Here is a 52,999-nt window from a genome sequence, read left to right as displayed (position 1 = left end):
CGTTTGAATCTGAGCTTGTAAATCAAAGTACTTTTTGCGCTCCGATGTGATTGTGTTAACTGTCAAGCTCTGTTCTCGCAGTGCTTGAAGCTGACTTTTTAAGCTGATTTCTTGCTGTTGTGATGTGCGTAAAAGATTAGTTGCTGAGCTCGTTTTTTCTGCGTTGTTAGCTCTAATCTTTGCCGCAGCTTTTCTTCTCTTTTCATCAGTTACATAACCATCTTGCCCTTTCTTATATATTTTGTTAGCTTCATCAGCCTTTCTGTTCATCTCCTCAATTTCAGCTTTTGCACGCTCGCTACGCGTCATTATCATTTGTGAGTATTGGTAGAACGGGCTTTTTGTTGGGTCTGTTGCTTTATCTGCGTTTCCGCTGATGAACTGCAAAAATTGTAGTTGTGCTGATGCTTTATCCGCTGATTTTGCTATTTCAACCAACCCGTCTATCAAAGATTTGAATTTTTCATTACTACCGTTCGACTTCGCATATAATTCACTCAATCTATTAATAAGCTGAGTTATTTTTTCTTCCGCCTTTACTGAATCTGTTTCAGCTTTAATATCTGACAATTGTGAAAGAAATTCATGAGCTTCATCTTGTGTAATTTTTAAATGGTAAGCCAATGTATTAGCTTTATCTTCAATGCTTTGAAGTTCCCCTTGATCAAGAGAGCCTTGCGATTTGAGTTTTTGAAAACTATTTAACACTGAGTCTAGCGTTGTTTCTACTGACAATCCCATTGAGTTTGCTGAGTTCATGTAGTCAGCAAAACTATCTGTAATATCTTTGATCCCATCTTGTAATTTAGTTTTAATACTTGAAACTGATTTCTCAACATCTTCTTCACTTGATTTTAATAGCGCTCTAACAAGTGGTTTATTTTTCTTAAGCAATTGCATCATATCGTCAGACAAAAAAGTAAAACCCGTTTTTTTATCTGTGTTCAATACTCTATTTAAACGATCTTGAGCTGCTGCTAACTTATCAGTAGCGCTTTCAGTTTCAAAAAGCTTCGGTATCATGCTACCAAGCAATCCGACCATTGCTGAAATGCCGATGTTCACAGGATTTAGCGAGGTTAACAGTGTGCTAAAAGTATTGCCTATGCCATTTTTCATGATCATGGACATACCAAGCGAATTGATGCCAGCAAAGTTACCTCGCAGCAGTTGCATTTGCATTTTAGCTGCTTGATTTGTCGCCGTTTTTGTAACGTGTCCAAAAGAGCGTGTCTCTGTTGCTGCTTGTCTTAACTTCTTAATATAAACATCAGCAGATGAGCTAACCCCGAGTTGTGCAGCTTGATATCGCAATAATTGCTCTTTTGATAGATTCTGAGTAGCAACCTGCGCTTTTAATTTATTTAAAAAATCAGTTTTCGCCTTGCTTGCTATGTTTTCTGCGGTTATTACTTCTTTTTGCTTGATTGCGACATCTCGTAATAATTGCGTATAGTTACTGAGATCAAGCTCGTTGTTTCTGAACGCTTTGCTGACGTTACTACTTATTTTTTCTAGCTCTTTTGAGGCGGTATTAACATCTTTTAAGCTATCAAGCTGATTCCTGAATCCTGCGTATAATTTATCACTAGATTCAGCAAGATGCTTTCTAGCTGCCGCGAGTTTTCTTTCTTGCTCTGCTGCAAGTCGTGATGCTTTTGCACCTTTTACCGCATTTTGATAAACTCTTTCAAAGTCTTTCAACTCTTCGGCAGTTATATTTGACGCACGCTTTTTTGCGGCTGTTAACTCATCAGTAGCAGACGCAGCACCCTCCGCCTTTTTACTAAAATCATCTAGTTTTTTATTTGCTTCATCGACGCTTTGCACATCAATCTTAAGCTTTAGCGATGTGATTTCTTCTGCCATAGTTTTCTCCAGACATTAAAAAACCACCCGAAGGTGGTTATATTTAAATATTATTTGATTAGTGATATCGAATGACTGGCAATACTCTATTCCATTTCTCAGTAAAGTGATTTGTAATGATATGCATTGTCTCCCTTTCGATAATCAATCGTGCTAATTCAATATCTCTTTTAAATTCAATGCCCATAGAATAAAAAGCTCCTCTATAAGATGAATCAATTATTTTTAACGCAGGTTCAATTAACTGAATTTTTTCTCTCATATAATTAGCAACAAATAATAGTCGAGCTAATTTATACCAATCTTCATCAGATAATCCGTTTCTCATGCTTACACCACCAAGCCACTTAATCGCCTCATCAAACTTACTGGCAGGTAAATCTTGATAGCGTGGTATCTTGAATTGTTGATGAAATTTTGAATAAACAGCCTGATGTTTTTCACCTGTTCGATATACTCGCTCGTTGACTGCTTGTTGGATTTGCTGTTGTTGCTCGGGCGAAATCGTATTAGGGAATTGTTGCGCTACTTTTGGCATAAAGTGGTTATAAAGTACATCGAAACATTCTAATTGATATTGTTCAAGTGTTGCCCTGATTTCTGGTTTTACCCGACTAGTTTCAATACCAAAAAGCCAACCGTTGATCATCGAAATTGGTAGGCATAAATACTCTTGATTACCGCTTTTAGAGAGTAAGGTTATCATAACCTCACCTTTACTAAGCACATGATGTCTATGGATTCTTTGCCTTTGAGCGTGCCAATCTAACCCGATATTTTCACATACAGGCTTCATTGCAATATAAGGTTTATTTTGGTGATTAAGAACGATTAATTGTTGATTGTGAAACTGAATTGTTTCTAATTTTGTGTTTGACATGCTATATCCTTTGTTTATTTTTTTCGAAATTACTTCCCCAATCTAGTTAATTGGGTGCCAAGAGGTTCGAAAGCCTAACAAAGAAAGGCTGGAGTTATTTCCATTGCTGGTATTTTATTCCTCGCCCTCTCGGCATAGATTTTGAGCATAAAAAAATCACGCTAACGGGGCGATTAATCCGCTTTGTTTAGGTTTCGACACCTCGTCAAAGAATATACAATTAAATTGCTTTGGTAGTCAATAGGTAATTATTTTATTCTTTAATGCGTTCACAGTTTATATCACGCTTTATTTTTCTATTATCTCTTTTATTATCAAACATATATTCGTTGGTAAGGGTTATTTTAAATTCATCATTAGAAATGTATTTAATGCTTTTTTTAGCCTTTATCTTTTTACCATTATCAGATGATTCCACCCACAAATCATTATAGGAAACCAAGTGAAATGGATAAGACACTGATTCGGCACTCCAAAATAACTCATCGTTTTTTAAAAAGTATTTAACAACCCCATCTTTTTTATCTTTAGTTTCTCCATACTCAAGAAAAGTTCCGTTCTCCCAATTTGCTTCATGTGTAAAACCAGAACATCTCCAATCCCCAATAAGCATTTCCTCAGTTACTTTTTTTTCTTCACAGCCAAATAAAACTAAGCTAACCAAGCTAATTAGTAAAATTCTTTTCATACGATACTCATATTTAATATAATTTAAAGATCGATCAGGTGATCTATTTTATGGTCTGGATTTAAATAGTTGTAGTACAAGACTAATTCATCTAATTTCAAATTAAAATACTCAAATGAAATAGATACACTAAAAAGGTTTCGTTTAAACTCTCCCAATCCATTTAATTCATAAAACGATTTTTCTATCATTTCACCTAAAACATGTATGTTGATTTGTTTTATTTTGGACATAATAATGTGGCAATCACAATTAAATGCCCTTATTAACAGAATGCACAATCTATCAATATAATTATCTTCTACATTATTAAAAATTTCACAAGGCTCATTAAGATTTACATCGCAAGCAGACTTTTGACGAATCATTAATTTTTGCCTGTCTTGAATTTTTTTTATTTCAAGCTTAATCCCCTTAGGAATTTCTTCTGTTATTGCTATAGAACTAGGAAAATAACACTCATCAAGCAAATCTTCTTCATTACTAGACATATAATAATCCTATTTTATATTAACTGTTTTACGTTAATATTATGTGATCATTGAGTTAAGAGCAATAAAAAACCACCTTAAGGTGGTTTGACTGATGGGTGACTTTTCAAATGTTACCCTTTAAACTAACAATTATTTTGATTTGTGCATTAATTTCAGGGCTTCGCTTTCCATGATTTGAATATCGTTAAAAATAGTCTCGTTTTCAGCTATTTTGTTAACTTTCATAACCCACGGTAAGCAATTGTAATCAAGCCCTGTAACGCCACCCATGCTTGTACGCCACTGGGTGGACATTGCTTTAAATAGCTTAAAAACATCTAAATTGTCTTGCCATATTTCTACATACTCATCAGCGTAATCATCTTCGGTTAGACCGAATGCCGCCAGTTCATCCTTTGACGGCTCAGGGGTATATAGAGCAATGGCAAGTTCAATTAGTTTTTTTCGCGTTGACCTAACATTTCTTTATAATATGTATCGGTTATCGCGCGCCAAGCAGCAGGATAGTTATTTAATAAGATTTGCATGTTTTCTTGATTAAATTCTTCATCCAAACTCCAACCTTGAACTATTTTCATGACAATATCGATAATTTGTTTATCTTTAACTTCATCTTCTAGTGTGGCGAGTTTATTTGCTGAGTAATGTTTAAATGTTAGTTCGATTTGCCCGTCCTCTTGACCTGCACGAGGAATTAAGACATTACATTTAAACGTTGGTTCTGCGACTAATTTAAATTTTGCCATTTAGTTTATCCTTATTTATCTTTATAAAATGTGATCGCTGGTGATTCGACGGTTGTGTTGATTTTTACGGTTTCAATCTCGTTGATAGCCGTCTCAGGTGTTGGGTCAAATGACACACGTACAGCGTCGTAGCGAGTTTCTTTTGCTTTCGGTACATACATTTTCATTGCTACCACATCGTTCGTCTGATCTAATTCCTGCAATAGCGGATAGATCGGCAAAGAGCTGTCATGAGCAATAGTAAAGCTTTTGCTTTTTGCTGATTTAATGGTTGGTAATTGTCGTTCTGTATCATCATCCAAAAATTGAATTTGAACAAATTGTTGTTCACCGCCCTCAGTAGCAACCTCTTTTACCTGTGGTAATCTTTCCCACGCTGTAATTTTAGTTAATGTTCCGCTACCCTCATCAGCAGGAAATGCGATGACATTTGTCGTGTTAATATTGCCAAGAATAACCTCTAAATTATTAACTTTCGATACTTTAGCAACCGCATTATTTAATTTTGTCCAACCCGAAGCAATTAGAACCTCATCACCGACCACAAGCCCGTGATTCGCTTTCAATGTAACAACCGCTTCTTTGGCGTTTGTAATAGTTTCAAATGCTAAAGCCTCGCCTTTTGATTTTTGCACGTAAACACGTGCTCCGTTAGGTAATGCAAAACCCATAGTAAAACTCCTAATTTAATTAAATTAATGTATCAGCACGGTAATTCATGCTAATTGGGATGGTGTAAGTGGTTTTATCTGTGATAGCAGGATAAACGCCTGGTATTGAGTTGATATAAAGTGAAAAATTATCTTTGGTTAACTCTGTGTTGAGTTGAAAATGCTGAATAATCGCTTCTGATATTTGCTGAGAGCGTGATTTACCAGTGTTAATTGGAGCAACTACGCTAACTTGGTAAACACCTTTGTAAATCCTTGAATTACCGCTCAAATCAAAGCTGGTTGTGATTGCTGGCAATATATTAGATTTTAAGTAGATTTCGTTATTAGGTGTTGCTTCGATGTTTTCATAAATGATTGGTAAACCTAGCTGGTTGGCAATGATATCTAAATGCGATTCGAGCAATTCTGAAATTGTCGAAATCAATTATTAACCTCCTTTTGTGGCGTTTTCAAAATGAACTTGAGCATTTAGTGCGGCGACCCTGACAATGCCGTTAGGCGCTTGTTTAGAGTGTCCAAATTCTAATCTCACGCTATAAGGTAGGTTGTTAGTAAAGTAGATTGATTGAACGCCGTAAGTATACCGCCCAATTTGCTCGATACCATCTTTTAATGTTTCCACTCCAGACGGATCAATTCTATCCAATTCACCAGATGCGGGGACATTAAAGGTAACTTGCCAATTACCCCGAAACCGTCCACCAGAATAATTCGCTCTTTTCTTGATGTCCATGGAGTCATTAACTTTCAACCCTTTCTTTAGTCGCCCATTTTTCGTTAGATTGTCAGGATTATCTCGCAAAGATGAATTATAGTCAGAAACAGCAATGTTATATGCTACAGCGGTTTGATTAATCGCCCACAATTCAGGGTTACCCACTGGCGACATTCTGATAATATCTTGCAATATTTCGATACAGGCCTTTTTAACTACAAGCTCATTTTTTGCTTTCGCTTTATCTACAAACGCATTGATAGACGATAGAAAGTTTTGGCTATTCGACATTTACGCTTTCCTCAACTGTGCTTTGTAGCATATGAGAACATCAGCGGGTTTTACGGGATTCGGCTGTTTGATAAGATACTTTTCACCGTCAATAGTTACAATATCATTGATTTTCAGCTCAACATCAGCAGAAAAAACCATTTGAACGTCCCCCGACTGAATAACTGTTCCGTCAATCTCAATCGGGTTATAATTAGTTTTTATGCCTGTTGTAGTAAAGGTCTGATTTTCGGTAATAACTTCTTTACCGTTAACAATCGATACCTTACCCTTCCTTAATACGGAATATTTCATGCCATATTTTGAAAGGAGCTTCAAGGCCGTATTAAATGAGCGTTCATAAAAGTTTCCCATCACGACCTCTCAGCAATACAATTTATTGAAAACCCACGGCTAACAACCAAATCCCCCAATATTGACATAACAGCCGTATACTGTGGTTTAAAGCCAGATTCATCGACCGCATAAGCTACTGTTAAAGCACCAGCTATAGACTCCGACTTTACTGGAACCTCACGCACACTAGGCAATAAATCATCCGAAATAGCTTCAATAGCTAACATACATTGAGCTGCAATTAGTGGAGTTGGGATCTCATTGCTAGGTAATAAATAGCCATCCAAAACAATATCCTTTCTAGGAAATGGTAAAGGTTGGTTTTGTTTGGCTTTCTTACCTGCCCAATTTAATCCATTCAAATAGTCCATTGCTTTAATGAGCAATGATTCTTTATTGTTAGGTAAACTTATATCTCTTGCGTTAGCAAAATGCTCTAAATCATCAATGCTTGCATAACTGTTAAAGCTGCTAGAATTAAGATCGGCATTAATCATTCATCGCTCCATAAAAAGGGCTTTACGCCCTTTGTTTTAATTATTTACTTTGGCAGATCTGCTGTTAACGTTTGGCGCTCCTAGTTTAATTAAAACGCCAGCGGTAGATTTATTGCTGTCAAAGTGTTTTTTCCAGTTAACTTGATTGCTCAACTTAGCTAAATCTGGATTAGCACCTTTTGATGTATCCCAGCTGTAACCGAGTAAGTCAATGTTAACTGTACCCTCTGCACGATATCCGATTGCTAGGTTCTCCTGCGTATTGATGTCATAAGAACGGAAGCCCGGAGCTTGTGACTCAGTGATTTTGACAGCACTTGCAACTAAACCTAAAATCGCATCAACTGGCGCAGAATCGGTAACTAATACAGGTTTGCCTAATGTTCCTGGTTGTCCGCCATAAACCACAACACCAGCTTCTTCGTATAGCTTGTTATCCATTGCCTGATCTACAATGTCAAAGTAGGTTGTAGAATGCATAACAAATAAAGCAACACGATTGAATTTGTCGCCATATTTGCGTAATCCTTTGGTTAATGTTTTCTTCCCATCGGTCGCAATATCCGCAGTTACTGTCATGTCAGTGTTAGCGCCAATAGCAGCCATTAGAGAATTGATGGCATATTTAACGTAGCCCTCTAATGTTGCATCTGCCACATCAACGCCGATCACCTCAGAAAATTCAGAAATATCACGCCCACGGCGTTTAAATGCTTCTTCTGTTGTTTCATAAGGTCCATATTTCCATGGTACTTTGACGCCCACAGCTTCGCCTGCACCGATTTTTTTACCTGTAACAGGATCAACCGAATTAACATCACGAGGGTCAATAGAGCCGTTAACCTTGTAAAATGCTCGTTTACGAAAATCTCCTTCAATTAATTCATTATCGATAAGAATTGCACCATTAGATGCCGCATTAAATACATCCAAGTTATCTTGGCGTCGTTCTAAAAATGCGGTTTGTGCTAAATCGTTGTAAATGATTAAATCTGTATTTACTGTTGTTGCCATTATTTAACTTCCTCTTAATCTTTTGGTAATTTTAAATATGCTTGTTGACCATATTTTTGGATGTAGTTGTGTTTTTCCGTACTGGTCATTTTTGAACGAACTAAATTGGAACCACCTGCCTTGTGACCTCCGCCTCCAGTGCCTTCGGCTTTTGGAAATAGGTGTGGAGCATTATCTTTTAATGATTCCACCCACTCTTGAGGTGTTAACGGAGTTTTACCGTCTTTACCAAGTAAAGGTTCGCCATCTTGTCCTACTGCGACAGCCTCACCGTCATCACTTAAAATAAACATGCCTTTGGCACGTAAACTAATATCTTCTAATGCTTCTGGTAACGCTCCTGCTTTCAATGCCGCATTAGTCATTTTATTGCTAAGCACAATACTGCTATACTTTTCAGCTTTCTTTTGTGCGCTATCAGCTCGCTCTTGTTCTGCTTTGAGTTTTTTATCAAACTCGCTTCTAAACCGCTCTGTGCGTTTGTTTAATACCTCATCGATTTTCCCTGCTGAAATAAGTTTTGCTTCTTCATCATCTGAAAATCGCTGTAAAATTGTTTTGACGGCGTCAGGATCAATCCCTTCAAACTGCTTTAGTTTTTCAGATAATGCCTTTTGCTTACCGAGCAATTCGGTATTTTTATTTTTTAAGCCTTGCGTGTTTTCAGCAACTGCTTTATCAATTAAGGCTTGTACTTCTGGGGTGATTGTTGCGCCACCACCAGCATCGCCACCTTCTTGCGCTTCTGAATAAAACTTTCGGTTGATTTCTCTAAATAACATAATTTCCCCTCAGGATTTGAGCTTTGCTCTGAAAATAAAAAAGGTCGCATATAGCGACCTCCTTGTAATAAACAATTAATAGTTAGTATGTGCGACGTAGTTCGTCTAGAGTTAATAAGTGTCCATCGCGAGTGAAAAACTTTTCTGGCTCAATTTCCCCATTGCGTAATAACCTCGCTCTTTCTACTCCTAAGATTTGCTCTTGTCTTTCTTGTGATTGCGTTTTTAGCCACTCAAGATAAGATGTTTTAGCAGGAACTTGACCATCCATTGATGCTCGTGTTCCAGTTGGTGTTTCATCAATGTCGATCCCTAGTTCACGATAACTTTTTAGTATAAACGTTTCAACAGACCGACAACAAAAATGTAATTTACCCGGTCCGTCACCGTATGGAATGTCATGACCGATAGGCTGGTTATCTAATGTATACTGTTTTAAATCACGAATAATACACATCGGAGTAGTACTAGTATCAAGCGTAGATAACCATTGCTTGCCTTTTATTAAATCGCTATTAGCCTTTCCGAACTCATCACGAGAAACGGCGGCTGTGTGAGATACAGCTGAGCGAATTAATGATGATACGTTTCTCTTACTCGTTTCTAAAACGCCATCTTTATAATTGTTCTTTTTAGTACCTCTCACTCTTCTAATAATCTGTTCAGTGGTTTCGCCAGTTACATAACCAGTTCTAACGGCATTTGTAACACGTTTAAGTCTGTCATCTTCGATATTGCTTACCCATTCAGACAATAATCGCCCTTGAAATGGTTTTGCTTTTACCGCCGCAAATAACTGATTGGGCGATATCTGCATTAAAGGGTATTTAGCTTTAACAATATCGGATAATAACGATTCAAACAGTGAATATTGATAATTACTCTCATATTCACTAAATGCATTTAATTCACCAAAGAGATAATCAGAAAATGAATTTAATGACTTAACACTACTGAGCATTGATTCAAGTCGTGATATTTTAAATTCACTATAAGATAAATTATCTAACGCAATATACAATTGAGCTGTGAGCTGTTTATCAACAACATTTAGTAGTTTAAGTGATTCTCTTATTAAATTATGCTCATAACCAACCAGATTAACGCGGTGAGAGATAGCTTCATCTCGTAGTTTTTTGTTAATTGTCATAAATTACCTAGCAACTGAGGATCAGCGTCTTTTAGCTCCTGCTTAACAGTTTCAGGATCTGCGCTTGGGTCAATGATATCTATTTTTTGCATTGCACGTATCATATCCTCATCCCTGATTGCGCCTGATTGCCATGAGCTAACAATAGCGGTAATCATGCCAGCATCAGCAATCTTAGAAATAAACTCTTGATTGATAGAACAAACAATGTCATCAACCACTATCCCAAGATAATGAGCGCACCATTTCAGCGCTATCGTGTAAGCCTCCGACACGTTAGAGCAACATATACCGAGTACGGATGTTGATGCTGTTTGATCACCATTAGCTTGTGTTGCGGTTTTAGCTGATGAGTTTTGTTCTATTAACCTAGCGCCTAGTGCCACCATATAATTGCGCTTATCGTCCATACCCTCTTTAGCTAAAGTGTTAGGCTGTGCTTGGGCGTAAACAAAATTACCGCCCTGAGGAAGTAATAATGGGGTACGAGATCCAATCTTGACACCATTCTTTTCCAAGAAATCTCGCCATTCTGTGTCTAATCCGATGATTGCAGGCTGAACCTGCCCACAAAAGAATAAGCTATCTTCATAATCAGCACTATTACGATAGTGTCCTAAATTAATTTCAACTAATGAAGATAAAGGAGAATCATCAATTGTTGGGTCATTGTTTTGAGCGCCTACAAATGTAAATGGAATTTCATGCCAATGATCTTCATTTTTTGGTTTTGGCTCATAAATAGAATCAATTTCATAAGGTCCACTGTTATTTTCACCTGTGCGACGCCAAACCTTACAAATGAACTTGCCATCTTCAATAGCTAGCTCTCTGTATTGAGTGATATCTTTAAAACCATATCCATCAGAGACTTCAACGACTTCCCGAAGAACAACTAAAACTAGCTTATCTTTGCCGTTAATTCGTTGTGTTCGCCAGTTAATAATATCTTCTGCTTTATACGATAAAATCATAGACTCATTAGAATCTGATGAATAATCAACATACAGACCATGACGACCAACTTCTAATACTGATTCAAGCGTTGATTGTGACTGTTGGTAAATACTTGTTCCCGCACCATCTGCATTGGTTTTGAGATATTCCAACTTGTTAGGGATGCTAATTGTTGGATCTTTGCGGAAAGCCATGCCAATTAAACCAATTTTTGTGTGACCAGTAATGCTATAAAAAACCGCCCTTGCAATATAATCCTGGTTGCGTTTTTTATTACGTTCACTCTTATCGGTAGGATCTAAATAAGGTAAATACTGATTACCTTTTGATTTAATTATTTCAGCGCCAGCACAAACATCCCGCATTTTTTCCCAGTTAATAGATGCTTGTTTGTGCTCAGGTCGAATAAAAGTAATGTCATGATTCATTAGAATGTTGTTTCCATTTGAATTGTAAAAGCTTGTCTGCGTGCATTTCGATTAGCCACAGCAAAATATCTAAACGCATCCGCGCCGTGTGATGTATGGTCATGAAGCGGTTTATCTCGCCAACAGCCGTTTTTATCATCCCATGCTTTACGATACGCTTCTAAATAAGCAATACCTTGTTCACATTTGCTTGAATCAAATGCACAGAGCGGAAGAATTTCACGAACTGATTCGATGCCATCATCAACACTTAACCTTGGGGCTACATTAAACTTAATGCTGTATTTCTCACCGTCAATTTCATAGCCTTCTTTTGCTATCTGTTTACGGCTCTTACCATCACCCGATAATTCACGATTATCAATATCATGCGGCGCCCAGTGCTCAGCATATTCATAACCAAGATTTTGGGCTTTATCTTTCAAGACCTTCATGTAGTGCCTGAGACCCTCGCCACTATTTTCGTAGTAGTCGATGATGTGAAATTCTTCACCCACTTTGCGCACAAACCAAATAGCGGTTGAATCACCGACACCCAAGTCCCAATAAGTATAAACAGGTAAATGACTATTATCAGATAGTACGGTAATGCGTTTTTCTTTGTATAGCTCTCTGAATTGCCTTGCATAGTAAGCACCCTCGATTGATTGCTCAAAGGCTTCACTTGGAATAGATGGATATTCACGCTTCATATCATCGCCAAGCGTTTTCTCTTTAGCGTGATACCAAGCTTTTTGTTGTTCGGTTAAGTCGATACCATGCTTAGCTTTTATTTCGCTAAAATACTCTTCTAATCGAGTTGGTATCGGTTCAACTGGCGCTATCGCATAAAGCGGATTCTTCCACCAAGAGAAAAAGAAAAATTTCCAGTCTAGTGATGATAAAGGCTTACCTTGAATATGGGCTTTTTCAGCTGTATTGCAATAATCATAAAAATAACCACTTTTACCCTCCGCTGTGCTTTCGATAGTAATGAAACAGCCTGTAGCAACCGCCTCAAACGCACCTGTGACGATTTCCTTGGCTTTATCAGGAAACTTAGCACAAATCTTACCAAACTCAGAAACATGTAAGTAACGCAGTGTACCACCACGAAATGAAGTAGAAACATAAAGCGAACCGCCTTTTTTAAAGACTAACTCGCCAGCAGCATCATTACTAGCGGGATTTGCTTGTTTTATTTCTTCGGGTAGTCTGTCATAGGCATATTTGACTTTTTCTCTAAATAATCTTTTAGCATCATTTAAAGTGTGAGCAATCAACGCACATTTAGCTGATTCAAATAAAGCGGCATCTAACTGAATAATACATACTTCGGTAGTAAAACCCAATTGCCGAGCTTTTAATATGATATTCCTTGTATGCATACCTTCGAAATATTCAAGCTGTTCGGGGGTCATTGTGAAGCGAATTTGCTTGCCTGCTTTATCCGTGATGTAGTAGAGGTTATTTAAACGCCAAAGCTTATTACTGAGTTTTTTTAAATGACCAGGAGATAACATTAACCCTCCCGTGATAGTTTATCCATTAAATCCGAAAGTTGGCCAACTGAATTATCTTTAGGTGTGTCATCAATGTTGTAAGCTTGACGCTCTAAAGCAATCAAGTTCTTCAGCGTTTCACTTAATGCTTTCATTGATTTTACCCTTTCTGGCATAGATATGACGGCCATATAAACTTCATTGAGTTTATCCCTGCCGTTTTGGTCTGGATTTGCTAATAACTCACCAAGTTTTTTGAATAACTCTATATCAGCACATTCAGCGCCAAGCTCCTCAAATAAGGCGTTGGTAATATTACGAGCTTTACGAATATCACCTCGGTGTTCCATTCGAACATTTGCGATTACTTCGGCGTTAGCTTCAATGAGTATCCGCTCGTTTAACTTATTTTCACTGGATACCTGAGTGGATACCTCTTTTTTGGATACCAATGAGTCTGCTTTGTTTTTAATTTTTGCGCTTAAATCTCTTTCCCAACCATCACGCTTTGCTCTTTTATTTATTGCGCCGTGAGTTATTCCGTGTTGTGAAGCTATCTCTCTTATAGACAGTAATCCAGCCCTGTAGGCTGATTCGATAGCCTCCCAGTCTGGCTTTTTCATAATCTTTCCTTAAATTAATAATTGAATTTGTTTCATTTCTCTTTATCTCAACGAACGTGATTAACCTTAATGTTAATGATATGCAATACTTGATTTTGTTTCTTTCTCTTCTGATTTCATTAGAATGAAACTGCTCATTAGATTGTTTAATCTATCAATACCTGATTGATTTAAATAAAAAGTAGTACCAATTTTAAATGAACAACCTTCTTTTGTTTTATTTAGATCAATCATTGAGCCGTACATACATATACGCTCAAATTCGGAAAGATGTTGTTCATAGTATCCCTCCAGAAAGGAGGCGAGGCTGTCAGGCTCTAATTCTAGATCTCCTAAATGGTGCTTAAAAATATTATCGCCATTTATTCTAATGAGATGCTCTACATATGAGATACTAACAATGCGAGCATAAAAAATAGGATTTTTATTATTATCCATGATAGTTACCGTTATGCAGCTAATATAAATTTAATCTGACCTTTTGTATTAAATATTGTTGAGCATCGAGCCTCAAAATCCTTATAATCAATACAACCTTTTGCGATGGTTGTTATTGCTATTAACTGGTCTTCTACTGCTTTTAGTGCATCTGGTTTTAAGAATTGATGGATTTTTTCGCCTTTTTTGGTGCGCTCTTTGATACTTTGATAAACCTTTTTAGGTAGCACGACACCATAAACCCACTTCTGGGTTATCAGTCCAAATAATGATGGACAACCGCCAATATGATCGTTAAATGGCAAGTTAGTCATTTTTGATAATGCTTGATAAAATGGTTGCTTGAATCGTTTTTCCCATGTTTGCGGTTGACTATAAGTTAGTATTGCTAATACTTGCTCATCTGTATAAGTAACAGCCTGAGAACGAATAAGCTTATCAATTTGCTCATCACACCATATCTCAAAATCAACAGATAACCAACGCGCAAACCTAACCGCTAATTTAGGGTGAATCCAAGTACCACCACCACGATCCTTTCTAGCTCGGCTCGTTTTTACATACGGGATTTTCTGGTATGTAGATTCTAACGCATTGATATAATTAACTGTATCAGGAAGAATTAGCCAGTCATTTGGACGTTTACCAAATCTTGATGCCGCTTCTGTTGCGTTAATCCATCCATCATCATTGAAACCAACTTGATGACCCTTAAAATCGAATTTAATAATATTCATGGTATTCTCCATTAGAAATGAGTTTTAGTCACACAGGGAACCAGTCAAGAGAGGTAACCATGAAAACCATCTGATACCCTCTAAAACTCATTCCTAAGTGGCTCTTGTTGTTAATTGCCGTGTGATGGCAAATTTCAGGCACAAAAAAACCGCAATTAAGCGGTTTGATTAAATATGCAGTTATTTTTTATAACTGCCCAGGATTTTTTATACTTCATGCGGTAAAAGTGAATAGTTATTTACTTTTGCTTTTGATGTATTTTTCTAAATTACTAATGTCTGGTTTACTATCGTACAGATTTTTGTAATTAAATAAATCTAACACTAATAATGCGTCAGTCACCATATTGTATGCATCCTTAGCCATGGATTTGCAACCATACTTGTCTTTTGAGTATTCAATAAATCTCAATGCACAATCTAATTTATCACAAACCCAATTATCTACCCATTTTGGGAAATCGGAGTTTGCTCTAATTTTATTTAAATCGTATATTGCGGCGTCCAATTGGCTTAGCGTGAAATTCTGCCAATATGAAGATTCTTCATACGGTTTTAATCTCTGCATTTTTGGTAACCAGTTATCTTCGGCGCATTTTATTTCACCAGTCACTTTAAACATAAACATATTTTCTTTACCAAGCAGCGTTAGCATTGGTTGAATGATGTTATCAAGCAAGGTTAATCCCCATACTGGAAACCAATTTCTAACTTCTACAGTTGGTGATTCGTGATGTAGTTTACCTATATAAACCGGGTAAATCCCGTACGCTAAGGCGTAATGGGTATAATTCATTTGGATATATTCTTTCGAAACACGTTTAAATATCGCCATTTTTACCTCTTTAATTACTAATCTCTCTTATCGCCCTTTTGTCCGCATTGCACTTCTCAATAACATTTAGCAAATGCTCGTTATACCTTAGACTATCGCCGAATGTCATCGATTTAGGCGGTAAATTTGGCAGGCAGTCACTGAGTAAATTTGCTGGTATCGGTCGATTGACGTAAACCTTTCGCTCTGTTGTACAGGCTGTTAGAGATAACACTAGGAACACGCTCATTAGCGCAGTCATTATTTTTGAGTTGCTCATTGATTCGCTCCTGCCGTTCTAGTGATTGGTTTTCTAACTCACGTTTGCTTTGCTCGTTATCAGCTATGATTTGGTTGTTTTTAGCAATATCCTGGTTCAACTGTTCGATTTTTCCGAACAGCTCAGCTTTATCTTTTTGTAGCTGTTTCTTCTCTTGATAATTGTTGTAACCGAAATAGACAGCAAAGACAAAAACAGCAATGGTTAATGCGATGCTTAATATCTTTTCTTTACTCATACCAAACCACTTAAATAAACCGTTTTACCGCCTTGTTTAACGGCTGTTAATACTATTTGACGATTGTTGGTTGGACTAAATCCAATATGGACCCACTGATTATGCTCTTGAATTAATTTATCGAACTGTACACCAGAATCAATTAATCGTTGGCAAATCTCTTTAGGCGTTCCAAATGACGATTTAAAATCAACAGCCAAGCCTTTCGTATGAGCACTTGTTGCAACACCACCAACTCTTGAATTCAATGCCCGACAGCGGTATCCAGATGTAATAATAATTGGGCTACCTAAAGCTTTTCTTACTAGCTCAAGATGAGTAGCTGTTAATTGCACGTTGGGCATTAAATCAGTAGGTACTGAATTATCAATTTTTAATTTGTTAGCTGTTGGCGAGCGCGTAAATTCTTCTAGCATAAAATGTTCAGTTAGCTTAGTCATCGTTGTTATCAACCCTTTTTCTTAACATTGAATTTGATATTTGACGTAATTTATCAACCCCCAAAAAACCAATTGCGCCACCGATAAACGGATTCATGCTAACAGGCAAACCAAAATAATCTAGCCCACTGCTAGCAGCTAATGACAACGCACCGCACAACAATGCCTCCACCCATTTGCGACGGCCTCCAACCCCGTCGTATGTTAAACGACCGTAGGCTATGACAATGGACAAAACGACGCCATAAATTAACGGCGCATTCGATTGCAACCATTCCATGATTGATGATTTATACATGTTATTATTCTTCTTGTTAGTTAATGATGTGACAGCGTGCTAGCTATTGTGTAGTTATGCATGTGTCTAGCTTTGCTGTCGATTCTGTAGATGCCCCCAAACGTATCACAAACCAGATTTATCCAGATTGTGTAGAGGTTATGAGGGGGACTGTTATGGTGGGTCTAGCTGGACTCGAACCAAGCTACCTTTCAATAAGATCGATTAAATATTTATCTTGTAAATCCGCTAGTTCTTTTGTTGATGTATTTTGCATAAATTAGACAATAAAAAAGCCCAACTTATTAAAGTTAGGCTTCTTTTTAAAAACAGTTTGGATACAAAAATTCCAGTCTGAGTACTTTATACCACTGCGCTCTTAAGAAATCAAGATTTTTTTTATTTTTTTGAGTATTTTTTGGATTTTTTATCATAAATCAGCCCTTTTTCTGAGAAAACGTTTAAAATGGTGGTGTTTCCTAAATCAAACTGGCTTGCAATAGATTTAGTGCTAATGCCATTTAGAGCTTGCTTAACCATTTGCTCTTTCATTTCCTCAGTAATAATTTTCTTTCTAGAAAGTCCAGCGTCTCTGGCCCATTTTGAAATAATGCTAGTAGCTGCAGCGCCATTCAACACCTCCGCAACTTTAGCGCAAGACAAACCGGTTTTGTATAACTCTAACGCTTTTTCTTTAACATCTTCTGAGTGCTTATTATCTATTTTGATAAAAAAATCTACATTATATTTTTTTTCATAAGCTTGGATTTTTTGTACTAAATCCTTTCTAAGCAAATTTGCTTTGAGTTTGATTCTTAATTTGATGAATTTGTCCTTCAAATCATCATTCATTTGTTTCTTGTTAGCTAGATGATAAAATATGTCTTCAACAATTTTGTCTTGCTGAGATTGCATGTTTTTTTGCGGCTCAAAATCAAAATCAAGTTCTTGCAGTGCTTTTATATGCTCTGTTTTTAACTCCCCTTTTGAATACCTTGATCTAAGAGAAGCGACCCATGAAATTAGCTCCTTGGGGTACAGAATAGAATCACCTTTACGCGGTATGTTTCCTTTATTTTCAGTTATAAAAGCTCTCATTTTTTCCAGTTTTTGATAAAACAAATTTTCTTTGACATCCCAAACAAAACCAACTTTATTTAACATGTCAATTTTTGCTTGGCTTAATAATTTATCTTTATATGCCTTTCTGTTGTATTTTATCCAGCCTAGCAAACCTTTATCATCGCAATTATCCTGACCGATTCTAGCGTGTCCATTCTTTTTAATGAATTCTTTAACTTGCTCAATCCTCTCAAAGAAAGATTTCGGTGAATCCATTATTTTTATGTAAATTCTATCCTCAAGCTCATTTGCTGACAAACCAAGATCATCATAAGTAAAAACAAATTTTTTTATATTTTTTATAAATTTTTCTTTTTCATCTTCATTCTGACTGACTCTTAATTTAATTACATCGGCCAACTCTTCATCACTTTCGCTTAATGCGTGCACTATATTTAACACCCCAGAGTAATCTCCTAACCCAACTGAGTTTTCATCAACAAATGCAGGCACGATAATATACCCAAGCGACTTGCTTTCGCTCAATCTTATCGCTCGCCCCATATTTTGAGTTATATCTATCTGTGATGTCTTTTCATCGCAAAACATAACAGCGTCAGTATCTGGAACATCAATCCCTTCGCTAAAACATCTGACATTTGTTATGATGGCTTTTTCTGAATTTGCATAATTAAATAAATTTTCATCTCTTATTTTAGATGGTTGTGAGCTAGAAATGTGAAAAACTTTGTAATCACTAATTACACTTGTAAAAATTTCAGTTAATTTTTGCGCCTTTTCAATTGATGAGTGATATGTAATAACCTTGTTTAGTGAAAACTTTTTTATAGCTTTTTTCAGAGAATAGGCAATAGCATAATAATGTTTTTCTTCATTACTAAATATTGATTTTCTCAAATCATTTTGATCTACATGAGACACTAATATTCTATAATCAGAAACAACTTTATCATTAATCGCTTGTCTTAATGTGTATGTGTAGCATATTTTCCCGTATTGTTCCTCAGAATCCATACTAAAAAATTCAGTTTCATCAGTTTCATAAGATGCCATTTTTGGTGTTGCCGTCATGAACAAATGCTTAGAAATAGCATCATTTCGCTTGATAATTCGATTAAAAAGTGATTCGAACTTACCAGAAGTTCTGTGAGCCTCATCATAAATAACTAAATCTAATTTAATTCCTACTTGCTGAAACGCATCAACACAAGTATTAGCTGAGTGATATGTTGTAACAATAACGATTGATTTATTAGCGTTTATTTCATCACGCAAATTATCATAATCAACATCTTGAGCACTGTTAAAAACAACAACCTTTTTTGATTGCTCTTTAGACCATACATTTTTCAATTGCTCAGCCAACAAAATTGTTGGTGCTACAACAGCAACATAATTCACTTTTAACTGTTTAGCCACCCCAACACCAACAGCAGTTTTACCCGATCCGCAGCACATAACAATAGTTGCTCTATCAGCAACACTTAATTCATCAACCGCTTTTTGTATAGCCTCTTTTTGATAATATCTAAGTTTCATTCGCAACTCCATTTTTTAGCTAAAAGTTCAGCTCGAACAGATTCTATTAATCTAGAATATAAAATGTTATCAGTTGTAGCATCTACATAACTGTTGTTGCTTAACATAGCTAATATTCCTTGACGTTCTTCTATTAAAAGATTCATCATTTTAACTACATCATCCGGAATACTTCTTGTCCCCTGCTCCCATCTTTGCCATGTGCGAACATGACAATTACCAATGAATTGAGCAGCTTCTGTCACATCCAAAAAGAACAGGCGCCTAAGCGCCTTTAATTCAGTATTAGTCATGAACTCTCCTTAACTCATTTGATAAAGAGTTAGCGTCCATACCATTAAAATCTTGAGTTAAATAATTTTTATTAACATAAGAATCAAATAACTCTTGAGCGTGATCACTGATTTCTTTAGTAAAGAATTCCTCAACCAATTCTTCCGCATCCCATGAATCTACCTCGCTGTCTTTTGAAACAGCTTCCACAAATTCATCATATTGATCTTCATCTTTATATACAGCTAAAGATGAACTTACGGCACCAGCATCAAAAGTATTTGATGTTTGAAGACTAAAACAATAGTGTTTATCTTTGAAATAGAAAGACATACTAACTTGAATCATCCCAAGTTGTGGGCAATCAGAATTTTCATTCAAGTCTTGAATTTCGATATTGATATTTTGAATATTTAATGTAGTCATTTTAAAATCCCTCTTCTTTAGGTTTCGATTCGAACCAGTTCCGAATCTATGTAAGTATTATAGGTCGCATTTGCGACCAAGTCAACTATTATTTTTGTCTTTTTGTGCTATTAAATAATTCTATCTCTAATCATCTCTAACTCAGTTCCAGAGTTGACCTTTAGTGATGCAAAATAACCTCGCAAATAGTCCTCACCTCTTTTTTTAAGCTTATCCACCGCATTCCAGTTTGTATCAAGTTTTCTTGCTATATCCTGCACTGATTGAGGTTTCACTATATAGATGTTGTCAACTCTAATGCCTTTGGATAGTTGCTTGCTCGGCACTTCATAAATGCCACTTGCATGCTTTTTCCATTCATTTCTTACATATCCTTCTGTTGCAATATAATCAGTAATTACCTGTTTTTCACCGAAATAGGATAATATGAGCGTATCATAAATATCTTTTGATTGCTGACCACTTAAAATCAAAATAGACAAAAATGCTTGATTAATTACTTGAGCATCATTGTCGGAGCAAATCTCTTTCATTTTTTTTGGTTGAGAGTTATAATAAGATGGCGTATTTTGCTTTAAATATAGATTTTTTCTAGACCAGTTACCGAACCGAGTGCAAACCTCGGTAATATCATAATCAGCTTTAAATCTCACGCTTTTAATCTGCTTGATAATTTTTTCTGGCTCATCATTAACGTATACATATTCTGCTAGCATTTGTTACCCTTAAAATTCTTCAATTTCCCAACCGCCACCTAGTTTTTTCGCTTTCTTTTTTATCGCTAAAAACTTAAATGGATACATATCGGCAGCCACTTTTATTTTTACCCTTGCATCATCCATCCAAAACCCTTTAACTTCGTGCAATTCAATTAATCCATCTTTATTCATCACCACGAAATCGGGAGTATATGTTGTGTTATTTGCTAATTTGAATTTTAAGCCCTCAAATTTAAACCAGATTATTTCATTAGCCTGTTCAAGCGTTTTTAGATACTGATAATACTCAGTTTCAGTTTTATTCATCTGCCCAGATTTCAATCTACCGAGCGCAAAAGTTGCTGGTCTCATAATTTAACTTTCCCCTCTTTAACCAAGATATCTTGTGTTCTAATAACGCCCTCAGCGTGAGCTAATCTAACAAAATCATGCTCAAATACTCGTGTTCTGCGGTCGATTTCATCATGACAGGCTGAGCACGCCCATGCGCCCTGCAAATCATTCGGTTTCATACCTACGCCACACGTTCCTGCCAGTCTGTAATGAGCTAGAACTGTAGTTTCTGGATTATGATTACAGCACGGCAATCTAACCGTGCACTCTCGCCCTCTTGCTTCTTTAGTTAGCCTGCTCATTCTCAACCTTGTTTAAATTATGCTGATTAATGTATTCTCTGCGTTGTTCTCTAACTATTGCGATTGCTCGCTCTAACTCTTGCTCTTTTTCTTCGTATCGTTTCAGTTGTTCTTTGTGCTTGTTAGTCATTATTTTCAGCCTCTTTTATCATTTGCTTAATTTCTTCAATGCTTGACGCGCAAAGATACTCAGGGCCTCCGTAGTGATTTGTAACGAGAACTATTGCTGATTTGAAATCACCATAATTCTCGATAGCTTCTAACGACACTATACTGTCAATACTAATCGAAACTTTATGTGTTTTTGCTTGATTTTCTTTAACGTTGCTGCAACACTCGACAACAACATCAATAAATTTTTTCTTACTTGTTTTGCTTGCTTCCGCTCTTTTAATTACATCTTTTATTAACTCTGTTTGTAATTGCTCAAATTGTTTATCTGTTAATTTAATTTCCATTATGCCACCTTTGATAATTGGTCTTTGTACCAATCAAATATTAATAAATCTGTCTTAGACTGCTCGCTCCAATTAACGCCTTTCTCGGCTCCAAATGCATATGCTAGCTCCAATAAATCACTTAATTCTTTTTTACTCATTCTTCTTGTTGATTGACCTAAAACAATAAAGCCTGTCCCGTCCAAATTTGGTACTGTTTTTTGTCCTTTTAGTGTTGCAGTAAAAACGTGCTTCCATTCTTCTGGAGTTAGCGTCAATCCGTGCCAATTAACTTGTTTCGATATATCCGTTAATGTTGCCCACATACGAGCGTTTTGCTCTAAAGTTCTGGTCATCTCTTGAATACAAACTACTAACGGATTTTTACTATCAACCGGTAATGAGCGAATAAAATTAATTAAATTGTTTTTTACTGTTTCGCTAACTAGTTTAAATATTTTCTTATTTGCCATTACTACAAACCCTATAATTTGATGTATATGTCATCAAAATGCCCACGAATTACCATCCGTCTAAGCGCGCCATATAGAAAATCGCATTCTGCGCGTTTATTACCGGTAAAAGGTTTATTATTAATTAACTCGATATTTGTCGGAAATCCATGTATTTTGCGGACCCTGTTTCCGTGCGCATACAGTAAGCCCCAACCCGCCGGCAAATCCTCAACTCGTATCACATCGGGCGGACACAAATACAAGCGCCAATCTCCCATTCCTAAACTTGGATTTGTCCTAAATTTTTTCTTTTTATCAGCTAAAAAATCAGAACGGCTTGCTTTACATTCAATTAATAGCGATACGTTATTTCTAAACCCAATGGCATCTGGCTTTTCACCCGTTTCTATCATCGCTTGATAGCGGTCATGAAAAACCACACCAAATCCGTGACGTTTGAGAAATTTTTCAGCCATTAAACAAAGTTCAGAGTGAGTTAATTCAGTCATTACAATAGCCCTGCCACTCACCGTCCACTTCACAGTCAATGCATAGATGTTTTTTATTTTCAAAAATTTTCTCGTACTCGTTGGCTTTTGCAATGTCTTGCTCTAACGCATCTTTTTTACCTGCTCTGATGCGATATTTCAGAATGTTACCGAGGCAAAAGCCTCTAAACTGCTCTACAGTCATACTTCGTGCTATGATGTCGATAGATTCGATGCCCTCGATTATTTGATAGTGCTTTGGATTTTTTACGTTGTCACTCATTGCTTACCCCGATCCCAGTCTAATTCAGCTCTTGCTAGCCATGCAATTACTGCGGAATTAATAAAATCAACATTTTGATTTAAAATTTTTTGTACAAACTCATTTTTTTTATAATCTTCGATCCCTACAGGAATTGGGGTAATTAGATGTTTTTTTAATCTTGCTACTTCTTTTTCTAACTCTTGCTGTGTTAATTTAGTCATCCTTAAACCCTCACGCACTCAAAATTATCAAGCTGAACTAGCTCTTTTACTTTCCATCCAAAAGAATTCTTTTTACCATTTGACAGCTTTTCAATGCATTGTTCGACTGTTAATTTTTCATTAGTAAAATGAGTCCAACTTATCGGTTGATGTCCTTCTTTTATGATTGTTGCTGTTATTTTGTAAGCCATTTATTCAAATACTCCTTATCTATCCACACGTCTTTACTATTTTTTCTATTAATGGTCTGTTTATTAAAAACGCTACTGAGTTATACGTTGTGATTAAATCGTTTATTTCATCATTCCATCGACCGCAGCCTAGGTGACTTTTAAAGTGTTGTTTATAATTCTCAATTGACGCAAATTGCGTATCTGCAAGCTCATGCAATAAATCGATATTGACTAAAATTTTATTTCGCTCAGCCATTTCTGTATCAACTCCCTCAATTTTGCCTTATCTGCTTCTGAATATTTTTTAACTCGTTCTGCTAACTGCTGTTTAATCTTTGCCACATTCGCTCCCCTGCTCTTTATCGCTCTCACATAGTCGTACGCTATTTTGTCTAGCATGTGATAACGTCCTTGGGAGCAGTGGTTAACTAACGGCTTTCGCATATTTACGCTCTTTCTTCACGGGTTCTGGATTTGCTCTAGCCTGCGATTCAGCTTGATTAACCTCATAAATGCGACCATTGCTAATACCCGTAAAAACAGTGAAATTACCTGAGCCATGGCGATTTAACGCAACGTTAATTTCCATTAAGTTTTTATCTGCGTTGTCGTTGTAAACTGCATCACGATAAATACCCACCCAGTAGTCACAATCTTGCTCAATTTGCCCTGTGTCACGACTATCACTTGGGATCGGTCGTTTATCCGCTCGTGATTCAAGATTACGATTCAATTGAGTTAACATAACAACAACGCAATTAAGCTCTTTAGCCAAGGCTTTAAGCCCTTTTGTGATTGCTCCGTAAGCCAAGTCATTGCGAGTATCATCACCTGTTTTTTCTTTCTCCATTAGAGTTAGATAGTCAACCATGATCATGCCTATTTGGCCCTTTTCTCTTGCCATTCGTCGAGCTTCTGAACGGATATGCGATAGCGTGATCGCAGGTGTGTCGTCAATGTAAATGTTATCGGTGTTTGATAATTCGTTGAGATGATGCATAACGCGCGCAAATTCTGAATCCGAACCCAGTCCACCGTCATAGAAAATATTGCTATTTACAGCGGATTCTTGAGCTAAAATATTTTCAAGCATTTGCTCATCTTGCATTTCTAACGAAAACATCAGCACAGGTAATTTTTCATTCATAGCACAATGACGAGCCATGTTGATCTCGAAAGTGGTTTTACCCATTTTTGGACGAGCACCAACCACAAACAGCGAGCCTCTAACTAACCCTTTAGGTGCTAATTTCTCATCTAATGCTTTGATTCCAGTTGATAAACCACGTGCACTATCTGCATTTTCTAATCGTTGACCAAGGGTTTCTGTCCATTTATCTGCAATTGTTTTTAACGACTTAAGTCCAGTTGTTTTACCAGTTTTGTTATAGTCATCAATTTGCGTAAATAGCGCATGAATAGCCGATATTTTGTCGCTAGTAGATAGATTTGATTTCTCAAAAATCATAGCGCTACAGTCGCTTAATTTTTGCAATGTATAGCGTTCAATCGCTTTATCTCGAACGATCCCAGCGTAAGCGGTGACATTCACCATAAATGGTGTATTTTTGGATAATTCAGCCAGATAAGCCAAACCACCACAATCTTTCAGCGTCCCTTTTGCTTCCATGCTGTCTGACAAGGTAATCAGATCAATCGGGTAGTTTTTACGATTTAATTCAAGCATTTCAGCAAAAATAACTTGATGATGTCTGCTGTAAAATGATTCCGGCTTTAATAGGCGGATCGCTTTTTGGCAGCGGTCTGATTGAAAATCTAACATCATTGAGCCAAGCACGGCTTGTTCAGCAACTAAATCATGAGGGATCACGTTCACAGCGTACCCTCCTTGAATTTTGTATAAGTTTCATCTGTCACAATGTATTCAAATTTGGCCTTCCAGTTTTGCTTGTTTTCACCAAACACCCAAGCTGGTGCTCTTTCTACAAAATCATAAAAATAGTTAATCAAATCATTTATGTTTAGTTTTTTGTTGTCTTTAAAAAATTTTTTAACTAGGTTTTTTCGTGCAGTGGTCATTTTTTGAATTTGAGGTAATCTGTTTTCTACAGCATCGTTGTATGCATCCATGACCAAATCAAAATCAATATTATTTTCTTTTGTAATATTGTTTTTAATAGTGTCTTTTGTAGAGTGACATTTTTTGTCACTGGTGGTAGTGACATTTTTTGCTACTGGTTCCATGCATTTTTTGCTACCAGTGACATTTTTTGTACCTGCATTTTTTGCTACTGGTTCTGATGTTTCTAACACTAGCGAATATTCAGTAATTTCACCATTATTTTTAATTGCATTGATCAAACCTAAATTTGTTAATTCAGATAGAGCGGCATAAATAGTGCGCTTGTCTTTTATCCCTAAATATTGCATAAATTGAGATATACTGATTTTATCGCTCGCTTTGCCCCACCCCGTAGTTTTGCGAGTAATGAGCAAATAACAACGTAACGCATTAGCTGACATATCAGCCATTAATTCATCAATAACAGCGTTGGGCACTTGAAATGAGTTTGATATAAACTTATTCATCAATTAAACCTCATGGAATATTCAGCGTATTTCTTACCGTTTTCTGCTTTTACCATGCGGCTATCAATGTTATATCCGCTCTGTTTTAAATCATAAATACGCGCACCTAGCCTAAGACAATCGTATTGATCTAGTGCCTGTAACGGATTAATGGTTTTACCGCTTTGCAAATGCCGTAAAATATTTTTGCATTGGCTTTGTGTGCTTTCATTATTCAATGTACTCATGAGCGACCTCGAATTACTGACCAATTGACGTCTGGGCGGAGTTCTTCGCACGTTACTAAACCGTTTAAAGCCTGCTCCAGCAAAATAGCTTTATCTTCCCCAATTTTACTAATGCCATTCAGCCATTTACTTACAGCTGCTTGACTAACACCGCAAAGACGAGCTAATTCTCTCTGTCCTCCAGCGGCGATTATTGCTTTTTTTAAAGGCTCCATTTCGCCCTCCTTATTTAAAACTAAGACAATGATAACTAAAGTTATTGATTAAGTCAACATTGTGATAACTTATGTTTTTTTATTTTTTATAACAAAAGTTATATAATCAAAACACAAGGAGTCTTTATGAATACATTTAATGAGCGTTTTAAAATTGCATTTGATAAATCTGGTTTATCACAGCACGATTTAGCTAAGGCAGTTAATGTTTCTCAACCAGCGATCAGAAAATTAGTGGCGGGTGAGTCAAAAAGTTTTAGAAAAATATCTGAGTTAGCTCAGGCTCTAAAAGTAAATTTAGAGTGGTTGTCTTCTGGGAAAGGAGATTCTGGACTGGATGATCAACAATTTGAATTTATAGGTACAGTTAAAAATGGAGCAGTGAAAGTTAAGGGAGAGGCTGTAATGGGGGCTAATGGAGCTTTTGAAATGGACGAGTCTTTAAATGGATATTTGAAATTTTATAGTGACGACCCAAGCGCGTTCGGGTTGCGAGTTAAAGGTGATTCGATGTTCCCAAGAATTAATTCTGGAGAATTTGTTGTTATAGAACCCAAAGTTATGCCCACATCAGGTGATGAAGTGTTTGTAAGACTGAAAGATGGAAGAAATATGATAAAAAAACTTGAGTATCATCGAGATTCTGAATATCGCTTCACTAGTATTAACCAAGATCATCCACCAATTACAATCAATGATGATTTAGTGGATAAGGTTATGTATGTAGCAGCTATTGTTAAATCATCAAGATTTATCGATGTTCATGATGTTACAACCTAAAAACTCAATCAACCGCTTCGGCGGTTATTAAGCATAGAATACTCAGAAAGGAAAGGTAATAATTATGGCGGTTAGATTTAGAAAAAGGATAAAGATAGCTCCAGGCGTAAAACTAAATTTAAGTTCAAATGGGGCTAGTGTTAGTCTAGGAGGAAGAGGTGCTTCGTTAACCATAGGGAAAAAAGGAGCATATAGTAATTTAAGTTTACCCGGGAGTGGTTTATCATATCGTACAAAGTTATCAAGTAAAAAAAATGTTAAACAAAAACAAACAACTAAAAAAGCAATATCGGATCATATTTCGGTAAAAGTTAGGATAAACGAAGACGGATCTGTTGAATATTTGAACCCAATTGACGACACACATTTACCTGAAAATATAGTTACAAGCATCAAAAAAAACAATAAAGAAACATTAATTTCTCTTTTTAAACAGGCATGTAAAAAAAATAATGACGGCTTAGATTTACTAGATAAGCTTCATTTAACTGTTATGCCACCCTCTGATACTAGAATTTATCATGAAAAAGATTATCCTGAGCCTCGCCCCAAAAAAGCAAAGCTAAAGGAAAAAACATTTTTAAGCAAAATATTCCCTTTTATTGAAAAAAATCGATTAAAATTCAATGAGTCTATAGAGCTTGCATATAATAAAAAACTGAAAAATTGGTCTCAAAAAAAAGAAGAGTTTGATAAAAACGAGCGTGATATTGCATATAGGATCAACGAACTACTAGCTTCTGGCAATGAAGAAGTAATAAATTCTGAATTGGTAACTTTATTATCCAATATTTCATTTCCAAAGGAAACTAATGTCGATTTTGAGATAAATGAAGATAATTTAGTTCTTGATGTAGATTTGCCCGAAATTGAAGACATCCCGAATAAAAAATATACGGCATCAGATAACTCTCTAAGAATTTCAGTAAAAACGATCTCTGACACAGAGCGAAGAAAAATATACATGACACATATTCATTCTATAATTTTTAGAATAATAGCTGATGTATTTAGTTTGATTCCAACAATAAAAAGAATTACCCTTTCCGCGTACTCACAGAGGCCAAACAATCAAAATGGAAATATAGAAGATCAGTATCTTGTAAGTGTTAATATTAATAAAGAGGAATGGAAGTCAATCAATTTTAATAATATTGAGCATGTTGATGTTGTTGAATGTTTTAATCAATTTGATCTGATTCGCGACATGAGTAAAACTGGGGTATTTAAAGCTATTATTCCTTTTTCTACCATAATAAAAGATAATGGCGCAGAGGAGCAAGAAGAGGTAAGCGAGCTTAAATATCCAAATGAAGATAACAGCTTATCAACACAAGAATCAAAGAAAAAAGAAAACAAGCTACAACATCAATCACTTAGTATATTACTTATAATTGGAATTATCTTCTTACCATGCATTTTTTCTTGGTTCACATTAAAAACAGGATACTCTAAGAAAGCAAGGATCATTAGTTTTTCTTGGATGTTTTTATCTATTATTGCTTATTTTCATAAATAAATAACACATTATCACCAACCGCCTTTTAGGCGGTTTTTCACACCTAAAATCTCCTATCGCAAATTTAAAAACACCAATCTGATTAAAAAACAGCCAATCGATAACTTTTATTTAAATATTGATAACTTTTGTTATTGACTAATCTGATAACTAAAGTTATTATTATCACATCAAAACAAATCAACTTAACAAAAAGTTGAAGCTCTTTAAAAATTCGGAAAGTCGGAACAACTTATAAAGTGTTATTCAATTAGACAGTGTGAAAGCGAAGCTTATCTTAGAACGAAATGCCTAGCTCCCTCTAAACTGATGAACGGATAGCGCGGAGTAAGGGAGCGCAACACCTGCTGGGGTATGTACCAGTATTCAAATCAAAGCGCATTCATAGAGTGCGCTTGAGTTTGAGGCAAGAGGAGATAAAAAGATGATTATCAAAGTTGAAAAAGCTCAATTATTGTCAGCTCAATTGTTTAGAGCGTATCAAGACGTAAGATACTACTTAAATGGACTTTTCTTTGACAAGGACGGAACATTAGCAGCAACAAACGGGCATAAGCTTTTTGTTGGAAAGCATTTAAGTAAAATGAAGACGGGTGTAATCGTATCAATAAAAGATAAAATTCCAACCAGATTTTATTATGCAGAAATAAACACACAAAAAGGACTAATCTTTTACAAATCAGAAAAAGATGAAACTTTATCGGTTGGGTTAATTGAGGTTGTTGATGGGGTTTACCCTGATTACAAAAAGATAATACCTAAACTTTCCACTAAAAAACACACGTCAGTCATCGGTTTTAATGCTGAATATCTCAGTGACATCTTAAAAGTCGGAAAAATAATCAGTCCAAAATTCCCTGCAGTAAAAATATTCATGCCGATGAACAGTGATGAGCCTGCTGTTTTTGAATTTTGGAATCAAGAAGCAATAGCAATACTAATGCCAGTAAGGGTGTAAAAATGCAATTACATAGAGCTGTAGAAAACGGTTACGAAAGATCATATTGCAAAATGATGAGCGATATCGAAATGCAAGACGCTAAAGATGATTGGATTGAGACTAGAGCCGAAGAATTAATTAAAAATTTCGGTAACAACAATGATTGGCAAATTGTAGAGCTACTAAAAATAAAGCTAGAAAGCAAAACAATCGACAAAGAAATTTATGACCAATTTATAATCGACATATGCTATTCACAAGCAAAAACTGAGTATAGCAAGAAATTCTGACAGCTCGGAAAGACGAGTATCTATATCCATTCGCCCTCTTTTGAGGGCTTTTTTAGAGGATGATTCAATGGAAAAAGAAAAAGCAAAATTAGCTAATGAGTTAGCTAACAAATTAATATCTGATGCTGTTAAAAATATTCAATCAAATAATGACGATTACATCATAGATTATTTTGCTGAATTAGTATTATCAGTCAAAGCTAAACTCGGAGCTACTCAATTAAATGACGCAAAAAACGCATTAAAGAAAGAAATCAGCATCAGCCCAGATTTTATGAGCGTTCTAGATAGCGCAATAATCTTCGCTAGAAGAATAATATATCTAAATTTAATTCTAAAACCGAAAATGGCTTGGCGCCTGCCTTAAAAGCGCCCTTTTATTCTTAAGCATATTTGCCCGTGAATTAAGTAGCGGGCTTTTTTACAGAATTATCAAGTGGTTAACGATTATAGGGAATAAATAATGGAAAAATTAACACCGCTACCTATTACGCGTGAGATGTGGTCGCTGATCGCTGAAGAATGGCAGTGGACAGTATTGGGTGGCAATGGTTATGTGTATTTTTTTAACCATCAACCTTCTATTGATAAGGTTAGATATGAGTGGATTGATAGTGACGGGTGGAATGGTTGTGACAGTGTGTTAGCGATAAGCACAGAAGGAATAAACTGGAGGTTGTCACTCACAAAAAGGCCAGATGATGTTTAAATTACGGGGGTAAAAAATGACAAGTAAAAAGATTATTGAGCGATTAATACGACTAGATTGGTATGTAAGATGTAAAACTGAGCATGAACTCGCATTAGTACTAAATGCTTGCTTGGATGCAAATATTAGATGGTTAGACAATGTACAGGCGCCGTTTATATCGGATCAAATTCAACAAGAACTACCAGTAGTTATTGGTGCATATTCTCTCTTCGATAGGTACAGACTTTATTGGGAGGTTCAAGATGATTTCGATGCTGGAAGCTCTTTAGAATGCAATTTAGAATGCATAACAGATTGGTTTTTCGAAGAATTGAGGAATGAATAATGGAAAAATTAACACCACAGAATGAACATGAAGAACACATGGTTCAGATTTTATTAGCAAAAATGCAGGGTATACCTGTTGAATATAAAGTTGATGACAACGATTGGTGCTTAGCAGGCCGCGATTGCGTTTCATTAGATATAAAATATCGCATCGCACCGCAACCGACGCCGTTGCCAATTTCACGTGAAATGTGGGCGATGATTAATGAAAAATGGAAATGGGCAGTATTGGGCAGTAATGGTTATGTGTATTTTTTTAACCATCAGCCTTCTATTGATGAGGTTAGAATCACATGGACTGATTATGAGGGATGGGGAGGTTGCTACAGCGTTTTAGCAATAAACATCGGCGGAGTTAGCTGGCGTCGCTCACTCACAAAAAGACCAGGGGACGTTTAAATGAACACAATACCAATTGATTACGTCGGCTGTAATGTACATGACACAGACCGATTCAGGCTAAATTACAAAATGACCAAGGGCGAGCAAATGTACGCCCTTTTTTGCACCTACTTTTTGACATTGGGCGGATTGTTTATGCTGATTCGCTGGATGTTAGAAGTGGCGACGGAGTAAAGATGATGACATGGGAAGAAGTATATAGCTCACTACCAATTCAATCAAGAATGATTATTGATATAGCAGAAGCGTACAGAATTGATTTAACAGAATTAGCAAACTTACTTGTTCAAAAACAAGAAAACGACACACATTTAAATGAGGTTCGATATGGTAGAGATTAGAAAAGCGGTTAGAAAAAAAGCAAAATTAAGATTGGGTATAGCAGCACCCAGTGGCGCAGGTAAAACTTACTCATCATTGCTGTTAGCTTTTGGGCTGGGTCAAAAGGTAGGGTTAATTGACACAGAACAAGGTAGCGGTGATTTATATGCTGATTTGGGCGACTATGACATTATTCAAATTGAAGCCCCCTACACTATTGATAAATATCTACAGGCAATTAAGGCGTTCGAGCAAGCTAATTATGACGTAATTATTATCGATAGTCTTTCTCACGCATGGGCAGGCGATGGCGGTTTATTGGATAAACAAGGGAAAATCGCAGATAGCGGTAAGGGAAATGGCTACACAGCTTGGAGAAGCATCACGCCGGAGCATAATGCGCTAGTTAATGCAATGCTAGCAAGTCCATGTCACATTATCGCAACAATGCGAAGTAAGCAAGAATATGTGCTACAAGTTAATGATAACGGTAAACAAGCTCCAAAGAAAGTGGGCATGGCACCGATTCAGCGCGACGGAATGGAATATGAATTCACTGTCATGTTTGATATTGATATTAATCACAATGCAACATCAACAAAAGATAGAACGCGGTTATTTGACGGCAAAATTTTTAAGATTACATCAGAAACTGGCGAGCAATTACTGGCGTGGTTAAATAACGGTGTTACAAAAGAGCAGGCGGAAGTTAATAATTTCAAAGAAAAGACCTCTAATATTTCATCTTTGGATGAACTGCAGAAATTGTTCGCTATTAGTTTTAATAACTTACGTGGATGCAGTGAGCAAGAAGAAGTTATAGAGCACTACAATCAGTTAAAGATAAAGCTTTCAGAAGGTGAAAATAATGAGACAGTTTAATATTTATTTCGATATAGAAACAATTCCAACACAGTCTGACAATATAAAAAACTATATTCAAAGCAATTTAACAGCGCCGGCAAATTATAAAAAACCCGAAGCGATAAGCGCTTGGATTGAAGAAAACAAAGAACCAACATATCGAAAAACCGCTTTAAATGGCGGTTTCGGTCAAATTGTTTGTATTGGTTATGCAATCAACGACGGAGATGTAAAGGTAATTTATTTTGATGATTGGGCATCATCTGAAAAACAAATATTACAATCATTTTTTAATGACTTGATTGAGTGTTATAGACCAAGTGCAGACATAACACCACATTTTATTGGTCACAATATCGAAAACTTTGACCTGCGCTTTATTTATCAACGTGCAATTGTGTTAGGTATAAAACCACCGGCGTTTTTACCACTCAATAGTAAATCATATAACAATATGTATATATTCGACACAATGACGGAATGGGCAGGTAAACGTAATTACGTATCGCTGAATGAAATTTGTTTGTCGCTTGGTATACCACCAAAAGGCGACGAGATAGACGGCTCTAAAGTTTGGGATTTTGTGCAGGATGGAAAATTAAAACAAGTTGCAGACTACTGCGCTAATGATGTTGAAAAAGTCAGAGCACTTCATAAAAGATTAACGTTTCAAAACATATCTTAATTAAGTTAATAACCGTCCAAGTGACGTTTTTTAAAGGAAAAAATCATGACAAGATTAACTAAAAATATCAAAGAACAAATTTGTAAAAATGCAATTGAACAATCACCAGTAACTAAAGAGCTAGAACTAGCAAATGAAAATTTATCTAAATTGGCACTTGACGTTTATTACGATAACGTAACTGCTGAGCAGATCAAAGAAGCGGATGAGCTAAAAGCTCGCGCTACAGAGCTGCCATTTGACAGAGGTAGTGTTTTTTACACTTACAACCACGTGAGATGTTATTTTAATGGGTTAAACACATGGCTAACATTACCGTCTGAGCGGGTTTTTTATGAATTAAAAGAGTACCCGATGTACACCGCCGATCATGAGTTTTCAAAACGGTTTTTATCATTACAGAACCAGATCGAAAACTTAGAAAAACAAAAAAATGATTTAGAGCATGAAATTATGGCTATCTTAAATAGCTGTGCAACTCTCAAAAAATTACAAGAGATATGGCCAGAATCAGTTAATTTTTTAGACGGTATACAAGTGGATATCACAAAAACCAATTTACCTGCCGTTGTCGTTGAAGATTTAAATAAAAAACTAGGTATAACAGCAAGCTAAAAATAACGTCTGGTATATGCGTTGATAATTAGTGTTAGCAGAGACCTGTCCTCCTTTCAGCTAGCGCACTAGTTTGAAATATACAAGCCGTATTGTTTGATAGACGGTAGTCACGCCGTTGGCGACAGAGTGACGCCCACCCAAATTACTACATCAGAGAGTTTTTAAAATGGCTATTCTAAACAAATCACAAACAGAGAAGCAAAACAAGGATTACTGGCGAACATCAGAGTTATTAATCAATGATGCGCTGAAATTACTGAACATAAAAAGCTTTGATACTGATGTATGTTGCTCAAATGAAGATGTGAAAATAAATAGCGCAACTTGTTATATAACAGAATCTGACAATGCGTTAGAGAGTAATTTATGGTTTTTGTCTGGTAACCAAAGTAACACCTCATTTTGTAATCCACCCTTTTCGCGGAAATGGGAGTTTTTCCAAAAAGCACTTGAGCAAGTGAATAAGTGGAGCAAGCAAGTTTTAATGGTCCTGCCCTACACTCCTATTACCACTGCGTGGAGCGAAAACGTACACGGCAAAAATTGCATTATTTACATTCCGGATGGACGTTATCAATATTTGTTACCGAACGGCGAAAAGCCAAAAGGTAGTTGTAATTTTGATACCTGTTTGATTCTTATTGTGCCGTTTCGCTGTGGGAATGTAAGAGTTAATTATAAGCGAGGTTTAAGTGAGTAAAAAAACATATGAATTAGAGTGGAACAATGCTTTTACAATTACAATTCAGTTAGATCACAAAAAAAATATTGAAGAAATTTTTCACGAAATGAACAACTTTTGGACTGACGGCGATGATCGATTAGATGCGTATGACGGAAATATTATTCGTGTTGGCATAAAACTGATTGCAGATAAAGCATTTTGCCTGATTGTTGAAGGATGTTTTAGTGTTAAACATTTGATATCAAAATTTGAAGACGAAGAAGGGTATTGCAACATTGACGGAAGCAGTGGAATAGAAATTATTGATTATTATTGGAGCGGCTTAGACGATTCCGTTATAACAATAACGGAGGTGGGTAATGATTAATTGGCGTGATGCTAGCAAAGAGTTGCCTGAAAACCTTGCTGATTGCATCGTAATTACTAGGTCATTTTCGCAGGATGGGAAAATTATAACTAACACTCAGAACTCATATTATTACAGAAGAAGCGATAAATGGGGACATGTTAATGGCTGTCATGTTTTAGCGTGGGTTTACACGCATGAATTAATACAGTTATGCGGATTAAATCAATATTTAATAGAGGTGAGAAATGACTAAATTAAATTGGCGCAAATTTCCCGATGAAGCGCCAGAAAAAGAAAACGGCATTGCTCAAAAGCTGTGTATCGTACGTATTCGTTTTTTAAATGGGCGTGAAGAATTGTGTGAGGCAACAGTATATGACTGGTACGACGAACACGCAGAATTCGACGAGTGGATAGATGATTATGTTGGTAAATGGTCTATGCATGATAACAATGAGATAACGCACTGGATTTATGCAGATGAGCTACCGCTACCTAAGGAATAATTATGATTATTTTAAAAATAGAAGAAAAAGAAAACGAAGAAGTCAGTTTTAAATTTAATGAAATAGACACATCAACTGAACTGGAAAAATCTGTTTTAGCGTCCCTTTTGGAGTTTATGCATAATGATTTCGATGTCACTAAAGTGAAAAAAACGGAGTAAATTATGATTACAGATGAAAAATGGAAAAAGCTAAAAATTGGGGATGTTGTCTATGTTGTAGATGATTTCTGTGGTGCTCAGTTAATAAAAAAAACTATATCAAAAATCACAAAAGCACAAATAAAGTTAGACCATACTGAGCATTTGTATGCTCAAACTTATAACAAATCTCAATCTGCTCGTTTGTTTACCAATGCATATGATGCACACCAATACGGAATTAATCTCATGTCAGAAAAACAAGAAAAATTACGTAAAAAAATAAACGAAATAGAGTCTAATAAAGCTCTTTTTACAAAGAGCTATGAAAAAATGGGGTGATTATGATTACAGATGAAGAGTGGGGAACAATAAAAGTTGGGGATGTTATTTGGTATGCAGATCAACATGCATTAACTCCCGAAAAATTAATAATCACCAAAATAACAAAACAATCTGTTTATTGTGACAAGACAAGGATTGATAAGGAGAGTTATTTATTGCATTCAAGTTTAAACGACGCAACGCAAGCTGTAAATTTTAGATTAGAAAAACGAATTGAAAAAATACAGCATCAAATTGATGATAATTTAAAACGACTGGAGCAAGAAAATGGCAAATAATTTAAATCAGTGTCTATTCACGGGCAGAATCGGGAAAATCGAGGAGCGTTACACTTCTGATAACAAGTTAATCGTTAATTTCAGCATGGCAATTGGTAGCTATAAGAAGAATGGCGATAGCTATGAAAACGTCACAGACTGGGCTAATTTACGAGCGTTCGGTAAGATTGCTGAGAAAGTAAGAGATAAAGGCAAAGGTGCTTTTATTCGTGTTACAACTCGCTATAAAACAGATAAATGGCAAGACCAATACGGCAACAACAAAACAGCCATTTATTTTATAGTTGATGATTTTGAAGCGTTAACGTTCGACAAAAGCGGTAATCAGTCAGAACAATCATCTGAGCAAACACCAGCTCAGGCTCAGCAAGATACATTTGATGATAATATTCCTTTTTAATCAATAAGTTATAAAGTTAAACACAAAATCTGTTAATAACTCACTGAACAACCACCTTATTCTATTAATTATTAAATATATGCGCTGATTATTTGGCGTGCAATGAAATAATTGAGAGAGCGTTTTTATCTTTGATTCACCAATTCGGGGGAATCAAAGTATAAATTACAAACACCCCTTTAATGAATTAACGCCAAATTTGGCGAAAAATATTAAGGTGAATCCAATCATGACAACACACGAACTAAAAATTAAATCAAAGTATTTTATGGATGTTGTAAAAGGCATAAAAAAGGCTGAAATTCGTTACAACGATCGAAATTATCAAGTCGGAGATATTCTAAAGTTGCATGAAATTGATGAGGACGGTAGTCGTACCGGCAATCAATGTACTGTTATTGTCTCGCATATTTTAAACGATGCAGAGTATTTGCGCGATGGTTATGTGATGTTGAGTATCAATGTAATGTCTAGGTTTGTATCGTAAGGTGAAAATATGAAAGATGAAAAATTTGGCAAGCTAATGAAATCGCGAACTCTAAAGATCAATAATGCATTAACTGCTCTTGGTTACGATACAGAATACTATTGCGATAGTTGTTATGAGATAAATGGTCATAATGATTTATTTCGCGTGAGAGTTCTACCAAAGGAAAACATCGTTCAAATCGGTGTTAAAAAAACATTCGATCGTTGGGCTAATTCTGTAGATGCATATTTTGAAATACCAGTAACTGTTGATCAATTTAAAGCCGAGTTAATGCACGTAACAAAAATATTAAGAGGCAAGCAATGAAAAAACCACTAAAAACAACTGATGCCATACAAAAATGGCTGGACGGGATAAATAGCGGAATTTTACATCCCAACGTCGATAAGGATGTACAGAGACAAATGAGATTAGGTAATTTGTTAACAGAAACTGGACTGTCAGTACACAAGAATAATTCTGAGACGTCAGCACAACGAACACTATCACGGCTTGGATATACGGATAATGGCGGAGAAGAATGGACACCTCCTCTTGGTAAACCTCCTAAATTTGATTTAATTAATGAACTACGTAAAGAGATAGCAGAATTAAAATCACAAAAACACATCAACGAAATCAAAGCAATGGGTATTGAGGAAGCTGTAAACAACGCTGATAACGAAACGTACATCGGTGTTACTGATGGTGAATTTCCGCCGCAAAAACAATACAGGGCTGAGATTCTGGTATTTGCTGATAATTTAAGAGGTAAAAATGACTAATAAGTATTATATATACGTTGAATGCAAGCGGTGTAAAGGAACTGGTAGGGTTACCGATCACATGATGGGAGTGTGCGGATTTGGACTTGGATATCTAGCGCAAAAACTCGATAGCGGATTTAAATCTGAGTGCCCAGAATGTGATGGTGACGGTAAAGTTAAAAAGAGGGTTTACAGTGAATAAATACAGCAAATTACTGAGTGTTATTTGTTGATGAGAGATGAGAAGAAATTATAGGAGTAAATGATGACAGAGTTAACAAAAAAGCAAAAAAACGTGTTAGATGCTATAAAAGAATTTATTAAAACTAATGGATACCCGCCAACTCGCTCGGAAATGGCTAGCTTTTTTAATTATAAATCCGCTAACGCAATAGAATGTTTTTTTAAATCATTACAGAAAAAGGGACACATAAAAATCATCAAAGGGATAGCAAGAGGAATTATTGTGGTTGATAGAGAGGTGTAAGCATGGCGGAATCAATTATATTAACAGATGATGAACTACATATGTTAACAGGAAAAAAAAGAAAAAATTTACAAATACAATGGTTAAAAGAAAACAAATTTTGCTTTCATATCAATTTGCTTGGAAAGCCAATAATTTTGCGTTCATCATTGAATCAAAAAGTAAGCATTGAACAAAAACAACAGCAAGAGCCAGATTTTGGAGCTTTAAATGGCAAGGAACCGTAAAGACAAAAAAGACAACATCCTCCCTCCTCGCGTGTCAAAAAATAAATATTCATACTATCTTAAAACAAGAGAAAACAAAACCGTCACACTAGGCTCGATAAATATGAGCATGGTAGAACTGTGGGCGAAGTACGAGGGGGTTATTGCTGAACAAAAAGAGGAAATGACGTTTAGTAAGCTGTGGAGTATGCACTTAAATAGTGCCGTTTTTCATAAACTGTCATCACGATCGCAAGAGGATAAATTACGAGGAGCTAAAAAAATATTGCCCGTTTTTGGACATATAAACGTTAATAACATTAGACCCGAACATATCAGGCGCTACATGGACATCAGGGGTGAGCAAAGCAAAGTGCAGGCAAACCATGAATTATCTTATATGTCTGTAGCGTTTGGCTGGGGGTACGAACGCGGGTATTGTAAAATGAATCCTTGCGCTGGTATTAAAAAATTCAGCATTCAAGCAAGAGATAAATATATTGAAGACATAGAGTATTACACCATTTATGATGAAGCGATCGATATACTAAAAGTGGCGATGGAAATATCTTATCTGTGCGCAGTTCGGGAGGGAGATATATTCAAGCTTACGCACAGCCAAATACTCAAAGAGGGTATTTACATAAAACAAGGTAAAACAGGGAAAAGGCAAATCAAACAATGGACAGAGCGACTAGCAGACGCAATTAATTTAGCCAAAAAACTGTTCCCCCCATCCTCCCCCGACTCTCTCGTGTTACAAAATAAATCAGGAGGAAAACTAATACAAAAGACATTTAATTCATATTGGTTGGATGCAAAACGAAAAGCAGAAGAAAAGCTGGGCAGAAAAATCAATTGCACATTTCACGATATCAAAGCCAAAGCTATTTCGGACTACGACGGAGCAACTAAAGATAAACAGCTATTTAGTGGTCATAAGACCGAGGCTCAGGTTAATACATACGACCGAAAAGTGAAAATAACACCTACGTTAAACCCGCCTAAAAAAGAAGATTTATTCTAACTGTATATTCTAAGTTAATTCTAAGTATTGATGATTTTAAAATGACAATATTTTATCTTATTGATTTTATTGGTGATAAATGGAGGCGCGTCCCGGAGTCGAACCGAGGTAGACGGATTTGCAATCCGCAGCATGGCCACTCTGCCAACGCGCCGTACAGGTCTATCTGAATAGGTTGCAAATATTAGCATTGGCTTTATTAGTCGTCAAGTTCAAATAGATTATAATTACAGCAGTCACTTCTTTTTTTATTTGATTATTAAAAATCTATTTACTTTGGACACAAGTTTTAAAAACTTAATACATTATAAATGAAAAGTGCAACTATCGGCGCTATAAGGGTGTCTTTTACTCTATAGCGAGATCTTATTAATCTAATTTTATTGTTATTAACCAATTTATTATTAAATATATTTAATAATAAATTAAATGCTTTTATAACCTATTACTAGACACCTCGTATAATATTGAAATCTAACTATAGCCTAGGTACACAGCATTGTCTACGAACAAATATCGCACTAAATACGGTTAAATTTTATTTCATGCTAGATCAACTCGTATAGCTTTCATGACAAGAAGTTATTACGGTGCTTCTGGATATTTATAGATCCAAGTAATATCTGGATAATTTGCAAATGCGTTAGGGAATAAATAAACACCACTTAATAATGGAAAGTCAGTAAACTTCCATTCAACTTTGAAATTGGGATAGAATTTAGTGATGGAGTCAAAAAGTAACGTTGTACAATAAAGATGTGGCTGTTCACGAGGAGCTAAGACAAAGGCTTTACCTTGCTTTGTTAAAAGATCACTAACAATTTGCTGTTGTTGTACATCAGATAAAAAATTAGGTCTTGCTATAGCATATTTTTCGGCTAATTCAGGAGCTATGAACTCGGGTAAGGTCGATACAATCACTTGATTAGGAAATTTGTCATCATCACTCGTGGTCGCATGAATAATTTTAATTTCGGGATTAGTCGATATAATCATGCCAATATGTGAAAAATCACCACCACCTAATTGTTTAACAATAAGGCTATCGGTTTGTATACCTTTTCTAAAAATCCAATCCCCTACTTTTACTGAATAAGGCAATTTAGAGGTTGAATTTGAAGAATAAATAGACTCATTAGCAAAAACAACCGTTGCCAGCATAATAAAAATAATCGAGAAAAAACGACAGTAGTTCATCAAAATTCATTCTTAACTAGAAAGGATAAATTAGTATCTACCCTTTCTAATATAACATTGCTATATTATCTTTTATTTAAGATTAATCATCCATTTGTTATCAGTTTTGATTACTGATAGGCTACTTTCATCTTTTTTAGTATTATCTTTGAAAAAAACAGTCGTTTTTACTTTAGCCATGGTTTTTTCATCATTAGTATATTCTGCAGGAGCAGACTCAACTTTATCAAGGCCGCCATGTTCATCAGCAAATTTTTTCCCTTGTTGAAGCGCTTCTTGCATTTTGCTTTTCACTAACATTGCCATATCCATATCTTTGTGATTATCATTTTTAGGGAAATTGATCAAATTCATAACGGTATCTGTATCACCTTTATAAATTGCTGTGATAAATTTTTCAGATACTTTTTCTGGAGTATCTTCAGTCGAACACGCTGTAACAATAAGTGCCAATAAAAAAACGCTTAAGAATTTCATTAGTAATTTCATTTTTATTTCCATTATCAAATTTAATTTATAAAATATTTTACATTCTTTCCTGTCGATTAAATTATACAGATAGCATCAAAGGAAAGAGGTAAAATAATACTATGTAATAAGATAATCGCAAAGCAACTTTATTTTGAAACATTACTTTTTAAAATTTACAAGGATATCTTGCCAATTTTGATCTAATTTAGCTTCAATAGCGATTGGTTTATGGTTAAGAGGATGAGAAATCTCTAACCTACTCGCATGTAACATCAAGCGTTTAACGCCAAAATAGTTGGCAAAAGCACGGTTTTGATGAAGATCGCCATGCTTACTGTCTCCCAAAATAGGATGAAAGATATGTTTCATATGACGACGCAATTGGTGCTTACGCCCTGTTTGTGGTTTTAATTCAACAAAACTATATCTTGCTGTTTCAAATTTACCAACCTTAACCGGCACTTCAATTTTGCTAATAGATTTATAAAAAGTGACTGCATCTTGTGCTGGCTTATTTTTATCAGATAATTTGTCAGCAATTTTATCTAATTCTTCAACTAAAGGGTAATCGATCGCAGATTCACCCTCAAGATAACCACGCACAACAGCATGATACGTTTTCTCAATTTGTTTTGTGGCAAATTGTTCTGACACGAGCCTTGCTACATCACTAGAAAGGGCAAACAGCAACACACCAGATGTTGGCCTATCTAGTCTATGCACAGGAAAAACATGTTGGCCAATCTGATCTCGTAACGTTTGCATAACAACAACTGTTTCTTTTTTATCTAACCAACTGCGATGCACAAGCCAACCCGATGGTTTGTTAATCGCAATTAAAGCATTATCATGATAGAGAATTTCAAACATAGTCTATTTTATTGAAAATCAATTAGAGAAATAGCCTTTCAAGTTCAGCAGCTATACTTGGGCTATTATTATCGCCAATAGCGTAACTTGCTTTTGCTTTTACTCCATCATCGGCATTCCCCATAGCAATCCCTAATCCAGCAATAGATAACATACTAATATCATTATAACTATCACCAAAAGCGACTATTTCGCTTAAATCAATATTTTCATGCTCAGCCCAATGCGTTAAACCATTTCCTTTAGTATTACCTTTAATCGCAACATCTGCTCGATTTGACCAAGACCATTCACACGAGAACACATCTAATGCATCTACCGCATTTGAGAATTGTCGTAGAGCAGGAAGGTTATGGCTACTGGTTGCAAATTTAAAAATAGCACCAGATTGATCAATCACGTTTTCAAAACTCGCTACTTTTTTGATTTCTGGCTGTAAAAAATCGGGCAATGTTTTGACCCATTTAAAAAAGCCTTCTAGATGATCATCTAACACTTCATAAGTCATCATTTGATCAGTATAAACTAAAGTATGGATACCATATTGGTTAACTAGTTTTAATAGCATTCTTGCTTGATCTTTAGTCATTGGTTTAGCAGCAAAAGCATTTTGTTTTTCAAAATTATAAAGATAAGATCCATTACAACAAATTGCGGGGGTTGATAATTTGAGTTGATAGTAATAAGGATAAATTACAGAATGGTGACGCCCTGATACTAAAATGACTTTCACACCTTTAGCACTGATTTTTTTTATCATCTCGACAGTTTCTGGCAAAACTAAACGATTACTGGCTAGTAACGTGCCATCCATATCAAAAGCAACCGCTTTATACTTCATATAATCCCCTTTTTTATTTCTAATCTTTGTTATAAAAATTAGCTGAGTATTAGAACTTCAATAAATTTAAAATTCAATTTTTTGACGCCCAACAAATGAATGCGATAAGGTAGTGCCATCCACCATTTCAAGTTCACCACCAACTGGAACACCATGAGCGATTCTTGTTGCTGTCACATTAAACTGCACACACATTTGCGCAATATAATTGGCGGTTGCATCACCTTCAACGGTGGGATTAGTGGCTAAAATAACTTCGTTGATTGATTCTGACGCTAACTTGTTTTTCAATAAATCAAGACCAATATCGCTAGGACCGATACCGTCTAATGGCGATAAATGGCCTAACAATACAAAATAACGACCACTATATTGTCCAGTTTGTTCTATGGCAACTATATCTGCGGGAGTTTCGACAACGCAAAGCTGCCCACTATTTTGACGACGAACATTTGCACAAATAGCACAGATTTCTTGTTCGGTAAAAGTTCGACACTCTTTGCAATGACCTATATTTATCATCGCTTCATGTAGCTCATGAGCTAATTTTATTCCACCTTGTCGATTGCGTTGCAATAAATGAAAGGCCATTCGTTGTGCCGATTTGGGACCAACGCCCGGTAAACAACGCAGTGCTTCTATAAGCGATTCTAATAATGGGCTTATTTGCATGTATTATTTGATTCTCACATATTTAAATTTTAAGTTAATAATACCTTTTTTCAATAATCTATCAAACAAGAATTATTTTAGTTGTTTAATTTAATAATAATGAAAGTTGAAAAAAACTTACAGAAAATTAATAGTTAAAATAATGCATAGCGACAACTGTTTTCAGAAACAATCGTTAAATTAATACTGATTGCATATAAATTTTAGACTATTGTTTACTCTTGCTATGATAGTAACTTTTCGGTTCTTCACCCTTTAAAAGGCGCATAATATTACTATTATGACGAATGATAATCAAACAAGAAAGCATAGCAACAGGTAAAGTAAGCTCAGGTTTGAATAGCCAAACATAAAATGGCGCCATAAGAAAACCAACTATTGCTGCAACAGAAGAATACCCAGTGATAAATAATGTAAGTAACCAAGTTAAAATAAAGCAACCTGTAAAATCAAATCCTATGGGGACCATCATACCTAACGCAGTGGCAACACCTTTACCACCACGAAAATGAAAAAAACAGGGAAACATATGACCTAAACAAGCAAAAATACCTATAATACCTAAAAAGAAAGGAGGAATATCAAGTCGATAAGAAATATAAACCGGAATCGTACCTTTTAGCATATCAAAAATTAAAACAAAAATGGCGGGTAATTTACCATTAAGCCGTAAAATATTGGTTGCCCCTGGATTGTGCGAACCATGTTCTGAAGGATTAGGCAAATGCATGATATGGCTAATAATCATTGCACCAGAAAGCGATCCCAAAAAATAGGCCATTATGATCATTAATACCATTTGAAATGCCACAATATCACTCCTTTCATTTGCCGCCTTTAATAATCGAACGCTAAATGCTAATCAGCACCTTAAAACCTGTATCTGACTCTACTTGCTGGTAAAGTATAATAGAACAGACGTCATACCTTGCCCGTTCTATCTACGCTAAGTAGTAATAATACAATCCTACTTAGTTTATTATTTTTCCAACAACGGTTTTAAATATTTTCCAGTGTAGGAATGTTTAGATTTAGCAACCTCTTCAGGTGTCCCTTCGGCAATAATCTCTCCCCCACCATTACCCCCTTCTGGACCTAAATCAACTATCCAATCAGCTGTTTTAACCACATCCAAATTATGCTCAATCACAACAATTGTATTGCCTTTATCTCGCAATGAATGCAATTGCGCTAGTAATTGTTTAACATCAGCAAAATGTAGACCTGTTGTTGGTTCATCTAATATATATAAAGTGCGTCCAGTATCTCGCTTCGATAATTCTTTTGCAAGTTTTACACGTTGTGCCTCACCACCTGATAATGTTGTTGCTGATTGCCCAATGGTAATATAAGAAAGACCTACATCAATTAGGGTTTGTAATTTACGAGCAATCATCGGTACTGCATCAAAAAATTCACGCCCTTCTTCAACTGTCAAATTCAAAATCTCGTTAATAGACTTACCTTTATATTTGATCTCTAAGGTTTCACGATTATAACGAGCGCCATGACACTGATCACAAGGAACATAAATATCCGGCAAAAAGTGCATTTCAACTTTAATTAAACCATCACCTTGGCAAGCTTCACATCGTCCTCCCTTAACATTAAAACTAAATCGCCCAGGATTATAGCCTCGTGCGCGGGATTCTGGTACACCAGCATAAAGTTCACGGATAGAAGTAAAAAATCCAGTATAAGTTGCAGGATTAGAACGCGGTGTACGCCCGATTGGACTTTGGTCGATCGCAATGACCTTATCAAAATGGTTAAGCCCTTTAATGGCTTGATATGGCGCTATTTCTGTTTTTTCGGCACCATTGAGTTCATTTTGTGCAAGAGGATATAACGTATCATTAATTAGTGTTGATTTACCTGAACCTGATACACCAGTAATACAAGTAAATAATCCAACCGGAATATTTAATGTTACATCTTTAAGGTTATTTCCGGTAGCGCCAATAAGTGATAATATTTTTTTCTTATCAACTTTAGTGCGCGCAGTTGGAATTTCAATCTTTTCTTTACCAGATAAGTATTGGCCTGTTAAAGATTTTTTACATGCCATAATCTGCTTAGGCGTACCTTGCGCAACAACTTCACCACCATGAACCCCTGCTCCAGGTCCAATATCAATCACATAATCAGCAGCCATAATTGCTTCTTCATCATGTTCAACCACAATGACAGTATTACCTAAATCACGTAAATGCGTTAAAGTGTCAATTAGACGAGTGTTATCGCGCTGATGCAATCCGATAGAAGGCTCATCTAATACATACATCACACCAACCAGCCCCGCACCAATTTGGCTAGCTAATCGAATACGTTGCGCTTCTCCTCCTGATAAGGTTTCAGCTGAGCGTGAAAGTGTTAAATAGTTAAGCCCAACATTAATCAAAAATTGTAAACGGTCGTTGATCTCTTTTAAGATTTTTTCGGCAATTTGAGCTCGTTGCCCTGTTAATGACAACTGATCGAAAAAATCTTTCGCTTTTTGAGTGCTTAAATCACTAATGGCCGGTAGATTAGTATCATTAATAAATACATTTCTTGCTGCTGTACACAACCTTGAACCGCCACAACAAGGGCAAGGTCGATGGCTAATATATTTGGCTAAATCTTCACGAATAGTTTGTGATTCAGTTTCTTTATACCGACGAGCTAAGTTATTGATGATGCCTTCAAACGGATGTTTACGTTTAACCACATCACCACGATCATTGGTGTAGATAAATTGGATCTCGGTATTACCTGAACCATTTAATAAAATATCTTTTACCTTTTCAGGTAATTTTTCATAGGGTTTATCAATATCAAATTTATAATGTTCCGCTAATGATTTTAGCATCTGGAAATAGTAAAAGTTACGACGATCCCAACCTTTAATCGCACCAGCAGCTAACGAAACTTCTGGCATTTGCACGATACGCTTTTGATCAAAATATTGTTGCACGCCCAAACCATCACACTCAGGGCATGCGCCTGCTGGGTTATTGAACGAAAATAATCGAGGCTCTAGCTCTGAAATACTATAACCACAAATTGGGCAGGCAAAATTAGCCGAAAACAGATATTCTTCAGCTTGAGGATCATCCAAATTTGCCACTTTAACAATACCATTAGTGATCGAAAGCACGGTTTCAATCGACTCGGCCAAACGAAGCTTTAAATCATCACGAATACGGAAACGGTCAACAACAACCTCAATGGTATGTTTTTTTTGCAGTTCAAGCATGGGTGGATCAGAAAGATCATAGACATCACCATCTACTCTTACCCGAATATAACCACTAGCTGCTAGTTGCTCAAATAATTTAACAAATTCACCTTTACGTTCGGTGACCACAGGTGCTAGCAGCATATAACGATTTTCAGTAGGTAATCCCATAATACTATCGACCATTTGTGACACCGTTTGTGCTGCTAATGGTAAATGATGATTAGGGCAACGAGGTTCACCAATTCGGGCAAAAAGCAAACGTAAGTAATCATAAATTTCAGTGATAGTTCCAACTGTCGAGCGAGGATTATGTGAAGTCGATTTTTGCTCAATCGAAATAGCTGGCGATAAACCTTCAATATGATCGACATCAGGTTTTTCCATCAATGATAAAAACTGACGAGCATACGCCGACAACGATTCAACATAACGTCGTTGCCCTTCAGCATAGAGAGTATCAAATGCTAACGAAGATTTACCTGATCCCGAAAGACCGGTGATAACAACTAACTTATCTCTTGGAATGGTTACATTAATGTTTTTTAGATTGTGCGTGCGAGCGCCACGAATATCGATATCTTTGATTGACATAGATCTCTTCTTATGTGTGTTTTTAAACTAAATGAATAGAAAATCAACTGTATATTATACCAGTAACATTTGATGAAATATACAACTATATAAATGAATCTATTACTTGACCAATTTTATATTAAAACATGGTCTTTTCTGAAACTTTTTGACAAGAATATAAACTGAAAATATTAGTTTCTAAAACTAGAACAAAAAACGGCCATGACTAACCGTTTTTCGCTGAATAAACTTAATTTATTGACTTAATTCTATTAATTTCGGCGTGGCTTCGACAGGGATAATTGCACCGCGATATTGTATAACCGTACCAGCCACCAAGTGACCCTGTAATGCTGATTGTGATGGACTGCTTCCATGTAAACGCGCACCAAGATAGCCAGCACTGAAAGAATCTCCTGCAGCGGTAGTATCAATCACTTTGTCTTTAGCTATTTTATTAGCCGGAACGTCAAAACGACCTTCAGCTGAATCAATAATACAGCTATCACTGCCTCGTTTAATAACAATTTCAGTTACGCCAAATTTTTTTGTACGTTCAATAACTTGCTCATAAGGCAATTTGCCCCATAACAAATCTTCGTCATCTAGCGTCAAAAATGCAATATCAGTAAAGCTAAGAATATCGGCATAAACACTACGAGCCAAATCAAGGCTACGCCATAAACGTGGACGAAAGTTATTATCAAAAATAACTTTACCACCATTGGCCTTAACACATTTTAAAAGTTCTAATAATTTAAGGATGCTTTCAGCATCTAAAATAGCGATACTAATACCACTCAAATACACATAATCATACTGAGCAATTTGCTGCGTTATCTTATTTGTTTCGGCTGTTTGCAACCAAAATTTAGCTGCAGCGTCATTACGCCAATAATAAAAAGAACGCTCACCCTGCTCATCGGTCACAATAGAATAAAGACCAGGCATCTTATCTGACATTCTTTGCACTAAATCAGTTTGAATATTTTCTTTTTGCCAATTATCTAACATCTCTTGACTAAAAGGATCAGTGCCAATTCCCGTTACATAATGAATTGCAAAATCATTATCTTTAAGTAAACGTGACAAATAAATAGCGGTGTTAAGTGTATCGCCGCCAAAACTACGCTCAGTCGAATTTTGTTTGATCGCCAGTTCAATCATGCATTCACCAATAACCGCTATTTTAGTTATCATATTATAACTATTATCCTTAATCAGATTATAAATAATCCAATGCGATTTTTATCACAACTTTTCGGACAGTTGCAATCTTACTATCAATTGCACAAAGGGGTTTATGTACTTCATTTGGGAAAAAAACGATAAAATCATCGGGCTGTAAAGCTAACATGGTTTCTTCTTTTGGCGTTTCAATAAAAGCAATATCATTTTCTGCTAATTTATCGTCTAACACTTTGGTATAGGGCGGTAACATGTTCACAGCCATCCCCTCTTGCCCTTCCAAAACAATCTGAACATCGATATATTTTTCATGATATTCCGGCTTAGCATCACAAATATGACGCGTTCGACTATCAGACACCATAAAGAACATCTTATCCCCATCAATATCATAGCGCCCTATAGGTGTATTAATATTAACGTTGTCTTTAATATATTCAATAGATTGTTTTATTTTGGAAGGTAAATAAGGAACTAACCTTAAATGATTAACATTACCTATAATCATACAAAATGATCCTTAAAAATATTGATGAAAATTAATACTAGTCATTGAATTACTCACAACCAATATACGCTATGATAAATCGAACTAAATTGATAAAGAGTATATACTTAAGTTATCTGCTTTTGTAGATCATTTGTTAATAAGTTTTTATCAGTATGTTACAATTTAGAGATCATTATAAAAAAGGTAAACAAAATGAAAATTTTTATAATAAATTTAGAAAAAGAATCGAAAAAAAGAGAACACATCAAAAAAGAATGCGAGAAATTAAAACTAGACTTTGAAATTTACAATGCTATTGATGGCAATACTTTATCTGATTCATTTATTCAAAATACAGTCTACGATTATCCAAATAACCTTTTAACAAAGGGTGAAATAGGCTGTGCACTCAGTCACTTAAATATATACAAAAAAATTATTCAAAACAATTTACCTTATGCCTTAATTCTCGAAGATGATGCCGTATTAGATAGAAAATTACCTGATTTTTTAAATAGCTTTAAAGCTAAAAATACTAAAAAAGGTATTTTTTCATTAGTTTCCGATTTTCACTACCTTGTTAACAAAAAATTTAACTTAGATAGTTTTGAGGTTTTTGAAGTAACAAGAGCAGTTAGAGCTAATGGATATATCATCACTCATGATACCGCAAAAAAGTTAATTAAATTTTTATTTCCTATTCGTTATGAAGCTGATATGTTTAGAATAATGAAATTATGTACCGGTATCAAAATATATGCAACATTACCCAGTCTTATAACAACTAATGATAAAAATCTATTAAATTCATCAATACATACTGATAGAGCACCACTCATCGAACAACGCTCTGAATATAGAAAAAAGCTATTTAAAAAAGATAAGAAAAAAAGAATGATAGCATTATGGTTCAGAAAACAATTCATTAGTAGGTTTGAAAAAACAAAATACTATATAGATTAGACATTCGATCAATAAATCTATTTTAAAGAGCCTTGGCATAATTAAAAAACAACATTTTTCCAAACAATTTTGGGGGGGTGAATATTAAATTTGAGAGAAAACCTAATTACTTAATAAATTATTCTCAACTGAATTTTTATCTGCAGCCCCCCTATATTCACATCTTAGATATCACCACCCTCGACAGCTATCGCTGTACCCAAGCCACCCATTAGGATTCTGTTGAAATAGAACATGATAAATAATAACAGAATGATGAGATAAATGGGAAATAATGAAATTGTTTTTTGAAAAAGTGTTACAAAATATTGTAACTATCCCCTAAAATAGTACAGCAAAAAAGTAGAAAATTCTCTATGATAAAAGTAAAGGGGATTTAATTATGAAAAAAATGACTGAACATCAAATCGTAGCTATTTTAAAAGAAGCTGAAGCGGGTATTCCTGTCAAGGAGCTCTGCCGTAAATATGGCATGGGTAATTCAACTTTCTATAAATGGCGGGAAAAATACGGCGGCATGGAAACTTCGGACATCAAACGCTTAAAGGAGCTGGAGGCTGAAAACCGTAAGCTTAAACAGATGTTTGCCGAACTGAGCTTAAAATCCCAGCTTCAGGAAGAAATCATAAAAAAGCTTTAGTGCCCACAAAGGCACGTAAAACGTGGGCACAGCAACTACAACAAAATCATTCTGTTACTATTGCGATGAGTTGTGCCATTGTTGGCTTAAGCCATTGTGCTTACTATTATCAACCTAAGTTACTGGATGATTCGGTGATTATTTCGGTATTGAATGCTATCACAGACCGGCATTTACGCTGGGCTTTCCTAAATGCTTTAATCGTATCAAAAAGCTCGGCTATAAATGGAATCATAAACGGGTGTATTGTGAGTTGAAACTTAATATTAGGGCTAAACGTAAAAAACGTATCCCCCAACGAACACCAGAAAAGCTATTGGTTCCTAATAAACAAGGTGAATGTTGGTCAATGGATTTTATGAGTGACAGTAGCCGCAATCAACGCCGGTTTAGAACTTTCAATGTCATCGATGACTTTAATCGTGAGGCGCTAGGCATTGATATTGCAGTAAGCTTACCGGCAGGGAGAATTACCCGTTACTTAGATAAACTGGCCGAATATCATGGGTATCCATTAAAAATACGAGTCGATAATGGGCCAGAATTTACAGGAAAAACCTTTATAAACTGGGCAAAGTTACATGGTATAAACATTGATTATATCCAGCCCGGTAGTCCTTATCAAAATGGTTATATTGAACGATTTAATCGTACCTATCGTACTGAAGTACTCGATTTATATCTTTTTAACAACTTAGCACAAGCAAGGAGAATAACCGAAGAATGGTTAACGATTTATAATACCGAAAGACCGCATGAGGCGTTAAATAACATGACACCGATTGAGTATAAAACACTAAAACAAGCAGCATGATTTTCTACGTGAGTTGTGTACTAGGTTTGGGGTATTTACACGCATTCTTACTCGCAGCTATCGAAGTGCTGATGTCTCCCGCATCTCCGCCACTCACTGCGGTTGATAACCCCATCACTAATTGGGTTAATGCGCTGATGTTTTGTTTTTCAACTTCAGTAAGGTCTTTGATGTCTTTTCCACCATAGAGGTTATCAATGATGACTTTTGCCGCCAGCTCGCCGCCTACGGCACCGGCTCCCCCTGCTAAGCCTGAGTTGCCTTGTAATTCGGCTACCACCGCACCCAGTATAGCATGAGATACTAATCTTGCTGTTTCATTATCACTTACCCAGTTGCCGTCTTTATCCATATGCCCTGTGTGCAGTTTTATCTGCTCGGCTATCCATGGCGCACTGGCCCCCGCAAGGCCTCCTGTAATGTCACCGGTAATAATGCCTGTGATAATTGATGTCGCTGTGTCAATCCCTTTGCTGACATCTCCCCCCATGGTGCCCAGATTTTTTGGGGGGGGTGGTTGGCTTGTAATTGGCTGTCTACCGCCTCTGAATACCAGTAGTCTTTATTGTCTTCATAATATTTATTAAAATCAATCCGTGCTTGTTCTTCCGCACTTAACTTATTATAGGCTTTCTCCGCTTCTTTTTTCGATAACGCTTCCTTGTTTTTATCTACCTCTTTTTGCGCCTGTAGGCGGTCATATTTGTTTACCACTCCTTTTGCCTGTTGAGCGATGTCTTTAACTAGCTCTACCGATTCTAATTTGTCTAGCTCTTTTTGTTTGTTAAATATCGGTTTCAGTGAGTTATTCGCATGCTCGGTATCTCGGCTTAGTTCGTTGATATCTTGTTTTTGGTCGTCTTTATTACGGATGATGAGTTGCCCATTTTCTACCGCTGAATGCGTTATGCTGGACTCTTTTTCGCTGTTTTGATACGCCGTCGGGGCGCTCGCTCCGCCAGTGCCGCCACTGACTGAGACGTGGCTAACTTTAAAATCCGCTTTGTTTTTGATATCACTAAAGCTGATTGTGCCTGTGTCAAGTTTGTTTTTACTGGTATCTTTCGCTTCTGACGATATCACCGCCACTGCCGCACAAAAACAAAAAACAATATAAAATTAATAAGTTGACCAACAGATTTTTTGTAAGTAAATAGTGTGTTTTTAAATTGAATGAGATATGACACAATAAGCAATACTACAGATAGGCTTTATTTACTACAATAGTGCATAAAAATAGTAATAGCTAAAGTGGTGCTGTAAATACCCCAAACCTAGTACACAACTCACGTAGAAAATCATGCTGCTTGTTTTAGTGTTTTATACTCAATCGGTGTCATGTTATTTAACGCCTCATGCGGTCTTTCGGTATTATAAATCGTTAA

At 35.9% G+C, this 52,999-nt stretch carries 80 protein-coding genes, 1 tRNA gene and 1 pseudogene (1 of these 82 cut by a window edge); 27 read left to right on the top strand and 55 right to left on the bottom strand.

Annotation, left to right across the window (positions count from 1 at the left end):
* From ACYIAM_RS07300 to ACYIAM_RS07095, 42 genes are all read right to left on the bottom strand, one after another.
* On the bottom strand, positions 1-1,869 hold the 5' portion of the coding sequence (locus tag ACYIAM_RS07300; RefSeq protein WP_483747797.1) for a phage tail tape measure protein. Its footprint begins 1,155 nt before the window's first position; only the first 1,869 of its 3,024 coding nucleotides appear in the window; it begins with the start codon at positions 1,867-1,869; the stop codon falls past the left edge of the window.
* Positions 1,870-1,927: 58 nt separating this feature from the next.
* On the bottom strand, positions 1,928-2,749 hold the full coding sequence (locus ACYIAM_RS07295; protein ID WP_483747796.1) for a phage antirepressor N-terminal domain-containing protein: 822 nt from the start codon (positions 2,747-2,749) through the stop codon (positions 1,928-1,930).
* A 253-nt stretch (positions 2,750-3,002) separates the two neighbouring features.
* Positions 3,003-3,437 carry a hypothetical protein gene (locus tag ACYIAM_RS07290; RefSeq protein ID WP_483747795.1) on the bottom strand — a complete coding sequence of 145 codons (435 nt, stop codon included), beginning with the start codon at positions 3,435-3,437 and terminating at the stop codon, positions 3,003-3,005.
* Positions 3,438-3,460: 23 nt separating this feature from the next.
* Positions 3,461-3,928, bottom strand: a complete 468-nt coding sequence (locus tag ACYIAM_RS07285) for an SNIPE associated domain-containing protein (protein ID WP_160413064.1) — start codon at positions 3,926-3,928, stop codon at positions 3,461-3,463.
* 132 nt (positions 3,929-4,060) lie between these two features.
* Entirely contained in the window at positions 4,061-4,318 is a 258-nt protein-coding gene (locus ACYIAM_RS07280; protein ID WP_483747819.1) for a DUF1799 domain-containing protein, read from the bottom strand.
* 47 nt (positions 4,319-4,365) lie between these two features.
* Positions 4,366-4,677: a phage tail assembly chaperone gene (locus ACYIAM_RS07275; RefSeq protein WP_483747794.1), complete on the bottom strand. Its 312-nt coding sequence runs from the start codon at positions 4,675-4,677 to the stop codon at positions 4,366-4,368.
* An 11-nt stretch (positions 4,678-4,688) separates the two neighbouring features.
* Complete coding sequence (locus ACYIAM_RS07270) at positions 4,689-5,348, bottom strand: phage tail protein (RefSeq protein WP_034910064.1); 660 nt, start codon at positions 5,346-5,348, stop codon at positions 4,689-4,691.
* Positions 5,349-5,367: 19 nt separating this feature from the next.
* Positions 5,368-5,775 (bottom strand): phage tail terminator-like protein, encoded by a 408-nt coding sequence (locus ACYIAM_RS07265; RefSeq protein WP_483747793.1) that lies wholly within the window; start codon positions 5,773-5,775, stop codon positions 5,368-5,370.
* Positions 5,776-5,778: 3 nt separating this feature from the next.
* Entirely contained in the window at positions 5,779-6,357 is a 579-nt protein-coding gene (locus ACYIAM_RS07260; RefSeq protein ID WP_483747792.1) for a hypothetical protein, read from the bottom strand.
* Positions 6,358-6,711, bottom strand: coding sequence for a hypothetical protein (locus ACYIAM_RS07255; protein ID WP_483747791.1), 354 nt, complete (start codon positions 6,709-6,711; stop codon positions 6,358-6,360).
* The gene (locus ACYIAM_RS07250; RefSeq protein WP_483747790.1) at positions 6,711-7,190 is read right to left on the bottom strand and encodes a DnaT-like ssDNA-binding protein; all 480 of its coding nucleotides are present in this window, start codon (positions 7,188-7,190) and stop codon (positions 6,711-6,713) included. The genes ACYIAM_RS07255 and ACYIAM_RS07250 overlap by 1 nt, the downstream gene beginning before the upstream one ends.
* A gap of 36 nt (positions 7,191-7,226) precedes the next feature.
* Positions 7,227-8,204 carry a major capsid protein gene (locus ACYIAM_RS07245; protein WP_034910069.1) on the bottom strand — a complete coding sequence of 326 codons (978 nt, stop codon included), beginning with the start codon at positions 8,202-8,204 and terminating at the stop codon, positions 7,227-7,229.
* Positions 8,205-8,218: 14 nt separating this feature from the next.
* A complete protein-coding gene (locus ACYIAM_RS07240) occupies positions 8,219-8,986 on the bottom strand; it encodes a hypothetical protein (RefSeq protein WP_483747789.1) in 768 nt (255 codons plus the stop codon).
* A gap of 82 nt (positions 8,987-9,068) precedes the next feature.
* The gene (locus ACYIAM_RS07235; protein WP_483747788.1) at positions 9,069-10,136 is read right to left on the bottom strand and encodes a structural protein; all 1,068 of its coding nucleotides are present in this window, start codon (positions 10,134-10,136) and stop codon (positions 9,069-9,071) included.
* Entirely contained in the window at positions 10,133-11,521 is a 1,389-nt protein-coding gene (locus ACYIAM_RS07230) for a DUF4055 domain-containing protein (RefSeq protein ID WP_483747787.1), read from the bottom strand. Before ACYIAM_RS07230 ends, ACYIAM_RS07235 begins: the two co-directional genes overlap by 4 nt.
* A complete protein-coding gene (locus ACYIAM_RS07225; RefSeq protein WP_483747786.1) occupies positions 11,521-13,023 on the bottom strand; it encodes a terminase in 1,503 nt (500 codons plus the stop codon). The genes ACYIAM_RS07230 and ACYIAM_RS07225 overlap by 1 nt, the downstream gene beginning before the upstream one ends.
* Entirely contained in the window at positions 13,023-13,625 is a 603-nt protein-coding gene (locus ACYIAM_RS07220; RefSeq protein WP_483747785.1) for a hypothetical protein, read from the bottom strand. The genes ACYIAM_RS07225 and ACYIAM_RS07220 overlap by 1 nt, the downstream gene beginning before the upstream one ends.
* A 72-nt stretch (positions 13,626-13,697) precedes the next feature.
* A complete protein-coding gene (locus ACYIAM_RS07215; protein WP_483747784.1) occupies positions 13,698-14,063 on the bottom strand; it encodes a hypothetical protein in 366 nt (121 codons plus the stop codon).
* Positions 14,064-14,074: 11 nt separating this feature from the next.
* Complete coding sequence (locus ACYIAM_RS07210) at positions 14,075-14,800, bottom strand: KilA-N domain-containing protein (RefSeq protein ID WP_483747783.1); 726 nt, start codon at positions 14,798-14,800, stop codon at positions 14,075-14,077.
* A 235-nt stretch (positions 14,801-15,035) separates the two neighbouring features.
* Complete coding sequence (locus ACYIAM_RS07205) at positions 15,036-15,635, bottom strand: hypothetical protein (RefSeq protein WP_483747782.1); 600 nt, start codon at positions 15,633-15,635, stop codon at positions 15,036-15,038.
* A gap of 10 nt (positions 15,636-15,645) precedes the next feature.
* Positions 15,646-15,864, bottom strand: coding sequence for an Rz1-like lysis system protein LysC (gene lysC, locus ACYIAM_RS07200; RefSeq protein ID WP_483747818.1), 219 nt, complete (start codon positions 15,862-15,864; stop codon positions 15,646-15,648).
* On the bottom strand, positions 15,773-16,132 hold the full coding sequence (locus ACYIAM_RS07195) for a hypothetical protein (RefSeq protein ID WP_483747820.1): 360 nt from the start codon (positions 16,130-16,132) through the stop codon (positions 15,773-15,775). The genes lysC and ACYIAM_RS07195 overlap by 92 nt, the downstream gene beginning before the upstream one ends.
* A complete protein-coding gene (locus ACYIAM_RS07190; protein ID WP_483747781.1) occupies positions 16,129-16,572 on the bottom strand; it encodes a D-Ala-D-Ala carboxypeptidase family metallohydrolase in 444 nt (147 codons plus the stop codon). Before ACYIAM_RS07190 ends, ACYIAM_RS07195 begins: the two co-directional genes overlap by 4 nt.
* The gene (locus ACYIAM_RS07185) at positions 16,565-16,870 is read right to left on the bottom strand and encodes a phage holin, lambda family (protein WP_483747780.1); all 306 of its coding nucleotides are present in this window, start codon (positions 16,868-16,870) and stop codon (positions 16,565-16,567) included. Before ACYIAM_RS07185 ends, ACYIAM_RS07190 begins: the two co-directional genes overlap by 8 nt.
* A 378-nt stretch (positions 16,871-17,248) precedes the next feature.
* Positions 17,249-19,471 carry a DEAD/DEAH box helicase family protein gene (locus ACYIAM_RS07180; RefSeq protein WP_483747779.1) on the bottom strand — a complete coding sequence of 741 codons (2,223 nt, stop codon included), beginning with the start codon at positions 19,469-19,471 and terminating at the stop codon, positions 17,249-17,251.
* Positions 19,468-19,764: an Aca2/YdiL-like domain-containing protein gene (locus ACYIAM_RS07175; RefSeq protein WP_483747778.1), complete on the bottom strand. Its 297-nt coding sequence runs from the start codon at positions 19,762-19,764 to the stop codon at positions 19,468-19,470. The genes ACYIAM_RS07180 and ACYIAM_RS07175 overlap by 4 nt, the downstream gene beginning before the upstream one ends.
* Complete coding sequence (locus tag ACYIAM_RS07170; RefSeq protein ID WP_483747777.1) at positions 19,757-20,170, bottom strand: hypothetical protein; 414 nt, start codon at positions 20,168-20,170, stop codon at positions 19,757-19,759. The genes ACYIAM_RS07175 and ACYIAM_RS07170 overlap by 8 nt, the downstream gene beginning before the upstream one ends.
* Positions 20,171-20,280: 110 nt before the next feature.
* Positions 20,281-20,886 (bottom strand): hypothetical protein, encoded by a 606-nt coding sequence (locus ACYIAM_RS07165; RefSeq protein ID WP_483747776.1) that lies wholly within the window; start codon positions 20,884-20,886, stop codon positions 20,281-20,283.
* A gap of 9 nt (positions 20,887-20,895) precedes the next feature.
* Positions 20,896-21,240, bottom strand: a complete 345-nt coding sequence (locus tag ACYIAM_RS07160; protein ID WP_065575894.1) for a DUF1064 domain-containing protein — start codon at positions 21,238-21,240, stop codon at positions 20,896-20,898.
* A complete protein-coding gene (locus tag ACYIAM_RS07155; protein ID WP_483747775.1) occupies positions 21,237-21,524 on the bottom strand; it encodes a DUF1364 domain-containing protein in 288 nt (95 codons plus the stop codon). The genes ACYIAM_RS07160 and ACYIAM_RS07155 overlap by 4 nt, the downstream gene beginning before the upstream one ends.
* Positions 21,508-21,654 (bottom strand): hypothetical protein, encoded by a 147-nt coding sequence (locus ACYIAM_RS07150; protein ID WP_483747774.1) that lies wholly within the window; start codon positions 21,652-21,654, stop codon positions 21,508-21,510. The genes ACYIAM_RS07155 and ACYIAM_RS07150 overlap by 17 nt, the downstream gene beginning before the upstream one ends.
* A complete protein-coding gene (locus tag ACYIAM_RS07145; RefSeq protein WP_483747773.1) occupies positions 21,647-21,982 on the bottom strand; it encodes a hypothetical protein in 336 nt (111 codons plus the stop codon). The genes ACYIAM_RS07150 and ACYIAM_RS07145 overlap by 8 nt, the downstream gene beginning before the upstream one ends.
* Positions 21,982-22,434 carry a recombination protein NinB gene (locus tag ACYIAM_RS07140; protein WP_483747772.1) on the bottom strand — a complete coding sequence of 151 codons (453 nt, stop codon included), beginning with the start codon at positions 22,432-22,434 and terminating at the stop codon, positions 21,982-21,984. The genes ACYIAM_RS07145 and ACYIAM_RS07140 overlap by 1 nt, the downstream gene beginning before the upstream one ends.
* Before the next feature lie 11 nt (positions 22,435-22,445).
* A complete protein-coding gene (locus ACYIAM_RS07135) occupies positions 22,446-22,925 on the bottom strand; it encodes a hypothetical protein (protein WP_483747771.1) in 480 nt (159 codons plus the stop codon).
* Positions 22,918-23,187, bottom strand: a complete 270-nt coding sequence (locus ACYIAM_RS07130) for a DUF3310 domain-containing protein (RefSeq protein WP_483747770.1) — start codon at positions 23,185-23,187, stop codon at positions 22,918-22,920. The genes ACYIAM_RS07135 and ACYIAM_RS07130 overlap by 8 nt, the downstream gene beginning before the upstream one ends.
* Entirely contained in the window at positions 23,184-23,390 is a 207-nt protein-coding gene (locus ACYIAM_RS07125) for a hypothetical protein (RefSeq protein WP_483747769.1), read from the bottom strand. The genes ACYIAM_RS07130 and ACYIAM_RS07125 overlap by 4 nt, the downstream gene beginning before the upstream one ends.
* 2 nt (positions 23,391-23,392) lie before the next feature.
* The gene (locus tag ACYIAM_RS07120; RefSeq protein WP_483747768.1) at positions 23,393-23,581 is read right to left on the bottom strand and encodes a DUF1187 family protein; all 189 of its coding nucleotides are present in this window, start codon (positions 23,579-23,581) and stop codon (positions 23,393-23,395) included.
* Between the two features lie 19 nt (positions 23,582-23,600).
* Positions 23,601-23,819, bottom strand: a complete 219-nt coding sequence (locus tag ACYIAM_RS07115; RefSeq protein ID WP_483747767.1) for a hypothetical protein — start codon at positions 23,817-23,819, stop codon at positions 23,601-23,603.
* Positions 23,820-23,987: 168 nt separating this feature from the next.
* Positions 23,988-25,400: a replicative DNA helicase gene (locus ACYIAM_RS07110; protein WP_483747766.1), complete on the bottom strand. Its 1,413-nt coding sequence runs from the start codon at positions 25,398-25,400 to the stop codon at positions 23,988-23,990.
* Positions 25,397-26,113 carry a replication protein gene (locus ACYIAM_RS07105; protein ID WP_483747765.1) on the bottom strand — a complete coding sequence of 239 codons (717 nt, stop codon included), beginning with the start codon at positions 26,111-26,113 and terminating at the stop codon, positions 25,397-25,399. The genes ACYIAM_RS07110 and ACYIAM_RS07105 overlap by 4 nt, the downstream gene beginning before the upstream one ends.
* Positions 26,113-26,340, bottom strand: coding sequence for a helix-turn-helix domain-containing protein (locus tag ACYIAM_RS07100; RefSeq protein WP_483747764.1), 228 nt, complete (start codon positions 26,338-26,340; stop codon positions 26,113-26,115). Before ACYIAM_RS07100 ends, ACYIAM_RS07105 begins: the two co-directional genes overlap by 1 nt.
* Positions 26,337-26,555 (bottom strand): YdaS family helix-turn-helix protein, encoded by a 219-nt coding sequence (locus ACYIAM_RS07095; RefSeq protein ID WP_483747763.1) that lies wholly within the window; start codon positions 26,553-26,555, stop codon positions 26,337-26,339. The genes ACYIAM_RS07100 and ACYIAM_RS07095 overlap by 4 nt, the downstream gene beginning before the upstream one ends.
* Positions 26,556-26,681: 126 nt before the next feature.
* Between ACYIAM_RS07095 and ACYIAM_RS07090 the strand changes: the two genes are divergently transcribed.
* From ACYIAM_RS07090 to ACYIAM_RS06970, 25 genes are all read left to right on the top strand, one after another.
* Positions 26,682-27,335, top strand: coding sequence for a LexA family transcriptional regulator (locus ACYIAM_RS07090; RefSeq protein ID WP_483747762.1), 654 nt, complete (start codon positions 26,682-26,684; stop codon positions 27,333-27,335).
* A gap of 64 nt (positions 27,336-27,399) precedes the next feature.
* Positions 27,400-28,854 carry a DUF4236 domain-containing protein gene (locus tag ACYIAM_RS07085; protein ID WP_483747761.1) on the top strand — a complete coding sequence of 485 codons (1,455 nt, stop codon included), beginning with the start codon at positions 27,400-27,402 and terminating at the stop codon, positions 28,852-28,854.
* A 424-nt stretch (positions 28,855-29,278) separates the two neighbouring features.
* Positions 29,279-29,812, top strand: coding sequence for a hypothetical protein (locus tag ACYIAM_RS07080; RefSeq protein ID WP_483747760.1), 534 nt, complete (start codon positions 29,279-29,281; stop codon positions 29,810-29,812).
* A gap of 2 nt (positions 29,813-29,814) precedes the next feature.
* Positions 29,815-30,084 carry a hypothetical protein gene (locus ACYIAM_RS07075; protein ID WP_483747759.1) on the top strand — a complete coding sequence of 90 codons (270 nt, stop codon included), beginning with the start codon at positions 29,815-29,817 and terminating at the stop codon, positions 30,082-30,084.
* Between the two features lie 67 nt (positions 30,085-30,151).
* Positions 30,152-30,451, top strand: coding sequence for a hypothetical protein (locus ACYIAM_RS07070; RefSeq protein ID WP_483747758.1), 300 nt, complete (start codon positions 30,152-30,154; stop codon positions 30,449-30,451).
* Positions 30,452-30,547: 96 nt separating this feature from the next.
* A complete protein-coding gene (locus tag ACYIAM_RS07065) occupies positions 30,548-30,793 on the top strand; it encodes a hypothetical protein (protein WP_483747757.1) in 246 nt (81 codons plus the stop codon).
* A gap of 16 nt (positions 30,794-30,809) precedes the next feature.
* A complete protein-coding gene (locus ACYIAM_RS07060) occupies positions 30,810-31,121 on the top strand; it encodes a hypothetical protein (RefSeq protein WP_483747756.1) in 312 nt (103 codons plus the stop codon).
* Positions 31,121-31,522, top strand: a complete 402-nt coding sequence (locus ACYIAM_RS07055; RefSeq protein ID WP_483747755.1) for a hypothetical protein — start codon at positions 31,121-31,123, stop codon at positions 31,520-31,522. Before ACYIAM_RS07060 ends, ACYIAM_RS07055 begins: the two co-directional genes overlap by 1 nt.
* A 104-nt stretch (positions 31,523-31,626) precedes the next feature.
* Positions 31,627-31,866, top strand: a complete 240-nt coding sequence (locus ACYIAM_RS07050) for a hypothetical protein (protein ID WP_483747754.1) — start codon at positions 31,627-31,629, stop codon at positions 31,864-31,866.
* Positions 31,853-32,728, top strand: coding sequence for an ATP-binding protein (locus ACYIAM_RS07045; RefSeq protein WP_065560686.1), 876 nt, complete (start codon positions 31,853-31,855; stop codon positions 32,726-32,728). The genes ACYIAM_RS07050 and ACYIAM_RS07045 overlap by 14 nt, the downstream gene beginning before the upstream one ends.
* Positions 32,715-33,395: a ribonuclease H-like domain-containing protein gene (locus ACYIAM_RS07040; protein ID WP_483747753.1), complete on the top strand. Its 681-nt coding sequence runs from the start codon at positions 32,715-32,717 to the stop codon at positions 33,393-33,395. Before ACYIAM_RS07045 ends, ACYIAM_RS07040 begins: the two co-directional genes overlap by 14 nt.
* 45 nt (positions 33,396-33,440) lie before the next feature.
* Positions 33,441-34,010 carry an Nmad5 family putative nucleotide modification protein gene (locus ACYIAM_RS07035; RefSeq protein WP_483747752.1) on the top strand — a complete coding sequence of 190 codons (570 nt, stop codon included), beginning with the start codon at positions 33,441-33,443 and terminating at the stop codon, positions 34,008-34,010.
* 169 nt (positions 34,011-34,179) lie between these two features.
* Complete coding sequence (locus tag ACYIAM_RS07030) at positions 34,180-34,713, top strand: DNA N-6-adenine-methyltransferase (RefSeq protein ID WP_483747751.1); 534 nt, start codon at positions 34,180-34,182, stop codon at positions 34,711-34,713.
* On the top strand, positions 34,706-35,065 hold the full coding sequence (locus ACYIAM_RS07025; protein WP_483747750.1) for a DUF2528 family protein: 360 nt from the start codon (positions 34,706-34,708) through the stop codon (positions 35,063-35,065). The genes ACYIAM_RS07030 and ACYIAM_RS07025 overlap by 8 nt, the downstream gene beginning before the upstream one ends.
* A 227-nt stretch (positions 35,066-35,292) precedes the next feature.
* Entirely contained in the window at positions 35,293-35,553 is a 261-nt protein-coding gene (locus tag ACYIAM_RS07020) for a hypothetical protein (protein WP_483747749.1), read from the top strand.
* A 2-nt stretch (positions 35,554-35,555) separates the two neighbouring features.
* Complete coding sequence (locus ACYIAM_RS07015; RefSeq protein WP_483747748.1) at positions 35,556-35,714, top strand: hypothetical protein; 159 nt, start codon at positions 35,556-35,558, stop codon at positions 35,712-35,714.
* Positions 35,715-35,717: 3 nt separating this feature from the next.
* Positions 35,718-36,035 carry a hypothetical protein gene (locus ACYIAM_RS07010; protein WP_483747747.1) on the top strand — a complete coding sequence of 106 codons (318 nt, stop codon included), beginning with the start codon at positions 35,718-35,720 and terminating at the stop codon, positions 36,033-36,035.
* Between the two features lie 2 nt (positions 36,036-36,037).
* Positions 36,038-36,316, top strand: coding sequence for a hypothetical protein (locus tag ACYIAM_RS07005; RefSeq protein ID WP_483747746.1), 279 nt, complete (start codon positions 36,038-36,040; stop codon positions 36,314-36,316).
* On the top strand, positions 36,306-36,716 hold the full coding sequence (locus tag ACYIAM_RS07000; protein WP_483747745.1) for a single-stranded DNA-binding protein: 411 nt from the start codon (positions 36,306-36,308) through the stop codon (positions 36,714-36,716). Before ACYIAM_RS07005 ends, ACYIAM_RS07000 begins: the two co-directional genes overlap by 11 nt.
* Before the next feature lie 229 nt (positions 36,717-36,945).
* Positions 36,946-37,203, top strand: a complete 258-nt coding sequence (locus ACYIAM_RS06995; protein WP_483747744.1) for a DUF3850 domain-containing protein — start codon at positions 36,946-36,948, stop codon at positions 37,201-37,203.
* A 9-nt stretch (positions 37,204-37,212) separates the two neighbouring features.
* Positions 37,213-37,512, top strand: coding sequence for a hypothetical protein (locus tag ACYIAM_RS06990; protein WP_483747743.1), 300 nt, complete (start codon positions 37,213-37,215; stop codon positions 37,510-37,512).
* Positions 37,509-37,970 carry a hypothetical protein gene (locus ACYIAM_RS06985; protein WP_483747742.1) on the top strand — a complete coding sequence of 154 codons (462 nt, stop codon included), beginning with the start codon at positions 37,509-37,511 and terminating at the stop codon, positions 37,968-37,970. The genes ACYIAM_RS06990 and ACYIAM_RS06985 overlap by 4 nt, the downstream gene beginning before the upstream one ends.
* Positions 37,971-38,217: 247 nt before the next feature.
* A complete protein-coding gene (locus tag ACYIAM_RS06980; RefSeq protein WP_483747741.1) occupies positions 38,218-38,439 on the top strand; it encodes a LexA family protein in 222 nt (73 codons plus the stop codon).
* Between the two features lie 2 nt (positions 38,440-38,441).
* On the top strand, positions 38,442-38,666 hold the full coding sequence (locus tag ACYIAM_RS06975) for a DUF4224 domain-containing protein (RefSeq protein WP_160431326.1): 225 nt from the start codon (positions 38,442-38,444) through the stop codon (positions 38,664-38,666).
* The gene (locus tag ACYIAM_RS06970) at positions 38,650-39,672 is read left to right on the top strand and encodes a tyrosine-type recombinase/integrase (RefSeq protein ID WP_483747740.1); all 1,023 of its coding nucleotides are present in this window, start codon (positions 38,650-38,652) and stop codon (positions 39,670-39,672) included. Before ACYIAM_RS06975 ends, ACYIAM_RS06970 begins: the two co-directional genes overlap by 17 nt.
* 80 nt (positions 39,673-39,752) lie before the next feature.
* On the opposite strand, the gene ACYIAM_RS06965 is transcribed toward ACYIAM_RS06970, so the two are convergent.
* From ACYIAM_RS06965 to ACYIAM_RS06920, 10 genes are all read right to left on the bottom strand, one after another.
* Positions 39,753-39,826, bottom strand: a tRNA-Cys gene (locus ACYIAM_RS06965).
* A gap of 431 nt (positions 39,827-40,257) precedes the next feature.
* Positions 40,258-40,869, bottom strand: a complete 612-nt coding sequence (locus ACYIAM_RS06960; RefSeq protein WP_483747739.1) for a C40 family peptidase — start codon at positions 40,867-40,869, stop codon at positions 40,258-40,260.
* Positions 40,870-40,941: 72 nt separating this feature from the next.
* A complete protein-coding gene (locus tag ACYIAM_RS06955; RefSeq protein WP_483747738.1) occupies positions 40,942-41,358 on the bottom strand; it encodes a DUF4878 domain-containing protein in 417 nt (138 codons plus the stop codon).
* A 141-nt stretch (positions 41,359-41,499) separates the two neighbouring features.
* A complete protein-coding gene (gene truC, locus ACYIAM_RS06950) occupies positions 41,500-42,210 on the bottom strand; it encodes a tRNA pseudouridine(65) synthase TruC (RefSeq protein WP_483747737.1) in 711 nt (236 codons plus the stop codon).
* A 22-nt stretch (positions 42,211-42,232) separates the two neighbouring features.
* Positions 42,233-43,051 carry a pyridoxal phosphatase gene (locus ACYIAM_RS06945; RefSeq protein WP_483747736.1) on the bottom strand — a complete coding sequence of 273 codons (819 nt, stop codon included), beginning with the start codon at positions 43,049-43,051 and terminating at the stop codon, positions 42,233-42,235.
* Between the two features lie 66 nt (positions 43,052-43,117).
* The gene (gene recR / locus ACYIAM_RS06940; protein WP_483747735.1) at positions 43,118-43,723 is read right to left on the bottom strand and encodes a recombination mediator RecR; all 606 of its coding nucleotides are present in this window, start codon (positions 43,721-43,723) and stop codon (positions 43,118-43,120) included.
* A gap of 208 nt (positions 43,724-43,931) precedes the next feature.
* Complete coding sequence (gene plsY / locus ACYIAM_RS06935; protein WP_483747817.1) at positions 43,932-44,522, bottom strand: glycerol-3-phosphate 1-O-acyltransferase PlsY; 591 nt, start codon at positions 44,520-44,522, stop codon at positions 43,932-43,934.
* Between the two features lie 180 nt (positions 44,523-44,702).
* On the bottom strand, positions 44,703-47,531 hold the full coding sequence (gene uvrA / locus ACYIAM_RS06930; RefSeq protein ID WP_483747816.1) for an excinuclease ABC subunit UvrA: 2,829 nt from the start codon (positions 47,529-47,531) through the stop codon (positions 44,703-44,705).
* Positions 47,532-47,774: 243 nt separating this feature from the next.
* Positions 47,775-48,719 (bottom strand): 2-dehydro-3-deoxygluconokinase, encoded by a 945-nt coding sequence (kdgK, locus tag ACYIAM_RS06925; protein ID WP_483747734.1) that lies wholly within the window; start codon positions 48,717-48,719, stop codon positions 47,775-47,777.
* Between the two features lie 25 nt (positions 48,720-48,744).
* On the bottom strand, positions 48,745-49,215 hold the full coding sequence (locus ACYIAM_RS06920; RefSeq protein WP_483747733.1) for a NanQ anomerase/TabA/YiaL family protein: 471 nt from the start codon (positions 49,213-49,215) through the stop codon (positions 48,745-48,747).
* 195 nt (positions 49,216-49,410) lie between these two features.
* Here ACYIAM_RS06920 and ACYIAM_RS06915 point away from each other — a divergent pair, with 195 nt between their 5' ends.
* On the top strand, positions 49,411-50,160 hold the full coding sequence (locus tag ACYIAM_RS06915) for a glycosyltransferase family 25 protein (protein WP_483747732.1): 750 nt from the start codon (positions 49,411-49,413) through the stop codon (positions 50,158-50,160).
* Positions 50,161-50,542: 382 nt separating this feature from the next.
* Positions 50,543-51,614 (top strand): annotated as a pseudogene (locus ACYIAM_RS06910) (IS3 family transposase).
* A gap of 4 nt (positions 51,615-51,618) precedes the next feature.
* Here ACYIAM_RS06910 and ACYIAM_RS06905 read toward each other — a convergent pair.
* From ACYIAM_RS06905 to ACYIAM_RS06895, 3 genes are all read right to left on the bottom strand, one after another.
* Positions 51,619-51,966 carry a VENN motif pre-toxin domain-containing protein gene (locus ACYIAM_RS06905; RefSeq protein WP_483747731.1) on the bottom strand — a complete coding sequence of 116 codons (348 nt, stop codon included), beginning with the start codon at positions 51,964-51,966 and terminating at the stop codon, positions 51,619-51,621.
* Between the two features lie 29 nt (positions 51,967-51,995).
* Positions 51,996-52,697, bottom strand: a complete 702-nt coding sequence (locus ACYIAM_RS06900; protein WP_483747730.1) for a hypothetical protein — start codon at positions 52,695-52,697, stop codon at positions 51,996-51,998.
* 215 nt (positions 52,698-52,912) lie between these two features.
* The gene (locus ACYIAM_RS06895; protein ID WP_141670356.1) at positions 52,913-52,993 is read right to left on the bottom strand and encodes an integrase core domain-containing protein; all 81 of its coding nucleotides are present in this window, start codon (positions 52,991-52,993) and stop codon (positions 52,913-52,915) included.
* Between the last annotated feature and the right edge of the window lie 6 nt (positions 52,994-52,999).

It is taken from the genome of Gilliamella sp. X-60, assembly GCF_057063585.1.
The sequence above is the reverse complement of the archived record's forward strand: the minus strand, read 5'-3'. Positions and strand labels throughout refer to the sequence as shown.

What these genes read in the sequence shown, in the direction of transcription:
- ACYIAM_RS07290 (WP_483747795.1), bottom strand. Translation starts at nt 3,437, where the DNA reads ATGAAAAGAATTTTACTAATTAGCTTGGTTAGCTTAGTTTTATTTGGC.
- ACYIAM_RS07125 (WP_483747769.1), bottom strand. Translation starts at nt 23,390, where the DNA reads ATGACTAAATTAACACAGCAAGAGTTAGAAAAAGAAGTAGCAAGATTA.
- ACYIAM_RS07135 (WP_483747771.1), bottom strand. Translation starts at nt 22,925, where the DNA reads ATGACTGAATTAACTCACTCTGAACTTTGTTTAATGGCTGAAAAATTT.
- ACYIAM_RS07235 (WP_483747788.1), bottom strand. Translation starts at nt 10,136, where the DNA reads ATGACAATTAACAAAAAACTACGAGATGAAGCTATCTCTCACCGCGTT.
- ACYIAM_RS07245 (WP_034910069.1), bottom strand. Translation starts at nt 8,204, where the DNA reads ATGGCAACAACAGTAAATACAGATTTAATCATTTACAACGATTTAGCA.
- ACYIAM_RS07270 (WP_034910064.1), bottom strand. Translation starts at nt 5,348, where the DNA reads ATGGGTTTTGCATTACCTAACGGAGCACGTGTTTACGTGCAAAAATCA.
- truC (WP_483747737.1), bottom strand. Translation starts at nt 42,210, where the DNA reads ATGTTTGAAATTCTCTATCATGATAATGCTTTAATTGCGATTAACAAA.
- ACYIAM_RS07030 (WP_483747751.1), top strand. Translation starts at nt 34,180, where the DNA reads ATGGCTATTCTAAACAAATCACAAACAGAGAAGCAAAACAAGGATTAC.
- ACYIAM_RS07215 (WP_483747784.1), bottom strand. Translation starts at nt 14,063, where the DNA reads ATGGATAATAATAAAAATCCTATTTTTTATGCTCGCATTGTTAGTATC.
- ACYIAM_RS07130 (WP_483747770.1), bottom strand. Translation starts at nt 23,187, where the DNA reads ATGAGTGACAACGTAAAAAATCCAAAGCACTATCAAATAATCGAGGGC.
- ACYIAM_RS07155 (WP_483747775.1), bottom strand. Translation starts at nt 21,524, where the DNA reads ATGAGCAGGCTAACTAAAGAAGCAAGAGGGCGAGAGTGCACGGTTAGA.
- ACYIAM_RS07180 (WP_483747779.1), bottom strand. Translation starts at nt 19,471, where the DNA reads ATGAAACTTAGATATTATCAAAAAGAGGCTATACAAAAAGCGGTTGAT.
- ACYIAM_RS06955 (WP_483747738.1), bottom strand. Translation starts at nt 41,358, where the DNA reads ATGAAATTACTAATGAAATTCTTAAGCGTTTTTTTATTGGCACTTATT.
- ACYIAM_RS06970 (WP_483747740.1), top strand. Translation starts at nt 38,650, where the DNA reads ATGGCAAGGAACCGTAAAGACAAAAAAGACAACATCCTCCCTCCTCGC.
- ACYIAM_RS06945 (WP_483747736.1), bottom strand. Translation starts at nt 43,051, where the DNA reads ATGAAGTATAAAGCGGTTGCTTTTGATATGGATGGCACGTTACTAGCC.
- ACYIAM_RS07275 (WP_483747794.1), bottom strand. Translation starts at nt 4,677, where the DNA reads ATGGCAAAATTTAAATTAGTCGCAGAACCAACGTTTAAATGTAATGTC.
- ACYIAM_RS07220 (WP_483747785.1), bottom strand. Translation starts at nt 13,625, where the DNA reads ATGAAAAAGCCAGACTGGGAGGCTATCGAATCAGCCTACAGGGCTGGA.
- plsY (WP_483747817.1), bottom strand. Translation starts at nt 44,522, where the DNA reads ATGGTATTAATGATCATAATGGCCTATTTTTTGGGATCGCTTTCTGGT.
- ACYIAM_RS06980 (WP_483747741.1), top strand. Translation starts at nt 38,218, where the DNA reads ATGACAGAGTTAACAAAAAAGCAAAAAAACGTGTTAGATGCTATAAAA.
- ACYIAM_RS07095 (WP_483747763.1), bottom strand. Translation starts at nt 26,555, where the DNA reads ATGGAGCCTTTAAAAAAAGCAATAATCGCCGCTGGAGGACAGAGAGAA.
- ACYIAM_RS07140 (WP_483747772.1), bottom strand. Translation starts at nt 22,434, where the DNA reads ATGGCAAATAAGAAAATATTTAAACTAGTTAGCGAAACAGTAAAAAAC.
- ACYIAM_RS07145 (WP_483747773.1), bottom strand. Translation starts at nt 21,982, where the DNA reads ATGGAAATTAAATTAACAGATAAACAATTTGAGCAATTACAAACAGAG.
- lysC (WP_483747818.1), bottom strand. Translation starts at nt 15,864, where the DNA reads ATGAGCGTGTTCCTAGTGTTATCTCTAACAGCCTGTACAACAGAGCGA.
- ACYIAM_RS07015 (WP_483747748.1), top strand. Translation starts at nt 35,556, where the DNA reads ATGATTATTTTAAAAATAGAAGAAAAAGAAAACGAAGAAGTCAGTTTT.
- ACYIAM_RS07100 (WP_483747764.1), bottom strand. Translation starts at nt 26,340, where the DNA reads ATGAGTACATTGAATAATGAAAGCACACAAAGCCAATGCAAAAATATT.
- ACYIAM_RS07260 (WP_483747792.1), bottom strand. Translation starts at nt 6,357, where the DNA reads ATGTCGAATAGCCAAAACTTTCTATCGTCTATCAATGCGTTTGTAGAT.
- ACYIAM_RS07190 (WP_483747781.1), bottom strand. Translation starts at nt 16,572, where the DNA reads ATGACTAAGCTAACTGAACATTTTATGCTAGAAGAATTTACGCGCTCG.
- ACYIAM_RS07170 (WP_483747777.1), bottom strand. Translation starts at nt 20,170, where the DNA reads ATGACTACATTAAATATTCAAAATATCAATATCGAAATTCAAGACTTG.
- ACYIAM_RS07250 (WP_483747790.1), bottom strand. Translation starts at nt 7,190, where the DNA reads ATGATTAATGCCGATCTTAATTCTAGCAGCTTTAACAGTTATGCAAGC.
- ACYIAM_RS06995 (WP_483747744.1), top strand. Translation starts at nt 36,946, where the DNA reads ATGACAACACACGAACTAAAAATTAAATCAAAGTATTTTATGGATGTT.
- ACYIAM_RS07175 (WP_483747778.1), bottom strand. Translation starts at nt 19,764, where the DNA reads ATGACTAATACTGAATTAAAGGCGCTTAGGCGCCTGTTCTTTTTGGAT.
- ACYIAM_RS07085 (WP_483747761.1), top strand. Translation starts at nt 27,400, where the DNA reads ATGGCGGTTAGATTTAGAAAAAGGATAAAGATAGCTCCAGGCGTAAAA.
- ACYIAM_RS07150 (WP_483747774.1), bottom strand. Translation starts at nt 21,654, where the DNA reads ATGACTAACAAGCACAAAGAACAACTGAAACGATACGAAGAAAAAGAG.
- ACYIAM_RS07230 (WP_483747787.1), bottom strand. Translation starts at nt 11,521, where the DNA reads ATGAATCATGACATTACTTTTATTCGACCTGAGCACAAACAAGCATCT.
- ACYIAM_RS07285 (WP_160413064.1), bottom strand. Translation starts at nt 3,928, where the DNA reads ATGTCTAGTAATGAAGAAGATTTGCTTGATGAGTGTTATTTTCCTAGT.
- ACYIAM_RS07070 (WP_483747758.1), top strand. Translation starts at nt 30,152, where the DNA reads ATGGAAAAAGAAAAAGCAAAATTAGCTAATGAGTTAGCTAACAAATTA.
- ACYIAM_RS07040 (WP_483747753.1), top strand. Translation starts at nt 32,715, where the DNA reads ATGAGACAGTTTAATATTTATTTCGATATAGAAACAATTCCAACACAG.
- ACYIAM_RS07055 (WP_483747755.1), top strand. Translation starts at nt 31,121, where the DNA reads ATGGAAAAATTAACACCACAGAATGAACATGAAGAACACATGGTTCAG.
- ACYIAM_RS07255 (WP_483747791.1), bottom strand. Translation starts at nt 6,711, where the DNA reads ATGGGAAACTTTTATGAACGCTCATTTAATACGGCCTTGAAGCTCCTT.
- ACYIAM_RS07160 (WP_065575894.1), bottom strand. Translation starts at nt 21,240, where the DNA reads ATGAGACCAGCAACTTTTGCGCTCGGTAGATTGAAATCTGGGCAGATG.
- ACYIAM_RS06990 (WP_483747743.1), top strand. Translation starts at nt 37,213, where the DNA reads ATGAAAGATGAAAAATTTGGCAAGCTAATGAAATCGCGAACTCTAAAG.
- ACYIAM_RS06975 (WP_160431326.1), top strand. Translation starts at nt 38,442, where the DNA reads ATGGCGGAATCAATTATATTAACAGATGATGAACTACATATGTTAACA.
- ACYIAM_RS07005 (WP_483747746.1), top strand. Translation starts at nt 36,038, where the DNA reads ATGATTACAGATGAAGAGTGGGGAACAATAAAAGTTGGGGATGTTATT.
- ACYIAM_RS07210 (WP_483747783.1), bottom strand. Translation starts at nt 14,800, where the DNA reads ATGAATATTATTAAATTCGATTTTAAGGGTCATCAAGTTGGTTTCAAT.
- ACYIAM_RS07105 (WP_483747765.1), bottom strand. Translation starts at nt 26,113, where the DNA reads ATGAATAAGTTTATATCAAACTCATTTCAAGTGCCCAACGCTGTTATT.
- kdgK (WP_483747734.1), bottom strand. Translation starts at nt 48,719, where the DNA reads ATGATAACTAAAATAGCGGTTATTGGTGAATGCATGATTGAACTGGCG.
- ACYIAM_RS07080 (WP_483747760.1), top strand. Translation starts at nt 29,279, where the DNA reads ATGATTATCAAAGTTGAAAAAGCTCAATTATTGTCAGCTCAATTGTTT.
- ACYIAM_RS07045 (WP_065560686.1), top strand. Translation starts at nt 31,853, where the DNA reads ATGGTAGAGATTAGAAAAGCGGTTAGAAAAAAAGCAAAATTAAGATTG.
- ACYIAM_RS07185 (WP_483747780.1), bottom strand. Translation starts at nt 16,870, where the DNA reads ATGTATAAATCATCAATCATGGAATGGTTGCAATCGAATGCGCCGTTA.
- ACYIAM_RS07225 (WP_483747786.1), bottom strand. Translation starts at nt 13,023, where the DNA reads ATGTTATCTCCTGGTCATTTAAAAAAACTCAGTAATAAGCTTTGGCGT.
- ACYIAM_RS07120 (WP_483747768.1), bottom strand. Translation starts at nt 23,581, where the DNA reads ATGGCTTACAAAATAACAGCAACAATCATAAAAGAAGGACATCAACCG.
- ACYIAM_RS06960 (WP_483747739.1), bottom strand. Translation starts at nt 40,869, where the DNA reads ATGAACTACTGTCGTTTTTTCTCGATTATTTTTATTATGCTGGCAACG.
- ACYIAM_RS07090 (WP_483747762.1), top strand. Translation starts at nt 26,682, where the DNA reads ATGAATACATTTAATGAGCGTTTTAAAATTGCATTTGATAAATCTGGT.
- ACYIAM_RS06915 (WP_483747732.1), top strand. Translation starts at nt 49,411, where the DNA reads ATGAAAATTTTTATAATAAATTTAGAAAAAGAATCGAAAAAAAGAGAA.
- recR (WP_483747735.1), bottom strand. Translation starts at nt 43,723, where the DNA reads ATGCAAATAAGCCCATTATTAGAATCGCTTATAGAAGCACTGCGTTGT.
- ACYIAM_RS07075 (WP_483747759.1), top strand. Translation starts at nt 29,815, where the DNA reads ATGCAATTACATAGAGCTGTAGAAAACGGTTACGAAAGATCATATTGC.
- ACYIAM_RS07240 (WP_483747789.1), bottom strand. Translation starts at nt 8,986, where the DNA reads ATGTTATTTAGAGAAATCAACCGAAAGTTTTATTCAGAAGCGCAAGAA.
- ACYIAM_RS07000 (WP_483747745.1), top strand. Translation starts at nt 36,306, where the DNA reads ATGGCAAATAATTTAAATCAGTGTCTATTCACGGGCAGAATCGGGAAA.
- ACYIAM_RS07020 (WP_483747749.1), top strand. Translation starts at nt 35,293, where the DNA reads ATGACTAAATTAAATTGGCGCAAATTTCCCGATGAAGCGCCAGAAAAA.
- ACYIAM_RS06905 (WP_483747731.1), bottom strand. Translation starts at nt 51,966, where the DNA reads ATGGATAAAGACGGCAACTGGGTAAGTGATAATGAAACAGCAAGATTA.
- ACYIAM_RS06920 (WP_483747733.1), bottom strand. Translation starts at nt 49,215, where the DNA reads ATGATTATAGGTAATGTTAATCATTTAAGGTTAGTTCCTTATTTACCT.
- ACYIAM_RS06985 (WP_483747742.1), top strand. Translation starts at nt 37,509, where the DNA reads ATGAAAAAACCACTAAAAACAACTGATGCCATACAAAAATGGCTGGAC.
- ACYIAM_RS07165 (WP_483747776.1), bottom strand. Translation starts at nt 20,886, where the DNA reads ATGCTAGCAGAATATGTATACGTTAATGATGAGCCAGAAAAAATTATC.
- ACYIAM_RS07195 (WP_483747820.1), bottom strand. Translation starts at nt 16,132, where the DNA reads ATGAGTAAAGAAAAGATATTAAGCATCGCATTAACCATTGCTGTTTTT.
- ACYIAM_RS07065 (WP_483747757.1), top strand. Translation starts at nt 30,548, where the DNA reads ATGGAAAAATTAACACCGCTACCTATTACGCGTGAGATGTGGTCGCTG.
- ACYIAM_RS07295 (WP_483747796.1), bottom strand. Translation starts at nt 2,749, where the DNA reads ATGTCAAACACAAAATTAGAAACAATTCAGTTTCACAATCAACAATTA.
- ACYIAM_RS07010 (WP_483747747.1), top strand. Translation starts at nt 35,718, where the DNA reads ATGATTACAGATGAAAAATGGAAAAAGCTAAAAATTGGGGATGTTGTC.
- ACYIAM_RS07035 (WP_483747752.1), top strand. Translation starts at nt 33,441, where the DNA reads ATGACAAGATTAACTAAAAATATCAAAGAACAAATTTGTAAAAATGCA.
- ACYIAM_RS07115 (WP_483747767.1), bottom strand. Translation starts at nt 23,819, where the DNA reads ATGGCTGAGCGAAATAAAATTTTAGTCAATATCGATTTATTGCATGAG.
- ACYIAM_RS07205 (WP_483747782.1), bottom strand. Translation starts at nt 15,635, where the DNA reads ATGGCGATATTTAAACGTGTTTCGAAAGAATATATCCAAATGAATTAT.
- ACYIAM_RS07060 (WP_483747756.1), top strand. Translation starts at nt 30,810, where the DNA reads ATGACAAGTAAAAAGATTATTGAGCGATTAATACGACTAGATTGGTAT.